We start from the raw sequence: 57,671 nt of genomic DNA, 5'->3' as shown, positions 1-57,671 counted from the left end.
CACGTTGCGTTTGCAGATTTTCGCTTCGACTTTCTGTGGCGCGGCACCTGCTTCAGGGCCCTGGACTTCGACGGCCAGCAGATTCTGCGAGGCCCAGTCTTCGTCCGTGCGCAACTCGAAAGCGAAACGCCCGTCGGTTTCGGAGGTTTCCGGTTTTTCGATCTTGATGTCCTCGTGGCGACCGTTCATGTACCAGAGGGTGGCTTGCAGGGTTTTCACCGACGTATCGGCGAAACGGATGTCAACCTGGTGACCGCTGTTTTGCAGGTTCAGGTTCTTGCTGTTGACCATCAATTCGTTCTTGCCCGGTTTCAACGTGGCACTGCCGCTCATCTGTGCATCCTTTCCTTCGCAGCCGTTGTCCAGCAGCGCCATCATCTGGCGGTAGATGGTTTCCTGGTCGAGGCGATAGAGCGGCGAGAATTCCCAGATCAGAATCTTCGGCGGCTTGGTCTGGAACTCTTCGCTGCCCAGGTACTGCAGCATCGAACCTTCCAGGCCACCGCCAGGGAACGCCACGTTGAGGATGTCGGCGCCGATGGCCTCTTCGAGGAAACCGGCGAAGTTGTAGTTCTTGCCACTGTGGCTGGTGCCGACCAGGGTGATCTCGGGATTGCCGGAGTCACTGAACAGGTCGCCGTCCGCCGCTTCGCCTTTCGGCTCGGTGGTGAATTGATCCATGTACTGGATCGCGTAGCTGGTGCCACAGAGTTGACCGGCCATGTTGTGTAACGTTCCGGTCTTGCCCATGCGACCCGACTTATGGCTCTCGAATTCGCGTTTCGGAATGCCGGCAAACTCAGGCAGTTGCTTGATTTTCTCACCGACGATTTTCGCCGTGCGCTGGGCGCCATACGGCGTCCAGTGCTGATCGCCGCGGAAGTAGAAGTCGTGGGCGGGCAGGGTGTCGGGCAGCGATTCGTTGGTCAGCGGCGACAGGTCTGGCACTACGTAACCCATCTGCTCGAAACGGCCGAGCATGGTCTTGTAGTTCTTCAAAGCCTTGTCGAAATCGAATTTGGCCTTGTCTTCCGGATTGAGCTTGTTGCGGTTCACCAGGCCACGCGTGGGTTGATAAACAACGACGAGCTCCACGCCTTTGCTCTTGAACGCATCGTGCAGTTCTTTCATGCGTTTGTAGCCGGCGGGGGTGGTGTTGAATTCGGTGCGCAAGTCTTCCTGCGTACGGAACAGCCAGTCGCCCTGGGCCTGCACCAGCGTGGTGAAGTTCTGCTGATAACGCGTGGTGTAGTTCTTCGCGTCGTGGGCTTCGGGGCACAGGTTGCAGCACGGTTCGGCGCTGAAGTTCGGTGCCTTGACTTCATCGGCACGGACGCCAGCGCTGGCTGCGAGAATGCCGGCGGTCAGGGCCGACAAGCTGAGTAATTTGATCAAGTGTGGGTGCATAAGATTATCCTCAGTCCCGCATTTCGGTCTGGCGTTCGACAGGGTCGATCAGCACGGCTTTCTGCTGGCGTACCAGCAGGTCGAGAATTTCATCCTGACGCTCGCCGAGAATCCCGTTGAAGCTGATGCCGCTGGATTTGGTCGGGGCGAGCATGGACACGCGATACAGCTCGACGCTCAGCGGCGAGTCGATGGACAGCGGCCCGCTGCCGTTACCGGCCAGTTCGCCGCCGACGATGATCAGCGACACCTGGGCGTCGAACGGGTCGAGCTTGATGTCGCGGTCGGTGTCGGTCAGGTCCTTGATGTGGCCGTAGACGCCGGTCAGCCCGTTGGCCATGGCCAGGTTTTCGTAGAGGCGGATGTTCACGCTGTTACGAATACGGATGCCGTGGCGACGGTTGCTGATCACCTTGTTGGCCCACAGCAGGTTGTCGGCACTCTCGTAGAGGGTGATGCCGTCGGTGTGGTTCTTGTAGATCTCGTTGTAGGCGATGACGTTGTTGACGCTGTTACGGTCGATCACCAGGCCCGACAACTTGTTGTCGTAGCTGCGGTTGTTGAAGATGAAGCTGTCGTTGACCTCACGGGAAATGATGATCCCGTGCTTCTTCTTGGTCCCGTAGACGGTGTTGTCGGCGATGATCAGCCCGTGGGAACGGTCATGCGGGTCAATGCCGTAGACGATGTTGTCTTTGTAGGTGTTGCCCTTGACCACGAAGTCGCGGGTTTCGTAGCAGTAGAAGCCGTACCACATGTCCGAGAACTCGGAGCCGACGATCCAGCCGCTCGGTTCTGGGCGCTTGAGCACCTTGGCCATGTTCGGCGTGTACTGGGAAATACTCACGCCGTAGGACTTACTGTTGGCGTAACCGAAACTGGCGATCTTGCTGTTGGCGATGTAGGTCTGGGTGCCGCCCCAGGACAGCAGGAACGGACGGAATTCCTTCGGCGACTTGAAGGCCGCCGGGCCGTTTGCCTTCTCGCTCCAGCCCGTGATTTTGGTATCACGCACAAACAGCTGACCGTCGTTGACCAGGAATGAACCGGCCTCTTGGGACAGGCGCAATTCCTGGGTCTGCTTGTCGATTTCCAGGATGCCTTTCTCACCGACCACGATCGGCAACTTCGCCAGGAACACGCCCGGCGAGGTTTCGCTGAAGTACTGCTTGGGCAGCTTCTTGGTCAGGTCCTTGAGGTTCATGTAGCCGTCGTCGATGAAAATCGCCTGCGGGATGCCGTGCTGACGCACCACCCATTCGGCCATTTTGTTATCGCCGCCGATGAAGTCCTTCAGGGCGTTTTCCTGCATCATCCGGCGTACGCTGATCTTGCCGGCCTTGGTGCGCACGACTTTCGCAGCGATGGCTTCGGCGGTGTAGCCGGAGGTGTCCGGCAGTTTCGGTTTTTCCAGCTCCAGCGGCGCGGTTGGCGCGCTGCTGACGGTGTAGGTCTTGGCCTGCTGCAATTCCTTGGCCGTGGTGACCGGCTTGACCGGTTCCACATTGGCGAAGCACGCCGAGCTTGCCAGCAGCATCGCGCCGGCCAGCAAGGTCAGTGAGCCTCTCTTCGGACTGTTCATGTCAGGAACTCCCTTAGCGGTTCGCATCAGAAGCGCCAGATCACGTCGACAAACGCGCGGTGCATGTACGAGTCGACTTCCTTGCCGTAGGCATCGCCTGGCTTGAACACACCGCCACGCAAGCGCACGAGGGCCGAAGGCTCATCGATCGACTGGCTCAACGCGGCAGGCAACAGGCCTTGCTTGAAGTACTTGGTGACCACGAGGTCCATTTCCTGGCCGAGGTCTTTGTTGCCGTCTTCCAGCGGCAGGGACGTGCTGGAGAGAATCGCGCCGGTCGGGTCGGTGTCGTTCTCGACGGCGTTGATGCCGTTGCTGCCGACCGGCTTGTTGCCGTCGACGCGCCAGAACTTGTGGTAGATCACACTGGCGTCGTATTCGTCGTTGAGCATCCACGAACCGAACAACGTTGCGGTTTGCATGTTGTTCATTTCGCCACGGAACGCTTCGCCGAAACGGTGAACCCGCGAACGCGTACCGGTGTAGTTCGAACGGTTGCTTTCCAGGCCGTTCTGTTCGTAATCGGCACTGGCGCGGGCATAGGCTGCACCCACTTGCCATTGCGGATCGAGGCGCAGGCGCACGCCGATATCGGTGGCCCAGCCGTTGAGGTCTTCACCGCGCTTGGCTTCTGTCGGACGGGTACCGTCGGCGTTGAGCTGATTCACCGTGTCGGTGTCGCCGCTCATGCCGGTGACGCTGCCCCAGTAATTGACGGTGTTGGTGTTGCGGTAGTTGTAGGCGTCGCTGTCGGCGGTGAGGCCGAGCCAGCTGATGTCGCCGTTCTGTTTCTTGTCCAGCGAGTCGCCGGCCACACCCGGTTCCGGGTAGTCGAGCTTGCCGTCATCGTGGGTGTGATGACCGCGAATCCCGACCCAGTTGCCCGGCGTCCATTGATACGCAGTATCGGCGTAGACGTGCAGGCGATCCTTGTCTTTCGGTGCCAGCTCTTTCAGGTCGGTGCGGTATTCGCTGAAGCGTTCGGCAATACCGACGTTGGCGCGCAACAGGGTGGTGTCGAAGGTCCAGTTCAGGGCTTCGATGTTGGTGTCGCGCCATTGGCCGTCGTCGTTGCGCAGACGTTGGCGACCGAGCTTCAACTGCTCGCCCGGGTACGGCGTGAGGCCGCTGTAGCCGACCCAGAATTCGCGCATGGCCAGGTAGTTTTTCTTGGTCTTGCGATCACCGTTGTCGGTGGTCTGGGTGCCGTCGTTGTCGGACTGCTGCAAGGTGTCGGTTTCGATGATGTCGGTGGACGTCACGGCCTGACCCATCGCGTAGGCGCTCCACGCGCCGCTCTCGCCATAGACCCAAGGGCGCAGGTCGAGGCCGACGCCGCTGACGTCGCCGCCACTGGCGGTGCCGAGGTCACGGTCGTCTTCGGACTGGCCGGTGACTTTCACGTCGAGACCGTAGTTCTTGGTGTCGGTCAAGGCCGCCAGGGTTGGGCACGACCACAAGAGGGCGAATGACAGGCCGATACCGGCCTTCACGAATGGATTCAACTTCATAGGGATTCCTCGCCGTCTTCTTCTTCCAGGGCATGCAGTTCCAGCGTGTTCTGACTCAAGGCACCACGAACGGCCTGTTCTTGTTTCAACAGGCGTTGGGCCTCGGCGAGCTGGGCAGGCGGCAGTTGGGTTTCGAGTGTTTGTGCAAGCTCGGTGGCTTGCGGCGTGTTCTGTGCCTTGGCCAATTGGCTGAAGACGTAAGCGTTAAGCGGGTTGGGCCGGGTGCCCTTGCCTTGGGAAAACAGCTGGGCGATGGCGAAGTCGGCACTGTTCTGGCCGTTGCGCGCAGCGGTCAGCAGGTGATCCAGGGCTTTCTGCGAATAGACCTTGCCCAGGTAACCGCGGCGGTAAATCTGGCCGAGGTAGTAATCGGCGGCGACTTCTTTGCCGACGGCTTTCTGGAAGTGCTCTTCGGCGACTTTCGCGTCGGCCGGCACCCATTTGCCTTCGTAGTAAAGCTTGCCGAGCAACAGTTCGGCGCGCGGCTGGTCAGCCGCGCGGCCGTTGTCCAGGTACTTCATCATCGTGTCGACATCACCGAGTTCCGGGAAGTCGTAGAGCAATTGCGCCAGGCTGACCCAGGAAGCGGGGTAGGCGGGGGCGATGTCTTCGAGCAGCGACTGAGCGGTTTTTTCGTCGGTCTTGCCCAGGCTTGCATCACCGAGCACGCGCGCGACGCTGTCCACGCGTTGAGCGGAAACGGTGCCGCGGGTATGCGCCGCTTGCATCTGCTTGATCAGCTCGGCCTGCTGTTCCGGCTTGCCTTGCTTCTGGTAAACCGTGGCCAGCTCGACATAGCAGATGTCGGTGGTGTTCAACGCTGCTTTGCAGATGGTGACAACTTCGTCCAGATGCTGGTCGTAGGTGCCCTGGGTGCGATAGAGCAGCACTTGGGCCAGGCCCGCTTCCGGTTTGCCTTCGGCGCGCCATTGGCTGATCTGCTGTTGCGCGTTGACGTTGGGGAAGCTGTGCGGGTATTGCAGGTACAGCATCGCCAGCGGAATCAGGGTATTGCCTTCGCCATTGGCCGAGGCTTTTTTCAACAGGCCTTCGGCTTCGTGCTGTTCGGCTTCGGTGGAACCGGGCTTGGCCACCAGCAGGCGACCCAGGCGAGCCTGGGCGCGCGGCGAAACGTCGGCCGCGGCGCGATAAGTCGCCTCGGCCTGTTTGATCTGCGCCGGGTCGCGGCTGTCGACCTGGATATCGGCGAGGCCTACTTGCGCCTCGCTGTAGCCCAGGTCGGCCAGTTGCTTGTAGTTCTGCTGCGCCAGCGTGGTGTCGCCGCGCTTCAGGGCTTCATTGGCCAGGCGCTGGTCGGGCAGGCCGGCGCAACCGGCCAGGCTCACGGCCAGGGCCAAAGCACACACCGCACCCCTGTGGGAGCCAGTCTGCTGGCGATTCAAGCGGCTCGGTACATCAGACAAACCGCGGCGATCCCATCGCGAGCAGGCTCGCTCCCACAGGGACTGCGGCGTATTCGAGATTTTTGTGATGGTCACGGGCATGTCCTCTGCTTAGATACCGGAAGCCATGGCTTTATCGATCAGCCAGTTCAGGTTCGGGCCACGGTCGCTGTTCACTTCAACCGGGCGGCCAGCGAATTTGCTGTCCAGCGGCTCGTCAGGCTGGATCAGCACACGGATGTCGGACGACAGGTCGGCGCTTTTCAGGCTGGTGCTGCTGACGATCTTGCCGGTGCGGGTTTTGTCTTCGCCGGCAATCTGGAAGCTGACGTTGGTGCCTGGACGCACGTCGCCGAACTGGCGATAGGAGAAGCGCGCTTCGACGTTGGCTTCGCTGTTGCGCGGCACCAGTTGGAAGATCACGTCGCCCTTGCTGGCGTACTGACCGTTGGCGACCAGTTGCTGGGCCACGGTGCAATCGCACGGCGACGTCAGGGTGCCGGTCATTTGCTTGCCGAACAGTTCTTCAACCTTGGCCGGTTGCAGTTGATTGTCGTCAAGATGACCCTTGAGCACGTCGAGCATGCTGGTGCTGAACGTTGCGAGCGGAGCGCCTTTGGCGGCAATGCCGTCAGCCTTGATCAGGCTCTGCACGGTGCCGTCGCGTGGCATGGTGATGTTCATGCCCGGCACGCTGACCAGACCGGCCTGCGCATGGCTGACGAAGTACATGCCGTACACCGATTTGAAGATGAAACCGAACGCCGCCAGGCCGACGATGAAAATCGCCAGGCTGAAGGTCACTGCACGCAGACGACCGAACGCGGTCATGCCGTGGCCGCCATCCTTGACCTTGCGCGCCTTGGTGAAGTTGTCGCGCTGCAGGGTCGCCAGCACTTCACCCATGCTGACGATGTCGCCGGCCAGGTGAGAGGTGATCAGGTGACGCAGGGTCGAGATGTCTTGCGGTTCCAGGTTCTGGAACTGGCAGCCGGCACGACCGGTCTGGCGATCGACGGAGCGCACTTGCAGCTCCACGTCCATGGCCAGGCCAAGGTTATCGATGACGAACTGCAGGCGAGCCTTGTACACGTCGCCGATTTTCAGTGGCAGTTGACCGGCGTTGAAGGCCAGGCCGCCGGCAGAGAGGTCGATCACTCGAGCTTCCATCGGGGTCCGGTCCGGACCGAAGAAGCGCAGCTTGGCCGGAATTTTCACTCGGGCGTGTTGGCGCTGGGCTTCTGACTCATGCACTACGTTGGCGTTGACGGCGGTATTCATAGGGGCGATTTCCTGGTTAATTCAATAAGGGGGCGGTCAGACCATCATCAGCAGCACGGCAACAAAAATGCTGCCGGCGGAGAAGGTCATGGTCCGAGACGACCAAGTGTTGAACCAACGTTGAAAGCTGGCGAGATCACGGGTCAGTTTGGTGTCCTGGCGAGTCCAGGATTGTTGGTCGAGGCGGAAGAACACGTAGATCTTCACCAGCGCGCCGACGATCTGGTTGTAATAGAGAATCGCCGGGTAGGCCGGGCCGATCCGGTGACCGGAGCAGGACAGCAGCAGGGTCAGGATCAGGCGGGTAATGCCGATCCACAGCAGGTACACCAGGATGAACGCGGTGCCGTACTTGAAGGACGCGATGATCGCGACCGTCAGGCCCAGCAGCGAGGTCCACATCGACACGCGCTGATCGAACAGCACCACCGAGGTGAACAGGCCGAGGCGTTTGACACCAAGTCCCAAGGCGCGGGCGTTCTGGCGCAGGTTGTTGCCGTACCAGCGGAACATCAGTTTGCGGCTGGCCTTGATGAAGCTTTTTTCCGGCGGGTGTTCCACGGTGTGGATGGCCGCGTCCGGCACGTAGAACGTGTCGTAGCCCAGGCGCATCAGGCTGAACCAGCTCGACTTGTCGTCACCGGTCAGGAACTTGAAGCGACCCAGGCGCCAGTGTTGCAGCGAGTCGCTTTCCACGTCCGCGATGAAGTCCGGGTCGGTGACCACGGTTGCGCGGAACACCGACATCCGGCCGGTCATGGTCAGCACACGCTTGGACAGCGCCATCGAGCACATGTTGATGTGACGCTGGGCGAAGCGCAGTTTGTGCCACTCGCTCATGATGTAGCCGCCGCGCACTTCGCAGAACTCGTTGGTGGTCAGGCCGCCGACGTTGCTGAACAGCTTGAACCACGGCACGGTCTTGAGCACGACGCCTTCGGCAAGCACGGTGTCGCCATCGATCACGGCAACCACGGCACGGTCGTCCGGCAGGTGGCGGGAGATGGCGCGGAAACCGTAGGCCAGGCCGTCACGCTTGCCGGTGCCGGGAATGCGCACGAAGTCGAGCTTGACCCGCTCCGGTGGATTCATCTTGGTCCAGAGGCTCTTCACCAGCTTCTCATCGGACATTTCCACGATGGAGCAGACCATGGTGGTCGGCAGGCCGCAGTCGATCGCTTCGCGAATCACCGAGGCATAGACCTGGGCGGTGGTCAGCGCGTCGATACGAAAACTGGTGACCATCAAAAACACATGGGACGGGTCTGCCGCTTTACCCAGCTTGCGCACTTTGCGCCGCAGGTGCGGGTAGACCACGTACAGAAACAGCATGCCGCGCAGGAAGTGCGTGGCACCCATCGAATAGCGCCAGATCCCGATGAAGCCGATGAGGAAGATAAAGTCCTTCGAATCGGAATCGAATGTGGACGCAGGCAACGCCATGGCGATGCCCATCAATAAACTTAGGTAAAACAGCCAACCGGCGGCCTGAAGTAGGCCGTGCTTTAGCCTGTGCATAATCTGCATCCGTCTCGATCTCGGGCGAGCCTGTGGGGTGGCCCGATGGGGTTAAGGCAGGCGAAAAAGCCGGGAGGGTTTGCAGGCTGGGGAACGCCGCAAACCCTCCCGATGCCGCTTGTTACCAGCAGATGCCTTCAGTCCGGCCACTCACGCTGGTGGCTTGAGACATGAAGCCGACCAGGTCGATCACTTGCTTGCCGTGCGGAGCGTTCTGCGCCAAGGCGCGGAATTTCTCGTCACGGTTGCCGAGGATGATCACGTCGGAGTTGTTGATCACTTCGTCGAAGTCGGAATTGAGCAAGGACGAGACGTGAGGGATCTTCGACTCGATGTAGTCCTTGTTCGCGCCGTGAACGCGGGCGTATTCGACGTTGGCGTCGTAGATGCTCAGGTCGTAGCCTTTGCCGATCAGCATTTCTGCCAGATCAACCAGCGGGCTTTCGCGCAGGTCATCGGTGCCGGCCTTGAAGCTCAGGCCCAGCAGGGCAACTTTGCGTTTGTCGTGGCTGGAAACGATGTCGAAGGCGTTTTGCACCTGGGATTCGTTACTGCGCATCAGCGAGTTCAGCAACGGCGATTCCACGTCGAGGGCGCCGGCGCGGTAGGTCAGGGCCCGCACGTCTTTCGGCAGGCACGAGCCGCCGAACGCAAAACCGGGGCGCATGTAGTACTGGGACAGGTTCAATGTCTTGTCCTGGCAGACCACTTCCATCACTTCCCGACCATCGACGTCGCACGCCTTGGCGATGTTGCCGATCTCGTTGGCGAAGGTCACCTTGGTGGCGTGCCACACGTTGCAGGTGTACTTGATCATCTCGGCAACGGCGATGTCCTTGCGGATGATCGGCGCGTCGAGTTCTTCGTACAGCGATTGCAGAACGTCGCCGGATGCCTTGTCGAACTCGCCGATGACGGTCATCGGTGGCAAGTCGTAGTCGGCAATCGCGGTGCTTTCACGCAGGAACTCAGGGTTCACCGCCACACCGAAATCGACGCCGGCTTTCTTGCCGGAGCAATCTTCGAGAATCGGGATGACAACGTTTGCGACCGTGCCTGGCAGTACGGTGCTGCGAACCACGATGGTGTGGCGGGTGGTTTTGTCACGCAGGACAAAACCGATCTCGCGGCATACCGCTTCGATGTAGTTCAGTTCCAGATCGCCGTTCTTCTTGCTCGGCGTGCCGACGCAGATCATCGACAGGTCGGTGTCGCGAATCGCTTCTGCGAAGTCGGTCGTACCGCGCAGGCGGCCGGTTTCGATACCCTTGGCCAGCAGTTCGCCCAGACCCGGTTCAACGATCGGCGATTTGCCGGCGTTGATCATATCGATCTTGTCTTTGGCGACATCGACGCCAACGACGTCATGGCCCCGTGCAGACAGGCAACCGGCACATACTGCACCGACGTAACCCAAACCAAATATGCTGATGCGCATCGCATTTACCTCTGTATTTATCAAGCCATTACATGGCCGGAGTTAATGGTGTTCAGCGGTCATAGTGCACTCGGAAGTTTGGGCGACAGGCGCCGCAATGCCGTGTGCAGGCATACTAAGTTCCGAGTGTCTAAATAAGTGCACTCAAGGTGTGCGCAACTAGGCCTTATTATTATGGTCTGCCCTGTTATGCAGCCGAGTCCTCTGGTCAGAGGTCATCCGTGCAAAGGTCTTGCGCGCTCAATGCCAGGCCATAAGCCCGTAAATCAAGCGGTTCGGGTGCTCGGGAGAGCACGTTTATAGGGGCGCAGCCTTGGCCGTGTAGGGGATAGTAGTGATGCGTTATCTCCTGTCCTTCATGTGTTGCCCAAATCAGGGATTATTTAGCCGAAGTTATTGTGACAACTTCGCTACGTGGTCTCTTCTCTGCGTAAGTTATCTCGTACATGTTCAGAGATAATCGTTACCGGTGGTATGAGCTACGCATTTGGACATAGTTCCTGTCCGCCCATCGCGAATTCTGAAATTTCTTGAAATATTGAGAAAGATGGCACTACTTTCAAATTGATGGCACGTGCTGTCTCACCCTTGTTACACGGGGCGATAAGCGAGAAAGATAGTTTTGTGCCACTACCGATAAAAAATTTCAGTGCCACTACTGAAAAAATTCATCGGCGTCGAGTGAAACTAAAGTTAGGAAAGTGACCGATGGTTTTCTGGCGCCAAGAGGTTGGCGATTCGGGCGGGAAATTGTTGGACGATCAGACGCAGGCGCACGACGGAAAATTTGCGGTCGTGCGCCGATCAGGTGCGTTACTCGGGGGCGTGATCGCGAAGAAACACCAGGTTGTCCGGTTTGGATTGTTCGGTGCTGTATCGATAGCCCTGAATATCGAATTGCTTGAGGGCTGCCGGGTCGTTGATGCGTTCTTCGATGACAAAGCGGCTCATCATGCCCCGGGCTTTTTTCGCGTAGAAGCTGATGATTTTGTACTGGCCGTTTTTCAGGTCCTTGAACTCGGTATTGATGATGCGAGCCTTCAAGGCCGTGCGTTTGACCGCCGAGAAGTACTCGTTGGACGCCAGGTTCAGCAGTACGTCATCACCCTGGTCGGCCAGGGCTTCGTTCAACCATTCGCTGATGCGCGTGCCCCAGAAGGCATAGAGGTCCTTGCCGCGGGCGTTGGGCAATTTAGTGCCCATTTCCAGGCGATACGGCTGCATCAGGTCCAGTGGGCGCAACAGGCCATACAGGCCGGACAACATGCGCAGATGCTGCTGGGCATAATCGAAATCGGCTTCGCTGAAGGTTTGCGCGTTCAACCCGGTATAAACGTCACCCTTGAACGCCAGCAATGCCTGCTTGGCGTTTTCCGGTGTGAAGGCCGGGGTCCAGCTGCCGAAACGTGCGGCGTTGAGCCCACCGATCTTGTCGGAGACGTGCATCAGCTCGCTGATCTGCGCTGGCGTCAGGTCGCGCAACTGCAGGATCAGCTCCTGGGAATGGTCGAGGTATTGCGGCTGGGTGAAGCGCTGTGTCGCCGGCGGTGTTTCGTAGTCGAGGGTCTTGGCGGGGGAAATCACCATCAGCATGAAGTCGTCTCCTTTAATCGTGGGGGCGATTCTAGGGGGTTGTGCCTAATGACTCCAGCTATCAAGGCCATAGGTGATCGGCGGTGAGCCCGTTTTTCTTGGCCGGTGGGACGCACTGTATCGGCTATAGTGCCGCGCGGGTTTTGTTATGGAGACATCCCATTGCGTATCGTTTTTCTTTTATCAGCCTGGCTGTTGAGTTTCGGTGCCGTGGCGGCGCCGGGCGATGTCGCGACGCTCGATCGCAGCACCTGGCCTGAACAGCTCAGCAATCCGACGCTGTTCGATGTCGCCTCGCGCGCAGAGATTCTGATGTTCGCTCGCGTGCTGCTGGCCAGTGAATCGCTGGACGAGGCGAGCCTGGCCCAGCGCCTGGGCCTGCGCACGATCAACCTGGATTCGGTCAATAGCCTGCGTCAGCGCCTGTGGCAACGCTTGCTGACCAACTACAACTTTGCCCAGCAAAGCTGCGATCAGGATGCTTCCTTCTGTTTTCTGGTCGAAGACATGGCCACCTTGCGCGAGCAAGCCGCCAAGTTTCAGGTCAGCGAGGACAGCTACTACATAAAGTGGGCGGAACCGAGCCGGCTGTTCCATGCGCAGTACCTCGACGAGCAGTTGCGCAAGGCTGCGCTGTTTCCGCAAACCAGTAGCGAAGTCGATCGTTTTGGCGACTACGAGCGCAACGGCGAACAGATGCATGACCGGCTGTTCCTGTTGACCTTCGACAGCGCCGCGAATGCCGCGCCGGACAACACGGAGTGGGTCACCGAGTACCTGCGCAAGGCGAAGATGACGGGTACGTTCTTCGTCCTCGGCAAGGATATTCAGGCGCGCTTGAGCGAGCGCTCAGTGGCGAGCCTGCAGGCCACTTATTCGACGCAGTGCATCGGCGTGCAAGGCTGGGAGTTTCGCTCCCACAGCCACTGGCAGGACTGGCAGGACTCGGTGCGGCGCAGTGCCGAACTGGTCAAAAGCAAATTGCCGGAGAACTATGTACCGCTGTTCCGTCCGCCCGATGGCCAGCGCCGTTCTGACGCGGAAGGCTTCTTCCGGTCCCAGGGCTTGCAGGTGGCGCTATGGGACATCGATGCCCAGGACGGCGCCGGCAAGCTCAAGGCCAACCAGAGCGCCCAGCGTGTGTTGACCCTGATGCTGTTGTGGCGGCACGGGGTGATCAACTTCAACATTAAGCAGGACGGGGTGAAAACGGCGATGCCCTGGCTCATTACGCAAACGGCGCCAAGCGGGATCGGTTGGGAAGACTGTCAGGACGCGTTTCGCTGAAACGGGAAAAGCCCGTAAACATTGGGCGAGGGGTGATTTCAGGCAAGAATTCGGTGCAGGCGGACTTCCGACTTTAACGGCACATTGCCTTCACGCCAAGGGCTATTCGTCACTCTGAAAAATAAACTTCAAAAAAGCGTCAAAGTGCTTTTTTCTGTCACAGGTTTTGGAGTATTACGAAGACAGACCGCCGAAACCTGCAACACAGGTGGCGTCTCCCAAGACCCCAGTTTGTGTGCAGTTCACTTGAATCATCACAGGTGGATTCGGCAGTCACTTCGAGGCGCAGCACCGCCAAGGTATTGCGTCGAATGGCTCCCACAAAGGTGACCGAGTATGGATGATCACGGACGTAGTTCTTCCTCCAACCAGCCAATCCTTTATGTACTCGATACCAACGTATTGATTCACGATCCAAACGCCCTGCTTAACTTCGAAGAACACCACGTCGCGATCCCGATGACCGTGCTTGAAGAGCTGGACAAGCTCAAGAGCGGGCATCACAGCGTGGCTGCGGAATGCCGCCAGGCGATTCGCCTGATCGACAAGACCCTGGGCGATGCCAGCCCTGAAGACGTTGAACTGGGCGTACCGATCCAGCGTGGCAAAAGTGGGCCGAAGGGTTTGCTGTCAATTCTGATGAGCAAACGTACTGAACCGAACATCATTCTTCCCGAGCACCTGAACGACAACATCATCATCAACCAGTTGATCGACCTGCACGCGCGCGAACCCAAGTTGCCCGTGGTGCTGGTCACCAAAGACATCAACATGCGCCTCAAGGCCCGTGCCTGCGGGATCGCGGCCGAGGACTACAGCACCGACCAACTGGTTGACGACGTATCGCTGCTGCCCAACGGCTATCACAACATGGTCGGGTCTTTCTGGGACCTCGTAAGGAATGTCGAAACCCGTCAGGATCACGGCCGCACCTGGCACCAGGTGAAGATGATCGACAATCTGCCGGCAGTGCATATCAACGAGTTCATCATTGACGAACAGGGTTTTGTCGGCTGGATCAAGGAGATCGACGAAGACAAACTGCTGATTCTCGACCTGCATCAGGAACCCCTGTTGCACCAGGAAGCCTGGGGCCTGAAACCGCGTGACATCTATCAGAGCCTCGCGCTGTACGCCTTGCTCGATCCGGATATCCACTTGGTCAACCTGTCGGGTGCGGCCGGTTCCGGTAAAACCATCCTGGCATTGGCGGCGGCCATCGAGCAGACCATGGTCAGCAAACGCTATCGCCGGATCATCGCGACGCGCAGCGTGCAGGGCCTGGACCAGGAGATCGGCTTCCTGCCCGGCACCGAAGCGGAAAAAATGGAGCCTTGGCTGGGCGCCATCACCGACAACCTCGAAGCCCTGCACATGGATGACGAAAACACCCATGGCAGCGTCGACTACATCCTCAGCAAAGTGCCGTTGCAGTTTAAATCCCTCAACTACATCCGGGGTCGCAGCTTCCAGCAGAGCCTGATCCTGATCGATGAATGCCAGAACCTCACGCCGCACCAGATGAAAACCATCATCACCCGTGCCGGCGCCGGTTCCAAAGTGGTGTGCCTGGGCAACCTGGCGCAGATCGACACCCCTTACCTGTCCGCGACCAGCTCCGGGCTGACATACCTGACTGAACGCTTCAAGGACTTCCCGAACGGCGTTCACATCACCCTGCAAGGGGTGCCACGTTCGATTCTGGCCGAATACGCCGAATCGCATTTGTAACCCTTTACCCAAACCGGGCGGCCCTCGTGGGTCGCCCGGTTTTATCTATCGCATTTATCCATGCGCTGAACGTCCTTCAGGCATTCCTTGTCTATATTTTTTCGAGATGAAAAATACACATCTCCATATTTCCTAAATCAAGACAGTAGAGTTTAGAGCGAATTATTTTGGGAGCTATTTTATTCGTTGGAGATGCGAATTGACTCTGAAGAAAAAACATCGCGGTACTTTATATGTAATAGCGTACCGAAAAATACTGCGCTAGCCCCAGAGACAACAAGTACGCCTCCGATTGAAACGAATGTTGATAGCCATGCTCCAAAAATTGGCCCGCTAATCATAAATATCAACATTAAACTGCGGGTGGTTGCTGATACTGTTCCTAAATTAGATACAGGGCAGTATTTCTGAAGGGTTATGCCAAATCCTAGAGATGTCAGACCATATGCGTAACCTGCAATGGAAAACAGTAGTATGAGTATTGCTAATGTTGTCAGATTACCTGGTTCAGTTAATAATCCTGCCGTTGCTACCATTATGCCAAATACAAGTAGGGAGAGCGTCGAACAGAAGAAGATTCTTTGGGGGTAAACCAATTTGAAGCTCAGGCCCGCAATAATTCCACCTAGTGCGGTAGAGCTAACGATGACTCCAAATGCGTATGCATCAAGCCCTATGTTTTTTATATGTAGACTGAGTAGCGAATCATAGCATCCCAGTACGGCAGTTTGGGTCAACGCACAGATAAAAAATAGTTGTGTGGATGGGCCGGTACTTAATAATATTTTTAGGGCTTTTAAACTCCCAAAGGACCGTATTTCAGATTCGTGTATCTTCTTTTGCCGGTTACTCATAGAAAGCAAAATCACACAGAATATCCCTAACAGTGAAAAAATCGCAGAAATCAAAAAGCCGTACGCCTTGTCTGACATGCTTGCAATAACACCCGCTGTTAAAGGTGAGCAGACCTTGATGAACTGATCCATTACCGTGATCAGTGAAATATTACTGACCAAGTCTTTATTTGTAAGCAGCTTTCTCGTCAAGATTGTTTCTGCCGCACTAGAGCCAAGGTTCGACATTCCCTTGAGGCAGACTAATGTTAAAAAAATAGACTCAGAGTTTGCTCCAAATAAAAGGCAGGCAATGATAAGTCTAAAGGTGAAACTTATTAATAAAAATTTTACTGGGCTAGTATGGTCTGCTAAAACACCGATTAATGGTCCCAAGAAAAGTGTTGGTAATCCATACAGTGCTGCTGCATATCCCAAAGTTTTTGGCGAAGCGTCATATGCAAATGTAAGTACAGTGAAGATTAAAATGAAGTCTACCCAAAGTGTTACAGAGCTACTAAGTCGTACTCCACATAAATAGCCGTACCCGTTCGCCTTGGGGAAACTCACTGCTCTCTCCTCTTGGTGTGATACATCATGTTATCTACAACAAACGTGGATATATTATTGGTTGAGCAAAATAACTCAAGATCTGAAAATGTGTTTATAAACCCTTTGCCCTTGAAATTTAACGAGGTGTTACAAAGAACGCTGACCCCTGACTGCTTTTTGAACTCCAGTAATAGCTCATACATTTTAATATTGTCTTGAAGGCTGACAGTTTGAACTCTTGCTGTGCCATCAATGTGGGTAATTGCTTTGAGTCGTTTGTCAATTACATGATGAAACGACAGCATGAATTTACTTTGAATACAGTTCTCAAAGTAAAGCTTAGCATCCTCCTCTATGCAAATAGGAGCTACTGGACGATAGTGCTCTCTTTTTTTTATGGAGTTTAGTTTTTCAGTGGTGTTCACAGAAAATGGTGCCGCTATTATTGATCGATTACCCAGGGCCCTAGGTCCTATTTCACAATTTCCCTGAACCCAACAAATAATCTCTCCAGCAAGAAGCGCTTTGCACACGCGTTCAAGCACCAATGGACTTGACGAAAATGAGGACTTCTTTGCGTGGTTGAAAATAAAAGATTGTCCTGAATAAACGGACCATTCAAGTTTTGATTTGCCAGTTAATAAATGTTGCGCAATGGCAGACGCCCCGATACCGACACCGGTATCATTTGTGCAGGGTGGAACAAAAACTCCTTCGAACAATTCAGAGGTTTCCCATTTCTTGTTCCATTCACAGTTCAAGCCACAACCGCCAGCTACTAAGAGTGGAAGCTTTTCGGTAATGTTTGCACTGATGAAGTCATAGAACTCGTTAAAGAGTTTATCTGATAGCTTTCTAGCTAAATTACAGAATTTCGTTGTGTTTACACCTATGTTGTAATAGCCGCTATCCTTTAGGTCGAGTTTGTTGAGTGTGTCGATTGCTGAGTTGCAGTTTGTTATGTAGTCAATAACTTTTGACTCGAATGCGTCTGGCTCACCGTTTTTTCCAAATGCAGCCAGCGCCATCATTTTACCCGCGTCACCAAGCCTGCAATAACCTTTTTTTAGATTGAACGTTGGATCTGCCAAACCATAGGCAAATGCATAGCGAAGACCTGGTCCTTGCATAATATTGCCTATAGTTTGTATCGTCATGTCTGGGTTGATTTTATAAAAGTTGCCTATAAAACCTTCCCAAAGTAATACATAACAAGATGTTGTGTCTGCATAGGGAGACAGCGCGTAAGAGGCGAGTATGTGGGATATTTCATGGCTACAGTTAATCCACGCTATATTTTTCGCCCCAAAATTGCAGGTGGTTTGTTCGATATTAAGGCCAAGATAACCGCCTTCAGTTGGATGATTTCTGGGGTCTATTCCTTCAGCCCATCCGCTTACAGCGATTGCGTCCAGATCTTCTATGTTTTGAACGGCGTGAATTATTGCTGAGCTCAGGGAGAGAGGGGCGTATCTATTGCCGCCATTCTTTTCCGATTCATAACTGAAAACTAATTTTCCATTTTCAATTAGACATACGTGGCCGTCATGACCAGTATTTATGCCTAGTATTTTCATCGCTATTTCCTTATGGGTTTTAACCAAAATAGGTACATTTCGCTGAAAAAATTTGGATTGAGGTTTTCGAATAACTCCCAAGTGTAAAAAAGAGAATCCATATTCGAAGTATCATTGAACTTTCTAAGCTCGGGAGATTTTCTTTGTCCTCCATTTTCAAAACCTGCGAACTCACAATTTAGAGTTCTTGCAAGTGAGTGGATCTCTCGGGTTGTGAACGATTTTTCTAGTGGGTTGAAAAGTAAATCCATACACCCACTTCTACTGAAGAAGTCTTGTGAGTTAACTATTTCATTTGTTCTTTTATAATTGTAGTTTTGAACTGCCAGGTTTCGTATTCTTTCTAAATTGCATGGCGTATAGGGGATTTCGTTTTCAGACGCAAGGTTAGCCAAGTCTGCTATAGGGGTTCGAGCGTATGCGCTATATAGTCCTATTTTTGCAATGCCACCATCTTCTAGGGCGGAAAGAATCGCTTGGCATCCTTTCAAAGGATCTTGTAAGTGATGCAAAACTCCAATGCACTCAATAAGGCTAAACCCTATATTTAAAGATAGAATGCTGTTTAGGTCGCCGCGGATGAATTCTAGATTTCGAATTTTGTATTCGTTTCTCTTGTTTGTAGCATATTGCAAGCTTGACTGGCTAACATCCAGTCCTATGATTTTTGCGTGTGGATAAGTTAAGGCAAGTTGAATGGCGTGTCGTCCTGTTCCGCATCCTGCAACTAATATGTTGTTGTTTGGAGGTGCTTGCTTTGAGTTTAGCGTCCTGAAAAGTTGATCAAGTGTCGTTTTGGAATGTTTTGGTTTGGATGTCCATGTTGGGTACGGGTTTGCTTCATAAAAATCCTGGATAAGCGTTTTGCTTTTCAAGAGGGTGGGCGGTGTGATTTCTTTTTTTTGTTTCGTGGGAATCTGGCTGTGTAATTGGTATGGGCTTTTTAATGAGTTTATGATTGCCCCTTCTGAGTAAGACTCCAATATTAATCGAGCGTCAGTTCTTATTGTTGACGACTCTTTTAGGTTTTTTGATTTTAGTTTTTCAATGTTCGACAGTTCTTTTTTATCAGCAAAGTAAATGAAGTCATTTAACTTGCATTGCTTTTTTAATGCGGCAAGGAACGCTTGGTGTGTTTGGTTGTAGTTGTTGCTGAGTATGGATGCTATAAGTGTCTGTCTTATTGTTATAAGGGCACCCTCTATGATGTGGTTGGAAATTAGGCTGTTGCTCAGGAGGCTTAGTGCAATCTGATCTGATTCGATAATGTCCAGCAAAAGTGCGGGGTAGTTATCCGGTGTATGTGTAGTCTTTGCAGGTTTTAGTGCTAGCTGAGAAAAATACACTCTGGCTAGTGCATCTTTATCTATTCCTTCGGTATTAAAAAGTACCGCTAGGCTGGCGAATGTTGCAGCATCAAATGAGGTGAGATGGATCGACTGAAGTAGGTCAAGATAGTTGTACGCAATGGTGTTTTTTGTGAAGCCTTCTATTTTTGTTGCTGATTGGTATGTCCAGATTGCTGCATTGATTTTTCCATTTTTTTCCTGAACTGATGCCAGGTTTTGATGGAATTTAAGTTTGTCCGTTGCTGATGGTTCCGGTAGGTCGCAAGCCAGCTTGTAAAGGTACTCTGCTTTCTTCTTGTCGCCCAGTTTCTCGCATAAAGCCGCCAAATTATTCAGTGCTTTTACGTTGTTTGAATTGTTTTTTATACTTAGTTCGTATAGCCGTGCCGCTTCTTGAAGGTCGTTGTTCTTGAAACTGGAATCCGCCATTATTCTGGTTTGTTCGGAGTATTCTTCTTTTTTTAATGTGTCATCGTGCATGTGAGCACCTAATGATGATTTTGTTTATGTTATTGCTTCAACAGCTTTACAACTCCAGGGCTAAGAGGGTCTTGCAAGCCATGTCCTCCTGCTAGAACAAACAATGAGTGCTCTTTGAATCCATCGATTTTTATAAGTTTATTCAGTAAGTCATCTATAAAGTATCCGGTTAACCAAGTGTTAAGATTATGAGCGGTGGCTACGAGGTTGAATGTCTGAGATAAATGTCCAACATCCATTAAGGCCGATCGGTAGGCGCGCGAGTGCGGGTATTTCCACCAAAGCTTATCAAAGCGCGAACTCATTACTATCAGGAAACTTGCATCCACTGCGAAACTTTGATGGCATAAAATTTGTGATAGATCGGCGTTTATTTCACTATCCAATTTTGTTAGCACATGTTGGTGGGACCTATAGTGATAGATGCCGCGCTCTAGGTTACTAACATTTAAAGCGATCAAGTATGCCTCGGTTGCTTGTAAACACCCTGCACTTGGTGAAGATCTACGATAACCAACGGTTAAAACGCCGCGTTCTGCGAGATTTTTTTTATGCGAGTCACCGTGGATTTTTCCGAATGTACTGAAAAGTATGTTAGATACAATTTCCAGTGGAACAGGCTCGCCATTGAAATTTCGACTTGTAATTCTCTCCCATAAGGCTTTTTTCAAGCTATAAGAATCGATTGCGTTGCTGTCCCAACGGGGGAGTTCTACTAATTCGCCTTCTCGCTCAATATCAAGATTTGGGGCGCTTTCGGCGATGCTTTCGCAAAAGCTTACATAGCCTGTTTCTTTATTTTCTTCTGTGATTGCTAAGTCATTCGGAAAATTATGCTTGCTTCCAAGATGAAATATTTTTGAAACAAGGTCCCAGCCCCAAGGACCATTTAAATTTTGTATTTTTTGATGCTGCTCAGCCTTTTTGCCAATTAGTAATATTCCTGCTTCAATCAGTATTTCATCCTCGGGTTTTGATGTGTACGGCATACCAATTGATTCGTTTAGCTCGAAAATTCTGTCAAGATAACTTCGATCGAATATTTCATACTGTTCACCTGTTTCCAGGTTCCATAATCCGAAGATTCCTTCGTTTAAGGTGATTATTAGGTTCTCATTGACTTTAAACTCGCTCATCTTCACTTTCTCCACGAAAATTGTGCCGAGAGAGTGTGGTGGCTCCCTCGGCATTGGCCGAAATTAATTGACCAGTTTTGATTCCGGTTTCGCAGGCGTAATCAGGATGTTGTAAGCGTTATTGGAAAGTGCAGTTAGTCGAGTTTGCAGATTTGCTTTGCGCATAATAAGAACCTCTAGTTTGTTTGGGTTGAAGTCATTTGACTTCATTTGCGAAGCTATTCGCCTTGTAATTGGTAGTCAATAACTCAGCTTGTAGGAGTGTTCGTGTTTAATGGGTTTATATGTCCTACCCAAAACTCCTACTTAAAGCTATTTTTTTAAGGTAATCAAATTGTTGCGGATATACACTTCAGCCACACTTACGCAGATGTATTCTGAAACGGTCTTAATCGGTAGTATTTGGTTACGTAATGGCTGGCCTCGTGGGGACTTCAACCAATACCAGAAAAATATTGACCAAGAAGAGGAGAAGAATCCTGATTGACGAATGCCAGAACCTCACGCCGCACCAGATGAAAACAATCATCACCCGTGCCGGCGCCGGTTCCAAAGTGGTGTGCCTGGGCAACCTGGCGCAGATCGACACCCCTTACCTGTCCGCGACCAGCTCCGGGCTGACGTACCTGACTGAACGCTTCAAGGACTTCCCGAACGGCGTTCACATCACCCTGCAAGGGGTGCCTCGTTCGATTCTGGCCGAATACGCCGAATCGCATCTGTAACCACGTCACCGAAACCGGGCGGCCCCAAAGCCGCCCGGTTTTTTTATGCCTGACACAGCTCCTACAGGGGGATGTCAGCCAACGGATAATCTTGCGTGCGGAAATTTGACCCACAGGTTTACAATCGAGGCTCTTGATCAGGAGTAACCCTGTGCTGACTCATCTCGATTCCCAAGGTCGCGCCCACATGGTCGACGTCACCGAAAAAGCCGTGACGTTCCGTGAAGCGACGGCCCAGGCGCTGGTGCGCATGCTGCCCGAAACCCTGCAAATGATCGTCAACGGCGGCCATCCCAAGGGTGATGTGTTCGCCGTGGCGCGCATCGCCGGCATCCAGGCCGCGAAGAAAACCAGCGACCTCATTCCTCTGTGCCACCCGTTGATGCTCACTGGCGTCAAAGTCGAACTCAGCGCTGAAGGTGACGACACCGTGCGCATCGTCGCGCGCTGCAAGTTGTCCGGGCAGACCGGCGTCGAGATGGAAGCGCTGACCGCCGCGAGCGTTGCGGCGCTGACCATCTACGACATGTGCAAGGCCGTCGATCGCGGCATGACCATTGAAAGCGTGCGCCTGCTGGAGAAACTCGGCGGCAAGAGCGGCCATTTCCTGGCGGATCAACCATGAACGTTACCGTGAAGTTTTTCGCTCGTTATAGAGAGGCACTGGGCGTCGACTCGGTGAAGGTCGAAGGCGATTTCGCCACCGTCGATGACGTTCGCGCGCTGTTGGCCAAGCGTGATGGCGCCGAGGTGTTGAGCGAACAGAACCTGATGTGCGCCCGCAACGAAGACCTCTGCCAACTCGACGAACCGGTGAGCGATGGCGACGAAGTGGCGTTCTTTCCGACCGTGACCGGGGGCTGAGCCATGGCCATTCGTGTGCAATCCACGGCGTTCGATCCGGGCGCCGAAGTCAACGCCATGCACGCCGCCAATGTCGGTGTCGGCGCGGTGGTGAGTTTTGTCGGCTACGTGCGCGACTTCAATGACGGGCTAGACGTTGCCGGGATGTTTCTTGAGCACTATCCGGGCATGACCGAAAAGGCCCTTGGCAAGATTGTCACCGAGGCCGAGCAGCGCTGGCCGTTGCTCAAGCTGGAAGTGCTGCATCGCATCGGCGCGCTGGAGCCTGGCGAGCCGATCGTCTTTGTCGGCGCCGCCAGCGCCCACCGCCAGGCGGCGTTCGACGCCTGCGCCTTTGTCATGGACTACCTGAAAACCCGTGCGCCGTTCTGGAAGAAGGAAAACACCAGCGATGGTGCGCGTTGGGTTGAAGGGCGTGACAGTGATCATGCGGCGGCGGATCGCTGGAAGCAGTGATCAAACGTTTTTGTCGGCTGCTCTGGCCCCATCGCGAGCAGGCTCGCTCCCACAGTTGATCTGCATGAACTCAAAATTTGTGTACGACGACGTTCCCCTGTGGGAACGAGCCTGCTCGCGACGGGCTCATTAGCTTCACCCAATACCTTCATTGCTCACCACCCGACTATCGGCCGGCACATTTTCCTTCCTCTAATTGACGCTTCATACATAAAAGTCCAGTATGGAATTATAAGTACAAAAAACGCATTCTCCCGTTTCTGCTCTTTCTTCTGTCTTGCCAAACCAACAACAACCCGCGAGAGAACGAATATGAAGAAATTCCCCCTCATCACCGGTCTGGCCCTGAGCCTGTTGGCGTGCAGCACTTTGTTTGCCGCCGAGAAAACCCTGCGTATCGGCATCGAAGCGGCTTACCCGCCGTTTGCGTCCAAAACCGACAAAGGCGAAATCGTCGGTTTCGACTACGACATCGGCAATGCCTTGTGCGCGCAGATGCAGGTCAAGTGCGTCTGGGTCGAAGGTGAGTTCGATGGCCTGATTCCTTCCCTGAAAGTGAAGAAAATCGACATGGCGCTGTCGTCCATGACCATCAACGAAGACCGCAAGAAGTCGGTGGATTTCACCCACAAGTACTACTTCACCTCATCGCGTCTGGTGATGAAAGAAGGCGCAGCCGTGGATGATCAGTACGCCAGCCTCAAGGGCAAGACCGTCGGCGTGCAGCGTGCGACCACCACCGATCGTTACGCCACCGAGGTGTTTGAACCGAAGGGCATCAACGTCAAGCGTTACGGCAACAACGAAGAGATCTACATGGACCTGGCGGCTGGTCGCCTCGATGCCATTTTTGCCGACACCATCCCGCTGAACGACTTCCTGTCGATGCCCCGTGGCAAGGGTTACGCCTTTGTTGGCCCGGAGCTCAAGGACCCGAAATACGTGGGTGAGGGGGCCGGGATTGCGGTGCGCAAGGGCAACACCGAGTTGGTCAGCCAGTTGAACACGGCCATCGACGGCATTCGCGCCAGTGGCGAGTACCAGAAGATTTCGGACAAGTATTTCAAGTCTGATATCTACGGCGACTGAGCAATCGCATCGCCAGCAGGCTGGCTCCCACAGTTGAATGCACTTCCAAGGTGGGCCAGCCTGTGAGTACATTCCAGGGTGAGAGCCCGCCACTGTGGGAGCCAGCCTGCTGGCGATGCGGTCGTGGGATCATGCAAATCTCTGGAAACAGCCCGAATTTAATCCCTTCTTAACCGCCTTATCGTTTATTTCCCGACATCTATTCCATGCGCCCCGGGCTCTCCAAGGTCCGGGCCAGCGTGTAGACTTCCGGTCAATCGATATCTAGAAGGGAAACGCAATGAGCGAGGAAACGATGCGGTTGGGCCGTGAGCGGCGCTACCTGGTGTTGCTGGGCATCATCTGCCTGGCGCTGATCGGTGGCGCGCTGTACATGCAAATCGTACTGGGCGAGGCACCGTGCCCGCTGTGCATCCTGCAACGCTATGCCTTGCTGCTGATCGCCATCTTCGCGTTCATCGGTGCGGCGATGCGCACCCGCCGCAGCATCACGGTGTTTGAAACTCTGGTGGTGATCTGCGCCCTGGCAGGCGTCGGCGTAGCCGGGCATCACGTCTATACCCAGTTCTATCCGGCGGTCAGCTGCGGCATCGATGTGTTGCAGCCGATTGTCGATGGCCTGCCGCTGGCGAAGATCTTCCCGCTGGGGTTCCAGGTCGATGGTTTCTGCTCCACGCCGTACCCGCCGATCCTCGGTCTGTCGCTGGCACAGTGGGCGTTGATCGCTTTTGTACTGGTGGTGGTGCTGGTGCCGTTGCTCACTTCGCGTAACCGCAAGACGCTGCACTGAGGTCATTCGCCGCATCGCTGAATAACACCTGAAAACGCCCCGGCCCTCGTTGAGAGGGCCGGGGCGTTTTGCCTTTCAGGGGTGCGGAAAAAAAGACCTTGATGCGCGACAAGAACGGGTGCGGCACATGTGCGACATGTTGTCACAGTGCGAGTGTCGCAAGACGTTTCAACGAGTCGGATTGGTACGTGTAGACGCAATGAAATTGGTCTGATTATTTCGCTGCTGGCCTCAACGCTCTCAACCTGGAACAGGCCGTTTTAACAGGCTCTGGCAAATTGCCAGAACCCTTGTCACATGGGGGCTTGGGCTGGGTCGAAGGGGAGGGCAGAGCCTTCGATACTGTCTGAACTGCGTGCGGTAGACCTACTATTTTTGGTGTTTTTGTTGAGAATCAATTTCGATAACATGGCGCACTTTTGCAAAAAACGTCAAGGATTGTTGCTGGAATGGATAAAAATTATTTCGGGATGAGACATGGTTTATGAATCGTTACATATCTACAATCGCCCGCACTGAATTCCCGGCACTGCTCACCCTGACTCAGGTGCATGAGCAGCAATAGGACGTCGAGAAGCCGGATGGCTTCATGCGATGCCTCTGGTGTCGGTGCCTTCCAACTATCCGCACCAAATGGAATTGGTCTGTAACAAGGCCTTTGACCACGAATTCGAATAAGAACTCACCGCTGGCCCAGGATTTGTCGAGCAGCGTCTGACGCGCGACGGGCAGCCACTTATTCAATCCAAGAAAATGCCAACCCTTGGCAGGGTGAAGTGTTGGCGATCAAAACCCAACTGCATTGCGCAAGCTGCTTTAGAGGTCGTGAGATGAGTAAAAACAGGTACCCCAGACTACTAGGCTTATTGCCGCTGATCGGCACATTGCTGCTGTCAGGCTGCAACATGACCTTGCTCGATCCCAAGGGCCAGGTTGGCCTGGACGAGCGAAACCTGATCATCACCGCAACGCTGCTGATGCTGTTGGTCGTGGTTCCGGTCATCATCATGACGTTCCTGTTCGCCTGGAAATACCGCGCGTCCAACACTGACGCCGTCTACACGCCAAAGTGGTCGCACTCCACCAAGATCGAAATCGCGGTGTGGGCTGTTCCGGTGCTGATCATCATTGCCCTGGGTTACGTCACCTACAAGTCGACCCACGCGCTGGACCCTTACAAGCCGCTGGAATCCGACGTCAAGCCAATCACCATTGAAGTGGTCGCGCTGGACTGGAAGTGGATGTTCATCTATCCGGAGCAAGGCATCGCCACCGTCAACAAGATCGTGTTCCCGGCGCACACGCCGATCAACTTCAAGGTGACTTCGGACTCCGTGATGAACTCGTTCTTCATCCCGGCGCTGGGCGGCCAGATCTACGCGATGGCCGGCATGCAGACCAAACTGCACCTGATCGCCAACCAGAACGCTGAAATGGACGGTATCTCCGCCAACTACAGCGGTGCTGGTTTCACCGGTATGAAGTTCAAAGCTATCGCCACTTCCCAGGAAGATTTCGACGCCTGGGTCAGCGAAGTCAAAAAGGCACCTAAACAGCTTGAAAAAGCTGAATACGAAGCCCTTTCCAAGCCAAGCCAGAACAACCCAGTCGAGCTCTACTCCTCGGTCACGCCGAACCTGTTCCAGATCATCGTCGACAAGTACGAAGGCATGAAACCGGGCAAGCCGCTGCACCACGAGAAGAAAGAGCACGAAGTGGCCGCCACGGAAGGGATGGACATGAGTTCGCATTCAGCTGCCGGGGCAGAGGAGTAAACGATGTTTGGTAAATTAAGTTGGGAAGCGGTCCCGTTCCACGAACCGATCGTGATGGTGACCATCGCCATGATCGCGCTCGGTGGTCTGGCGCTGTTCGCTGCAATCACCTATTTCAAGAAGTGGACCTACCTGTGGTCCGAGTGGCTGACCTCGGTCGACCACAAGAAAATCGGCGTGATGTACATCATCGTTGCCATGGTCATGCTGCTGCGCGGTTTTGCCGACGCCATCATGATGCGTACCCAGTTGGCCATGGCCACCGAGGGTTCGCCTGGCTACCTGCCACCTGAACACTATGACCAGATCTTCACCGCTCACGGTGTGATCATGATCATCTTCATGGCGATGCCATTCTTCACCGGCCTGATGAACCTTGCAGTGCCGCTGCAGATCGGCGCGCGTGACGTTGCCTACCCGTTCCTGAACTCCCTGAGCTTCTGGCTGCTGGTCTCCGGCGTCGTGCTGATCAACCTGTCCCTGGGCGTCGGCGAATTCGCCAAGACCGGCTGGGTTGCCTATCCACCGCTGTCGGGCCTGCAATACAGCCCGGGCGTGGGGATGGATTACTACATCTGGGCGCTACAGCTCTCCGGGTTGGGTACGACGCTGACGGGGGTCAACTTCCTGGCCACCGTGCTGAAGATGCGTACCCCTGGCATGAAGCTGATGGACATGCCGATCTTCACCTGGACCTGCACCTGGGCCAACGTCCTGATCGTGGCTTCGTTCCCGATCCTGACCGCTACCCTGGCACTGCTGACACTTGACCGTTACATGGATTTCCACATTTTCACCAATGAACTTGGTGGCAATCCGATGATGTACGTCAACCTGTTCTGGGCCTGGGGTCACCCCGAGGTTTACATCCTGATTCTGCCGGCGTTCGGGATCTTCTCCGAAGTCATCTCGACCTTCACCGGCAAGCGTCTGTTCGGCCACCACTCGATGGTCTATGCATCGGGCGCGATCTCGATTCTGGGCTTCATGGTCTGGCTGCACCACTTCTTCACCATGGGTTCGGGTGCCAGCGTCAACGCCTTCTTCGGTCTGGCGACGATGCTGATTTCGATCCCGACGGGGGTGAAGCTGTTCAACTGGCTGTTCACCATTTACCAAGGGCGTCTGCGTTTCACCAGCCAGGTTCTGTGGACCCTGGGCTTCATGGTGACCTTCGCCATCGGCGGCATGACCGGCGTACTGCTGGCCATTCCGGGTGCGGACTTCGTCCTGCACAACAGCCTGTTCGTGATCGCTCACTTCCACAACGTGATCATCGGCGGTGCGGTATTCGGTTACATCGCCGGCTTCGGCTTCTACTTCCCTAAAGCGTTCGGCTTCAAGCTGCACGAAGGTTGGGGCAAGGCAGCGTTCTGGTTCTGGATCTCGGGCTTCTTCGTCGCGTTCATGCCGCTCTATGCACTGGGCTTCATGGGCATGACCCGTCGTCTGAACGCCACCACCAACCCTGAGTGGGTGCCGTACCTGTACGTCGCCATGTTCGGTGCGGTGATGATCGCTGTGGGCATCGCCTGCCAGCTGATTCAGCTGTACGTCAGCGTGCGTGACCGCAACAAGCCGGAAAACATGTGCGAACACGGCGACCCGTGGAATGCCCACACGCTGGAATGGTCGACCTCGTCGCCACCACCGTTCTACAACTTCGCCGTGCTGCCAAAAGCGGAAACCATCGATCCGTTCACCGAAGCCAAGGAAAACGGTACCGCGTACCAGGCTCCTGCTCGTTACGAACCGATCCACATGCCAAACAACACCGCGACCGGCCTGGTCATGGGTGCTCTGTTGACCGTGTTCGGTTTCGCGATGATCTGGCACATCTGGTGGCTGGCCATCGTTGGCCTGGTCGGCACCGTGGGCTACTTCGTGATCCACGCTGCCCGCGATGATCAAGGCTATATGGTGCCGGTCGACGTGATCGAGCGCATTGAAGCCGAGCAGCACAAGCGTCTGGTCGCGGCCGGGAAAATCCCAGCCTCCGCCACCCGTGTTGAAACCTCGTTGGAACAGGCTTAAACCATGTCGAACTTAGTGACCAATGCTGGACACACCCATGTCGATGGACATGGGCACGATGACCATCACCACGACTCGGGCGAGATGACCGTATTCGGTTTCTGGCTCTACCTGATGACCGACTGCATTCTGTTTGCGTCGATCTTCGCGGCGTACGCGGTACTGGTTAACAACGTAGCGGGTGGCCCGTCGGGCCACGACATCTTCGAGCTGCCATACGTACTGGGCGAAACCGCTCTGCTGCTGTTCAGCTCGATCACCTACGGCTTCGCCATGCTGGCGTTGTTCAAGGGCAAGAAGAACCAGGTCCTGGGCTGGCTGGCCATGACCTTCCTGTTCGGTGCCGGCTTCATCGGCATGGAGATCAACGAGTTCCACATGCTGATCTCCGAGGGCTTCGGTCCTAGCCGCAGCGGCTTCCTGTCCGGGTTCTTCACCCTGGTCGGCACCCACGGTCTGCACGTGACCAGCGGTCTGATCTGGATGGCGATCATGATGTACCAGGTGCAGAAAAACGGCCTGACGGCGACCAACAAGACCCGTCTGAGCTGCCTGAGCCTGTTCTGGCACTTCCTGGACGTGGTGTGGATCTGCGTATTCACCGTTGTTTATCTGATGGGGACTATGTAAATGGCTAACGCTCATTCCCACGATAGCCACGACGCTAGCCACGGCAGCGTCAAGTCTTACGCTATCGGCTTCATCCTGTCGGTGATCCTGACCGTCATTCCTTTCGGCCTGGTGATGTACCCGTCGCTGCCGAAATCGCTCACCCTGTGGATCGTCCTGGCGTTTGCGGTGATCCAGGTGCTGGTGCACCTGGTGTACTTCCTCCACCTGGACCGTTCCGCCGCGCAGCGTAACAACGTGATTGCATTTGTGTTCGCCGCGATCGTGATTGTCCTGCTGGTTGGCCTGTCGCTGTGGATCATGTTCAGCATCCACACCAACATGATGGCGAAGTGAGGTAAATCCGGATGTCCTTGAAGCACTTTATCCAAATCACCAAACCGGGGATCATTTTCGGTAACGTGCTTTCAGTGGCAGGCGGATTTTTCCTGGCCTCGAAAGGGCATGTCGATCTGGCCATCTTCCTGGCCGCCATGATCGGCACGTCCCTGGTGGTCGCTTCCGGTTGCGTGTTCAACAACTGCATCGACCGCGACATCGACCTGAAGATGGAACGTACCAAGAACCGGGTGCTGGTCCAGGGCCTGATCTCCCTGAAACTGGCCCTGGTCTTCGCGACCGTCCTGGGTGTTGCCGGCGTTGCGCTGTTGTACAAGGTGGCCAACCCGTTGGCTGCGCTGTTCGCGGTGATCGGTTTCGTCATCTACGTCGGCTTCTACAGCCTGTACCTCAAGCGCAAGTCGGTTCACGGCACGCTGGTGGGCAGTCTGTCGGGGGCGATGCCGCCGGTGATCGGTTACGTCGCTGTGACCAACAGCTTCGACATGGCCGCACTGACGCTGCTGGTGATGTTCAGCCTGTGGCAGATGCCGCATTCCTACGCCATCGCGATCTTCCGCTTCAACGATTACCTGGCCGCCTCGATTCCGGTGTTGCCGGTGAAGCGCGGGATTCAAGTGGCGAAAAAGCACATCCTGATCTACATCCTGGCCTTCCTCGTGGCGACCTTGATGCTGACCTTCAGCGGATACGCCGGCATGAGCTACCTCGCCGTCGCCGCGGCCATGGGCATGTACTGGCTGTACATGGCCTGGACCGGCTACAAGGCAGTGGATGACACGGTCTGGGCACGCAAGCTGTTCGTGTTCTCGATCTTCACCATTACCGCGTTGAGCGTGATGATGTCCCTGGACTTCAAAGTGCCAAGCGAGTTGTTGCTGACGTACGCGCCTTAAGCGTCGGATGCTGTAACGAAAAACCCCGCCCTTTGAGAAAAGGCGCGGGGTTTTTTATTGAGGGTTTTCCAGTGGATTGAAAGCCAGGACAGCTCGTCAGGTAGATCATTCATCGGTTGCCTTACTATAAGCAAATTGCCTATAGTTTGTCAGTGCGAACCGTATTCTTCGAAACCTCTTCCTTCACTGCCACCGTTGGCAATTATCTGACGGACGATGCGTATCGTGTGTTGCAAACCCATATGCAGCTGAATCCGCAGGCCGGCGATGTCATGCCTCGAACAGGCGGCTTCCGAAAGCTGCGCTGGGCAGATGGCCGTCGAGGTAAAGGCAGGCGAGGTGGCTTGCGGGTTATCTATTATTGGCTTATGAATGATGGCCAGTTCTGGATGTTTGCAATTTATGACAAAGATGAGCTTGAGAATTTGAGCGCCGACCAAGAGAAAGCGCTCAAGAAAGCCATAGAGACAGAGTTGAAAGTACGGGGTACCCCATGAAAAAGCGCGACCTGTTTGCAGAATTGATGCAGGGCGTTGATGAGATGGCGGCTCAACGCGAAGGCAAGATCACGTTGCGCAATACGTCAATTGAGGACATCCCTGCGCCTGAGGTAGGGGCGCAAGAGATCGTTGCACTGCGAGAAAAGTTACATATGTCTCAAGCCGTTTTTGCCAAGCGTATTCGAACCAGTCCGAGCACCCTGAGGAATTGGGAGCAGGAAAAATCGAGACCTAATGCCCAAGCTGCCTTGCTGATCAGGCTGGTGGAGAAATTCCCTGACATGGTTGATCGACTGGCAGCTGTTTGAGCAAATGATGGAATTGCTAAAAAAGCCCCGCCCTTTGAGAAAAGGGCGGGGCTTTTTCATTTACGTCCCGTTGTTACACGGTGCATCGAGCACCTTCGCCACATCATCGATGATGGCCTTGCTCATATCCTGCAGAAAATGCGATGCCCAGGCATACCGGTCGCTATCGCGGGACGCCACGGTTGATGCGGAACAGCGGTTGGTTGGCGTGGAAGGATAAGGGGGTGATGTCGATGGTTTCCAGGTCTTGAGGGTTGGTCATTGGGCACCTCCTGTGGTTGGGAGGTGACGGGGACAGCTGGCACAGATGCATAAATTTTGAACGGATTGTGGGCGTGCATAAAGGAGAACTCCGATGGGTGCCTACATCGTGTTCGAGTTATCAGGCCCGGTCGCTGAATTGGCAGCGATGCATCGAAGTTAGCGTGCGGGAGGCGGGGATCACAATCGTAGCGATCTGGTGGCGGTGGATGTCAAGCCGCCAGCAATTGCTGTGTCCGACGCGGTCCCCTGTGGCGAGGGAGCTTGCTCCCGCTCGGCTGCGCAGCAATCGCTTAGGCCTATAAATTCGGTATCTCAGAAGAAAATGCAGGGGATCGCTTCGCACTCCAGCGGGAGCAAGCTCCCTCGCCACAGGGGAGTGATGCGGTTACTTTTTGCAATCGTCTAGCAACCGGAGAAACCGCTCCCGCACCTGAAGGTTATCGCTGTGCGCCACGTTGAAACGCAGAAAGTGACTGGCATCCGGCGCTTTGCTGAGCAGGGTGCCAGGCGCCAGCACCAGGTCGATGTCCAGACCCTTCCTCGCCAACGTTTCGGCATGATGCCCTTCGGGCAGACGCGTCCAGATGAACAACCCTTCATGCGGCAGCGAAGAAACGGAACAACCCGCCTCCACCAGCCAGCTCGACACCCGACTGCTCGATTCGTAAAGCCGATCCACCGTGCGCCGCGTGTGTTTGGCGTAGCTGCCATCACTGAGCATGGTGCAGATAATCTGCTCCGCCAGTTCCGACGTCATGCCACCGCAGGCCATTTTCAGGGTGACCATCCGTGCTGCCAGTTGCGGCGAAAGCACCGCATAGCTGACCCGACTGTTCGCCGTCAGGGTCTTGGAGAAACCGGAGACATAACTGACATTGTCCAGCCCACCTGCTGCCAGGCGCGGCGTGGTTCGTTGTTGCATATCGCAATACAAATCATCTTCGACGATGTGAAAGCCATAACGGTGGCTCAACTCCAGCAAGCGATAGACCTGCGCCGGGGAGAACGAGTGCCCGGTCGGGTTGTGCAGGGTGTTATTGGTCATGTAGAGCACGGGCCGATGGGTAATCAGCAATTGTTCCAAGGCGTCCAGGTCCATGCCCTCGGCGGCACGGGGAATGGTGATGACCCGAGCGCCATGCAAGGCCAGGTTGGTGTGCATGGTGAAGTAGCACGGATCGTCGAGCAGCACCGTGTCGCCGGGTTTGACCAGCAGACGCATCAGCATGTCGATGGCCTGCACGGTGTTCGCGGTGGTGATGATCTGGTCCACCGGCACTTCGATGCCCAAGGTCGCCAGTTTGACCCGCAACGCTTCGCGCAGCGGCAGGTAACCGGCAGCGACGCCGTATTCGCCCATGCGCAGGGAGGTTGCGCGCAGGGTGCCGCGCACGGCTTTCAGCAATTCTTCTGCCGGTAGCCACGAGGACGGCAGGAAACCGGCACCCGGGCGCAGCGCGCCATTGTCCTGCAGTACCGCGCGGCGGACCACGCTCAGTGTGTCTTGAGGTTGCAGGTCCGGGCCGGCATCGGTCTTGAGCGTGAGGCTGGAACGGTGCACGTAATGCCCCGAACCCTGGCGTGAAACCACCAGACCCTTGGCCCGCAGGCGGTCCAGCGCATCCACCACCGTGGACTTGCCCACGTTCATCAGCTCGGAGAGTTCGCGAATCGGCGGCAGCCGCGAGCCGTGAGGCAGCCCGCCCTGGCTGATCGCCACCGACAATTGATCGACGATCTGCTGGACCAGCGGCACTCCCGGCTGGAACTCGATGGCGGCGATCACTGCTCGCTGAACCTGCATTTTACTGGTCTCTCCGGCAGTAAAGTTCGTTTGATTCTATACGAACTTGCTCTGATGAAAACAAGCGACTCTCTCTACCATCACCTTACAGACTTTCCTGATTGTTCGCGCTGGACGCCTGAACAGTCGCTGGTTCCAGAGGTGTTGCATGAGTGTTCAAACAACGGTCGCCGTCGCCAAACCGGTGATCAACATTCGCCTGTTCACGATCCGGATCATCACCGCCGTGTCGCTGTTTGCCGTGCTGGGCAAGGCCAACGTCTGGCTCGACACCGCCACCAACAGCATCCTCGCCCTCGGGTATCGGGCCTTGCTGTTGCTGCTGCCGCTGACATTGCTGGTGCTCGGCCGTCGGTCACTGAGCGTTACGCTCATGTGCGCCGCCCTCGGATTGGTGTTGCTGGCAGTCACCAGCAACCAGGGCATTGTGATGTTTGCCGCAGCGTTGTTCGCCTACGGCATTGCCATTGCCGGTTACCTGATCAAGAGCGAAGCCGCCCAGACCAAAGAGGGCGCGGCCTACAACCGTGTCGCCATGAACATGGGCAGTCTGGTGGCGGGGTTGATCCTGCTTTCCCCGCTGCTGACCCCAACCCTGTTTTTCCTCGGTGCCGCGGGTTTCGTCCTGCTGTGCCTGCCCATCGCCATGGGCGCGACCTTCACCACGCAGTCGGTAGTCGCCCAACCAAACACCCACGACGGCAGCGGCTGGCGTAACAAGCTGCCGTGGGTGATCGCTGGCGTCATCATGGGTATCAAGCTGTTCGGCGTGTTCTCGATCCTGCCCCAGGCGATCCTGCTCAAGACCGGTGAATTGCCGGCCTGGTACGGCTTGATGCTGATCCTCAACAGCGCCGTGGTGGTGTTCGCCCAGGTGCCGGTGATGAAACTGATCGAGCGTACCGGGCGCTTCAAAGTGGTTGCTGTCATCGGGATCATCATCGGCGGCTTCGCCGTGCTCTCGTCGCCGGATGCGTTCCACGTCGAAACCCTCGCCGGCGCGTTGATCTGGGTGGCGCTGCTGTCCATCGCCGAGTGCGCGTTCAGCTATCTCGATTACTTCTCCGTCAAACAAAACAACATGTTCGTCAAGGAAGTGTCCCTGGGCGTTGGCGCCGGGCTGACGGTGTTGATCATGCGAGTCATGCCACCGCCCTATAGCGCACTGGTACTGGCCGCTATCGGCGCGGGCGGCATTCTCGCCTGGTACTGGCTCAACCGTAGGGCCAACGCGTCACTGCACGACTGAGTCACCGCGTTTGCGTTTTTTACTCCACAGGTCGGAGGTTTCATGAACACCACGTCATGCGTAGTAGTGGTCGGGTACAACGGCAACCGGGTTCACGATATCCAGAAGCTGCGCGACCTCTGCAAGACACTCTATAACGCCAGGTTGATCCTGGTGGTCGAGCAGATTCAGCCCGATGACGATCAGGTCGCGGATCACGTCTGCACGGCCTCGATGGCGCCGCAGGACATCGCCGATTCCGTCGATCTGCTGGTCGGTTGCCTGGGTGCCGATCGCTGGAAGCTGATCGGCGTCCTGCCATTTTCCGACCGTGGTGTGTTGCTGGGTGCCGCGTTAGCCACCCGTTTCGACCTTCCCGGCATTACCCCCGGCGAGGCGCGGGCGGGGCTGGACAAACAGATTTTTCGCAAGCTGGAAGCGGCCGCCGACACAGCGCCGGAGGACTACCGCCCGGTGTTTTCCGCACGTATCGAAAGCCTGGGGGAACTGCGTCAGCGGGTGGTCGAACTGGGCGGCAAGGCCTTCATCAAACCGGCCTGCGAAGGCGCCAGCCGAGGTTGCCGCGTTATCCATCATCCGTCCGAATGTGACGACGCCTGGCAGGCGCTCAAGCCCTATCGCGAAGGCGGCATCGTCCTCGAAGAGTTGATTCAGAACGCCCGTGAATACAGCTGGGATTACGTCGCGGGCAGCACCTGGGTCACCGAGAAAACCACCACCGAAGGCGCCTATCGCGCGGAGATCCAGCAAGTGGTGCCGGCGCCGCTGGCGGCTGACGTACAGGCGCGCCTGGCGGCTGCCGGCCGACACATGTCCGGACTGGTGTCGCTGGAAAACGGCGCCTATCACAACGAGGTCTTCCTGCGCCGCGACGGCCTGACCTCGGCGGTGGAAACCAACATGCGCCCCGGCGGCATGCACATCTGGGACCTGGCGCGTCTGGCGTTCATCGATTTCGATCCATGGGAACGCTGGGTCCGCTGGGCGGTGGAAGGCAAGGTCGACCATCACGACCCCGTTGCCCGTGGCTATTGCGGCATTCGTCTGCTCCGGGCGCCGGCCGGTGGTCTTTTGCGCTACGTGCCGGACATCGAAACCCTGGCCCGGGAGCTGGACATCGAGCTGGTCGAGGCGGTGTACGCCAAGCGCCTCAGTGATTCAGTCACCGCACTGGTGAAGGACAACACGTCGTTTATCGGCCACATCGTTTTGTTCGACGAAAACTACGGGCAGCTCAGCGACAACCTGCTGCGCCTGGCAGAGGCGATCGAGTCGCGCGTCGAAGTCACCTGCCTGGCGGCGCCGGCGAGAGCCGTGGGTTGAGCCTTCGGGATCAAAGTTCCAAGCATTATTGGTTTAAGAGGGTTGAGTGAATGATTGAGCAAAAAATGTCGTGTGACGAGCGGTTCATCGCCCTGGCGAAAGAACTCAACTACGACATCTACGGCGAGAACACCGTGGGCGGACGTTACGCACCGCTAGTGCGGCATCACGATGAAATCTACGTCAGCGGCCTGGTCCCGCGCATGAGCGGCAAAATGCAATACCCGGGCAGGGTCGGGCTTGAGCTCAGCCTGGCGGATGCCCAAGCGGCCGCCAGCATCAGCGCCATGCGCGGGCTGGCACTGATCGTCGATGCCATCGGTTCGCTGGACAAGATCAAGTCGTTGATACGGGTCACGGTGTACGTGAAGTGTACGGCGGACTTTGTTGATCTCAGTGAAGTGGCCAACGGTGCATCGGATGTCTTCAGTCATGTGCTGGGCGATGCGGGGAAACATACGCGAACCACTGTCGGCGTTTATCAGTTACCGAAAAATGCCGCCGTGGAAGTTGACATGATTGTGGCGCTGCGGCCTTCGGTGTTGTGAGTGTTAGTTACTCGGCTTTACAGTGATTGATTGTTCGCCTAGTGTCTGGTCACTCAAAGTCGATAATAAGTCGGTGTGTGCGGATGAATAACATTCAAGGTGGGTTTTTTTCATATAAGGACTTTCGCCAGAGTTTGAACCAACCGCCGGTCAATGCCCGGGTGTGGAAGGGGGATGAACTCACAGGCATACGTCAGAACCTCAAGGACAGCGAGGTCGATATTGTCGCGCTGGCCCACGACGACAGCACCGAAGGCTGCAAGTTGACGCCAGGGATGGCGGTGTCCATGCAATGGTTGAAACCCGGCACGACGCTGAACGGCCATGCGCATTCGTGGTGGCACCTGTTCATCATTCAATCCGGCAGCGGCGCGTTGACCCTGGGCGATGCCGATGCAGTAAACGTCAGCCCCGGCGACGTGTTGCTGGTGCCAGCCTGGACCCGCCACGGTTTCGTCAACACCAGCGCCACTGAGCCGCTGGCGATGCTCAACATGAGCAACATGCCCCAGATGGCGCAGCTCTCCAGTGCGGCAGACGCCACGGTCTGACACGCTCGATCTTCCCCTCTGTTACCCACCAGGGAGTCCGCATTCGCAGACTCCCTTTTTTGTTTCTGTCCGCTGGATTTTTGAAGTTCTGTATCCGTAGAAACAGATAATTTCTGTATCTGTTCAGCGCTTAACCAACTAACTACGATCGTTTCCAATGCAACGGATTATTGTGGTTAAGCAAGGGAGCGTTCTATGGAAAGTACGAAGCTGAAACTTTATGTTGGCGCAGATTTTGTCAGTGCTTTTGCAATGTCGACCTATGTGGCGTTGAAAGAAAAGCAACTTTCGTTTGAACTTGTCACGCTGGACTTGAAAGCGCGTGAGAACTATCAGGCGAGTTATCAAGATGTCTCGTTGACCTGCAAGATCCCCACCTTGGTTCACGAAGGTTTCGCATTGTCGGAATCGTCGGCCATTGCCGAATACCTGGATGAAATAGCGCCGGGGCATCCCAAACTGTTCCCGCTGGACATCAAGCAACGCGCCCGCGCCCGTCAGCTCCAGGCCTGGTTGCGCAGTGATCTGTTGGTCATTCGCAAAGAGCGTCCGGCCGACCTCATTTACTTCGGCAAGAAAGAAACCCCGTTGTCGGATGAAGCCCAGGCAGCTGTCGCAAGGCTGTTCTTTGTCGCCGACCGGTTGCTGGAGGAGGGCGCGGACCATCTGTTCGGAGACTGGAGCATCGCCGACACGGACCTGGCAATCATGCTCAACCGACTGGTCGCCAATGGCGATCGCGTTCCTGCGCGGCTCGCGGCCTATGTGCGCCGGCAATGGGATCGCGACAGCGTCCGGGCCTGGATGGACATAGAGCGCGTAGCGCCTGCCATTCAGTAAAAACCGCCAGGCAATCACCAGGAGCGCTGCCATGCAGGGACTGTCGGAGCAGGAAAGATACAAACCTTATAACTCACGCACCATTCGCGACACGCCGTACTGGCAAAAACTGACGCCAGCGCTGCAGGAGGCCATGACCGTAGTGGCCCGGGTCATGCCATTTCGCACCAATGACTACGTCCTCGGCACGCTGATCGACTGGAACAACATTCCGGATGACCCGATTTTCCGCATGACCTTCCCCCACAAGGACATGTTGCTGCCGGACGAGTACGCGTCGCTCAAGCAACTGATCGAACGGGATGACGCCGTCGCCATCAAGCGTCGGATCGAGGCGATCTGGCTGCGCATGAACCCGCATCCGGCCGGGCAGCTGACACACAACGGCGCGACCCTCGACGGAAAAGTCCTGCCAGGCATACAGCACAAGTACCGCGAGACCGTGCTGTTTTTCCCCGGTGCCGGTCAGACGTGTCACGCGTACTGCACGTTCTGTTTCCGCTGGGCGCAGTTCATCGGCGAGGAAGAACTCAAGTTCAACGCGCGTGAGTCCCAGGAGCTGGTGAACTACCTGCGGGTGCACACCGAGGTGACCGACGTGCTCATCACCGGGGGCGACCCGATGATCATGAACACCCGATCGCTGGCGGGGTACATCGAGCCGCTGCTGGAGCTGCCCCACCTCAAAAGCATCCGCATCGGCACCAAATCCGTGGCGTACTGGCCGCAACGGTTTGTCAGCGACAAGGACGCGCCGGAACTGTTGGAGCTGTTTAAACGGATCGTCGCGGCGGGCAAACACCTGTCGGTCATGGGGCACTACAACCACCCGGTGGAGATCCTCCAGGGCATCGCCCGCGAGGCCGTCGAGCGCATTCGCTCCACCGGGGCGACCTTGCGCATGCAGGCGCCGGTGATCCGCCACATCAACGAAAACCCCGCCGATTGGGCGGCGCTCTGGACTGAGGGCGTGCGGCTGGGAGCGGTGCCTTATTACATGTTTGTCGAGCGCGATACCGGGCCGAGCCACTACTTCGCGATGCCGCTGGCACGGGCTTTCGAGATTTTCCAGGCGGCTTACCGAACGGTGTCCGGGCTGGCGCGTACGGTGCGCGGGCCATCCATGAGCACGTTTTACGGGAAGGTGTTGATCAACGGCATCGAGACCCTGGCCGGGGAAAAAGTCTTCGTGTTGCAGTTTCTTCAGGCGCGCGATCCGCAGTGGGTATTGCGCACCTTCTATGCGCGGTTCGATCCGCACGCGACCTGGTTCGATGAGCTGCGGCCGGCGTTTGGCGAGCGCTCGTTTTTCTTTCAGCCGGAGCCAGTAGCGGTGCCCGAATTGATACCGGTCCTGCTCGAAACGGCGTAGGACGATTAATCAGGAGATAGGGACATGAGCAGTATTCCGTTTGATCAGCGAGAAGGTTTTATCTGGCTCGACGGCGAGTTCGTCGAGTGGTCCGAGGCGCGCTTGCATGTGCTGACCCATGGTTTGCATTACGCGAGCACCGTGTACGAAGGGGAGCGTGTCTACAACGGCAAGATCTTCAAACTGCGTGAACACAGCGAGCGCCTGTATCGCTCGGCGCAGTTGATGGATTTCGCGATTCCCTACGAGCTGGCCGAACTGGAAGCGGCCAGCCATGAACTGCTGCAACGCAACAACGTGGTCGACGGTTATCTACGGCCGGTGGCGTGGCGCGGCAGTGAAATGATCTCCACGTCGGCGCGCTTCAACCGTGTGCACGTGGCGATCGCCTGCTGGCAATGGCCGAGTTACTTCGACCCGGCGGGGCACATGGGCGGCATTCGCTTGAAGACCGCCGAGTGGCGTCGTCCGCCACCCAGCAGCAGCCCGTTCGAAGCCAAGGCGTCCGGGCATTACCAGATCGCCACACTCAGCAAGCACGACGCGGAAAACAACGGCTATCACGATGCGCTGATGCTTGACTGGCGCGGCCACGTCGCCGAAGCCACCAGCGCCAACGTGTTCTTCGTCAAGGACCGGACGTTGCACACGCCGCTGCCCGATTGTTTTCTCAATGGCATCACCCGTCAGACCATCATCGAATTGGCCGGCGCGCTGGATTACCAGGTGGTGGAGCGCACGATTCTTCCTACGGAGCTTGGCGACTTCGATGAGTGTTTTCTGACGGGCACCGCAGCCGAAATCACGCCCGTGCAAAGCATCGACGAACAACGCTACCGACCGGGCAACGCCTGTCGCGAATTCATTGCCGCTTACACCTCAACCGTTAACGCCTGATAAACCGCCAGGAACACCACCATGTCAGATCAAGGGATTGTTGCGTCTACACCTTACGTTTCACTGGGCCATCGCCATGATGAATTGTCGTCCCGTGGCTGGACGGTGCTGACCCCAGCCGAATTTGCCTACGATGTCGTCGGCACGCTGCTGGAGTTCGGGCGGATCATTCCGCAATTCAACGGGCAGACGGCGTTCGCCATTACCCGTAAGCCGGGGTATGAAGCGTTGCCGTACTCCCAGAGCATGAACGGCATCGGCCCGCACACCGAAGCGCCGGTCTATGGACCGCCGCCGCGTTATCTGGCGTTGCATTGTCACCAACAAGCGACATGCGGTGGCGGGCATACGGGGCTGGTGGACGGGTATGAGCTCCTGCGGTTCCTTGAACGCACCGAACCCGAGCTGCGTGAATGGATCGACGACACACCCGTGGAGTTCGTCGCCACCGCCAAACCGGGTGAGGCGGCGCAAACCAGGGTCAAGGAGTACATCCTGACGCCTACAGAGGAGGGGGACATTTTCCGCTTCAGCTACAACCAGTTTCACTACGGCGATGTGAATCCTTCCGAGGACGATTTGCAGCAATCGAAGGTGACGAGCAGTTCATCGCCCTTGGCCAGGTTCGCGCTGCTCGGCGAGGAATATTTCATCCAGCACAACACGCCGGTGCTGATTCCCGACGGCTGCATGCTGATTTGGGACAACTGGCGAATGATCCACGCCCGCAGTCGATACACTGACCCGGCGCGAAACCTGACCCGCTACTGGCTGGCCTGATTCATCCGTCGCTCACTATTTCATCGGCGTACCCCTCAGCGGGTACGCGTCCTACAGGTATCGCGTCATGCAAACAGCAATCGAGATCGCCAAGGTCGATCATCAACTGGTCGTGCGGCTTAATCAGGCCTGGACCAAAAGGGCCACGGTGTGCGCGCCGGACAAGGCCTCGGCCAGCGAAGCGTTCGATCCGGCACGCCCGGATTATCCAGAGTGCATGGTGCCGTTCTTCCATCACCCGAAATTCCAGGCCCTGAGCGACGAGCTCAAAAGCACCGTGGTGACCTGGGGCTGGATCGGCTACAACCTGCGCACGGTCACGGCCGAAGAGCACGTCGTGAATCCGGCGCTGAGCGTCATCGCCAATCAGTACCTGGGCAAAAACGACTGGCATTTTCGCGAGGCGATGCAGCAGACGTTGATCGACGAGCACTACCACACGCTCATGCATCTTCGCGCCATCGAGCGAACCAAAGAGGACCGCGCACTCGATCAGGATCTGGAATTGCCGCCGTCGGTGACCTACCTGCGGCTTGTCGCATTGCGTGAAGAATTGCCCGAGCAATGGCAGCGTGACCTGGCGGCGATCACCTTTGCGGTGGTGGCCGAGATCAGCGTCAACGCTTACCTGGATCTGCTGGCCGACGATCAAACCATTCAACCGCAAAACCGCCGCGTGGCAGAGCTGCACAACCGCGACGAATACGCTCACAGCAAGATTCTCGCTGAAGTGGCGAAGGTCATGTACGCGAACATGCAGCCGACTCAGCGGGCATTTTTCGCACAGACGTTGTCGGTGGCGCTGAGTGCCTTTGTCGCCCAGGACTACTCGATGTGGGAGGCGATTCTGACGCAACTCGGTGTCGAGGATGCGGCGCTGATCATTGCCGACACCCGGGAGAGCAACAAGAACGCCACGATCATGCGTGACTACAGCGGCCTGCATCGGCTGGCGCAGGATCTGGGGATTAGCGACGAGATCGATTTCGACTTCCGTCCGACCCTCAAAACAGCGGCTGTGGCCTGATTCAGGAGGTGAAAATGTCCGTTCCTGTGTACGAAGTGTTCGCCATCCGTGTCGGCGCCAATGCCCAGCGCACCGCGCGGGAGAACTTTCTTTATGACGCCTGCTGCGGTGATCCCAATGCGTCGATGCCACTGGATTACTACTTCTGGGTCATTCGCAACGAGCAGCAGGTCATCGTGGTCGACACCTGTTTTCAACCGGCTACGGCGGATCGGCGCAACCGTCAGATGTATCGCCTGCCGGAAGAATCCCTGCGCCAACTGGACATCGATCCGGCGCAGGTCGAGAACCTGATTCTTACCCATTTGCACTGGGATCACGCGGGCAACCTGGGGCTGTTTCCAAAAGCCACGGTGCATTTGCAGGAAGCGGAACTGCGCTTCTGCACCGGCCCGAAAATGGCCCATCGCACGGTAAACAAAACCTACGAAGTCGAAGACGTCATGTCGGCGTTGCCACCGCTGTTCGAAGGCCGGTTGCGCTTGCATACCGGCACGGTCGAGGTCGTTCCCGGGGTGACGCTGCACCCGGTGGGCGGCCATACGCCGGGTAGCCAGGTGGTGCGGGTGAATACAGGGCGAGGGTGGATTGTTCTGGCGTCGGATGCGGCGCATTTGTGGGCGAACATTCGCCAGCGCAGTCCGTTTCCGATCATTGATGATCTGGCGCAGTCGCTTGAGGCGTTTATTGAAATCGACCGTTTGGCTGACAGCGAGGACCACGTTATTCCCGGGCATGACCCACTGATCGCCGAGCGATTCCCGCACTGGAATAACGATCCGCATATCATTTGTCTACACCAGCCAGCGATTTGAAAATCCCCCCGTGGGTGTCAGCCTTGCTTTGCCAGTAAGCGGCCAAGGGTTTGCAACGCCTCATCGATTTTCGGCGAATACGGCGCCCCACACCCAATCCGCACAAAGTGGCCAAAGCGCTGGGTATTGGAAAAGATATCCCCAGGTGAAATCTGAATGCCCTCTTTCAGCGCCTCACGAAAAAGCGCCATGGCCGAACAGTGTCCAGGCAGCTCCACCCACAGCAATGTACCGCCCCGAGGGGCGGTCACGCAGGTGCCGGGTGGGAAATAGCGGGTGATCGCGGCACTCATCTGTTGGCGTTGTTGCGTCAGGGTTTTCCTCAGGCGACGCAGGTAACGCTCATAGGACGGTGTTTTCATGAACGCACCTGCTGCCAGTTGCGACAACGTCTCACAGCCGCGGGTCTGGGTGTGTTTGAGCATTTCCACGCGCTCGTGCCATTTTCCCGCGCTGATCCAGCCCAGGCGCAGGCCCGGTGCCAGGGTTTTGTTCAGCGAGGCGCAATAGATCACGTTGTCACTGCAGTCCCAGTGTTTGAGCGTGGACAATGGCTGCTCGGTATCCACCAGGTCACCATAGGTGTCATCTTCGATCAGCACGGTGCCGTGCTCGGCACACAGTTGCACCAGCCGCGCCTTGTTGGCGTCGGGCATGATGCTGCCCAGGGGGTTTTGCAGGTTGGGAATGACGATCAGCGCCCGAATCCGTTCGGGGCTTTGCAGCAGTTGTTCCAGTGCGAACAGATTGATGCCCGCGTGGGCCGTTGCCGGGACTTCCAGTACCCGCAGGTTCAGGCTTTCGAGAATTTGCAGCAGGCCGTAGAAGGTCGGCGACTCCACGGCCACGGTGTCACCGGGTTGGGTCACGGCACGCAAGGCCAGGTTGATGGCTTCGGTTGCGCCGTTGGTGATCACAATCTTCTCGGCAGTCAAATTGGCTTTGGCGGTCAGCGCCCGTCGCGCCAGGATGCTGCGCAATGCGAGGTTGCCGCAGGTCGAGCCTTGAACCCCCAGCAAATGATGATCCTGACGCAGCGCCTTGATCATATGCTCCTGCAAAATCTTCAACGGATAGAGCGCCGGCGCACAGTACGCGCTGGCGAAATTGACCTTGATCGTCGCACGCTGGCTGGCCTTGAGTACCGATGACACCTGCTCGTGAATGCCGAGATAGACGTCGGTGTCGAGAGGCGGGGGCGTGGTCGCGACAGGTTTGGGCAAGGTGTCCGGCTGGCGAATGTAGTTGCCGGAACGCGGGCGGGCTTCCAGCACGCCGTAGTCCTCCAGCTCCCGGCAAACCTGCACGGCGGTCGACAGGCTGACGGCGTGTTTTTCCATCATCAGCCGAATGGAGGGAAACCGTTCACCGGTTTTCAAGGTGCCGCTGCGGATCGCGTCGAGGTAGTGGTTGGCTAACTGACGGTACAAAGGGGTCGTGTGCATGATGACCTCAGCAATCGCACCACTGAAGTCTTGAGCTGGAAAGTGAGTTGACGCTCCCCGCAGGCGGACCCGTGGTGCTCAAGGGTGAAGGGAAGTGTTTATTCGGGTGTCGATACTGTGAGAGTAATCGTGCTTTTAGCGGAATCGCGGGCAATAAAAAGCCCCGCTCTAGGGCGGGGCTCTCGAGTGTGCAAGTGAGCTACCTGTGGCGAGGGAGCTTGCTCCCGCTTGAGTGCGCAGCACTCACAAAAATCGACAATTGCAGTCAGATTCTTGGGGCCGCTACGCAGCCCAACGTCGGAACGCTTGGAGCAAGCTCACTCGCTACAATGAATCGTGTTACTGCGCGGCGATGCTGTAGCCATCGAATGCGGTTTGCTGCTGGAGTGCAGTAATGATGTTTTTGCGGTTGACCGCTTGTTCTGTCCCGGCGCTGTCCAGGAACGTCTCGTTTTCCAGTTCGGCTTCATCGCCCTCGCCGACGAAAGTGAAGCCCAGGAATTCCAGTGCTTCACGGTCAACGTTCAGTCGCGAGCGTGGAGTACGCAGCGGCAGGGTGACGCTCACGCCATCCTTGCTGATGGTGAACACTTCGACTTCTTTCTTGGCTCGGGCGGTTTTGCTCTTGCCACTGGCCGGGTTGCTGATGGCTAGATGCGTCTGGTTCAGCACCTTCAATGCCAGGCCGTAGACGATTTCCTGAAACGCCGGATCGTCCTTGAAGCTGGAAAGAATGCGGCTGATCGAGAATTTGCTGCTCAGGTCTTCGAGGGCCGCGATGTCGGCGGCTTCGGCGTCCTTGAGTTGCTTGAGCTCGCCCATCAGTTCATAGGCTTTGTCGTCGTCGAAGCGGTCGTGGGCCTGGCGAATCGCGGCGCGCAGCTCGCGGATCTGATCGCTTTCACGAGTTGACTGGAAAGCATCCAGAACCATCTCGCTGATGGTCTTGGCCTGGGGCACGTGCTGTGAAAGATTGATGGAGTTTTCGTATTCCGCTTTGGACGACAAGGTGACTACGGATTCAGCGGTATTGGAATCGGACATTGAAATTTCACTACTTCTTTAAACTTGGGTTGAGGCGAGAAAGCGCTGGGCCTTTTCAGGCCGCCTAATCTATTGGACCTAGGCGGCGTTGTCACGGATTCCCGGCGGGCGCGGTCTTCAGGGACCGGAACACCTGATGAAACCGGATCGAACGTCCGCAGAACAAACCGCTCGCAAAGCCTGATGCACAGGCCTTGAGCAACACCATCGGCAGCGTGGCCGAGTGCTCCGGATCAACCTCGGCCTGATAGCCAAAGAAATAGTTAACGGCGAAAAACAAAAGGTAGAGCAACAGGGTTTTTGCGGTGCCCGGCACGATCAGCGCGGTTTGCGATTGATCCAGCTCGATACCCTTGTGAGAAAAAACCAGCAGTGCGACGCCGATACCTGCGATGACCGCAGCCAACCAGCAACTGATTGTAAGTGACGGGTTGAGCGTCAGATTCAGCGAATACAGCGACCAACCCAACAAAATCGGCGGTGTGATCAGCAATGAAGTTTTGCTTTCGTGAGTCGGGGAGAGGGCTTTGATGCCGTAGTAACAGAGCAGTAAAAACAGTGCGTAAACCCACAGCGGGGTGTTTTGCTGGGTATTGAGCATCGAACAGCGTCCTTGCCGAAAAGTGATGTCGGGATCGGTTGCGGCAACTATTTCCCTGGCGAATTCAGATTCATGGAGCGCACCGCCCATTGCTCTGCGGTCTGTTGATCGACCGGTAACGTGAAGCGAAAGGTCGCGCCACGTCCGGGCACATCGATCAGCTGAATATCGCGACCGTGCAGTTGCAGGATCCGATGCACGATTCTCAGCCCGAGTCCGCCATCGCGTCGTGCACCGCCAATGTTGAACGGGCGCAGGAACAACCCTTCGCGCAGTTCCGGTGCGATGCCGGGGCCGGTGTCGCTGACGGTGACTTCGATAAACGATCCTTGTGGGCGCAGGCTCAGTTCGATGTCCCCACCTTGAGGGGTATGACGCAGGGCATTGTCGAACAGGTTGGTGAGAACCCGCTCGATCAGCCCCAGGTCTGCGCAAGCAGCCGCCACGTTGGGCGCGAAGCTGGCCTTCAGTTCAACCTGGCGCGCTTCGGCGGTGAGTTCGAATTTCTGGAAGATGTCCTGCACCAGGTCGGTCAGGGAGAAGCGCTCCAGCACGGGCTGCACGAAACCGTGTTCCAGGCGCACCAGCTCCAGTAACGATTGCGCCAGGCCACCGACCTTGCGGCTTTGGTCCAGCGCGATGCCCAGGTAGCGGCGACGGTCGGCGGGGGACAGCGTGGCGTCCTTGAGCGACAGGGTTTCCAGATAACCGTGCAACGACGCCAAAGGCGTACGCAGGTCGTGGGAAATGTTCGCCACCAGTTCGCGGCGTTCCTGATCCTGGCGGGTCAGCGAGCGCCATTGTTCGCTGAGGCGCGCCTGCATCTGCCGGAAGGTGGCGTCGAGGATGGCGATTTCGTCGTGGCTGGCGGTTTTTTCCGCCGGCGCTGGCACGGGTGGCGTCGCCGGGACGCCATCAATGTCGAACTGGCTGACGGTTTCGGTCAAACGGCGCAATGGCCGGGTGATCAGGGCAAATGCGGTGAGGCCGGCAATCAGGCAAAGCAATGCGACCAGTCCGATGGACAGCAGGGCCGTGTTGAGGGCTGCGCTGGTGGCGCCCCGTTCCGCCAGGCGATCGTGGTCTTCGCCGAGCAACACCACGTAAAGATAACCGACAGGTTTGCCGTCGACCTTCAGCGGTGCCGCGCTGAACACCTTGCGCGCATCGACGCTGCGCGGGTCGTCGCCGAGAATCGGCAGAGGATCACCCTTGAGCAGGCGCTGGATGGGCGCCAGGTCGACCCGTTCCCGGTGAATCCGGCCTTCGGGCGCCGCGCTGCCGACAATCCTGCCCCCGATGTCGAGCAGATAGACCTCGACACTGGGATTGACCAGCATCAGCTTGCTGAACAGGTCTCGCACGGCGTCGGGCATCAGGCCCCGGGTGTCCATCAGCACCGTGTCGCTGGCGATATGTTGGGCCAGGTCCCGGGACAGCCCTTGCACCACTTCCTGTTCATGCATCTGGTTGGAACGCACCTGCATCCAGGCCGAGGTGCCGCAGCACACCAACAGCAGCACGGCAAAAACCAGAGACAGCCGTTGCGTCAGGGTCAGCTTCATGGCTGTTCTTCCCGGGCGGCGAATTTGTAGCCACGGCCCCACACCGTGAGGATGCGCACCGGTTGTGCGGGATCGACCTCGATCTTCGCCCGCAGGCGGTTGATGTGGGTATTGACCGTGTGCTCGTAGCCTTCATGGCTGTAACCCCACACGGCATTGAGCAGGTCCATGCGCGAAAACACTTTGCCAGGCTGGCGGGCGAAGAAATACAGCAGGTCGAACTCCCGTGGCGTGAGGTCGAGACGCCGACCGTCAAGGGACACCTCGCGGGTGATCGGATCGATGGAGAGGCCGTCGATGATCAGGCTGCCGGCGTCCATTTTCAGGTTGCGCGCCATGGCGTCGACCCGCCGCAGCAGCGCCTTGACCCGGGCGACCAGCTCGAGCATGGAAAAGGGTTTGGCCAGGTAATCATCGGCACCGAGTTCCAGGCCCAGTATCCGATGCACTTCGCTGGAGCGCGCACTGGTGATGATGATCGGCGTGTAGCGGGCCATGGCGCGGGCGCGGCGACAGATTTCCAGGCCGTCGACACCCGGCAGCATCAGGTCGAGGATCAGTGCGTCCCAGTTTCCCTGCTGCAGCAGTCGCATGCCTTCATTGCCATCGGCGCAGTGCACCACCTCGAACTGCTCATCGCGTAGATGCAGGCAGATAAGGTCGGCGATATGCAGGTCGTCCTCAACCACGAGGACGCGTTTGGTCGGTTCCATCAAGCTCAATCCTTCGGCGCAATGAGCGCATTGTGCGGGTTTTCCGGGGCCAGAGTTATCACGAATTGTTTAAGTTCCCGTGAGGATTTGGCGATCAACCCAAGCCTAGGCTGTGTTCCATGAAAGGCACTTTGGATTATTGGAGACGGCCATGTTTTCACGGCGACAATTTCTACTGGCGAGCGGCGGGCTGGGGGCTGCAGCCCTGGTGATCGGTGTATTGCCAAAATTTTCCGCCCGTTCCGCACTGGTCAGTGAGGCCAGTGCCGAGGAGATTTTCGAGGTGACCCACAGCGACAGCGAGTGGCGCGCCCTGCTCAGCGCCGAGCAGTACGAAATACTGCGCGAGGAGGGCACCGAACGGGCCTACAGCAGTGCGCTGAACAACGAGCACCGTGAGGGCCTCTTTGCCTGTGCCGGTTGCGACCTGCCGTTGTTTTCATCCACCAGGAAGTTTGACAGCCGCACCGGTTGGCCGAGTTTCTGGGCGCCGCTGGACAAGGCCGTGGCGACCCGTCAGGACCGATCCTTCGGCGTGCTGCGCGAAGAGGTTCACTGTCGGCGTTGCGGTGGTCATCTGGGGCATGTCTTCGATGACGGGCCCAAGCCCACCGGCCTGCGTTATTGCATGAACGGTCTGGCGATGACCTTCAAGCCACAGGCGGCTTAACCCTCTCTTTCATTTCATGCAGGTCGACGCAATGTGGCTTCTGGTTCTCGCTTATCTCGGTGGTGTGCTGACGATCGTCAGCCCGTGCATCTTGCCGGTACTGCCGTTTGTCTTCGCTCGCACCGGGCAGCCGTTCATGAAGAGCAGCTTGCCGCTGCTGGCGGGGATGGCACTGACCTTCGCGCTGGTCGCCTCGTTGGCCGCGGTGGGGGGCGGCTGGGTGGTGCAACTCAACCAGTACGGGCGCTGGCTCGCATTGGTATTTGTTGCATTGTTCGGCTTGACGTTGTTGCTGCCGCAACTGGCTGAGCGCCTGACGCGTCCGCTGGTGGCGGCTGGCAGTCGTTTGTCGGAAGCCGCCGGTGCCGATTCGCGGCCGCGTCCCGGCGCTTCGTTCCTGATCGGCGTTGCAACCGGCCTGCTCTGGGCGCCATGTGCCGGGCCGATTCTGGGGCTGGTACTGACCGGCGCCGCGCTGCAAGGGGCAAGCATCGCAACCACCCTGTTGCTGTTGGCCTATGCCGCCGGCGCCGCCACTTCCCTTGCGGTGGCATTGCTGTTGGGCGGCAAAGTCTTCGCCGCGATGAAGCGTTCCATCGGTGCTGGCGAGTGGGTCCGTCGAGGTTTGGGCGCGGCGATGCTGGCAGGTGTGGCGGCGATTGCCCTGGGGCTTGATACGGGGATTCTGGCGCGGGTTTCGACGGCGTCCACGAGCGGTATCGAGCAGGCGCTGGTTGGGCGGTTGGCCAGGTCACCCAATGAAAGCGGGACAAATCCCGGTGGTGCAATGAAAGCGGCAGACCAAAAGCCGGGCGCGCTGCCGATCGAAGGCAACCTCCCACCGCTGGACGGCGCCGTGCAATGGCTCAACTCACCCCCTCTCACTGCTCAGGCGTTGAAGGGCAAAGTGGTGTTGGTGGATTTCTGGACTTACTCCTGCATCAACTGCCTGCGCACACTGCCCTATGTGAAGGCGTGGGCCGAAAAGTATCGTGATCAGGGCCTGGTGGTGATCGGCGTCCATGCGCCCGAATTCGCTTTCGAACGCAATGTAGGCAACGTCACCAAAGCCATGAAGGACCTGGGCATCACCTACCCGGTGGCCATCGATAACGACTACAAGATCTGGCGTGCCTTCAACAACGAATACTGGCCCGCCCACTATTTTGCCGACGCTCAGGGGCGCATTCGCTACCACCACTTTGGCGAAGGCGATTACGCTGAGTCGGAGCGGGTGATCCAGCAATTGCTGCGTGAGGCGGGCGCCGCCAAGGTGGCCGACGGGTTGATCAATGCCAGTGCCGAGGGTGTTCAACGCGCGCCGGACATGAACGAAGTGCAGTCACCGGAAACCTATGTCGGCTACCAGCGCTCGGAGCATTTCGTCCCCGAAACCAGTCTGGTTCCCGACAAGTCGACCACCTATAACCCGCCGTCGCAACTGGCCCTGAATGACTGGAGCCTGGGCGGTCAGTGGACTGTCGGTTCGGAGCGAGCCACCTCAAGCGCGCCAGCCAGTCGCATCGTCTACCGCTTCCACGCTCGCGATCTGCACCTGGTGTTGGGGCCTGCCGCCGATGGTAAACCGGTGCGCTTCAAAGTCCTGATTGACGGAAAAGCCCCCGGTGATGCCCACGGTACGGATGTCGCCCCCGATGGCAGTGGCAGCGTGACTGAGCAACGTTTGTATCAATTGGTGCGCCAACCCGGCGGTGTCATGGATCGAACCTTCAGCATCGAGTTTCTCGACCCCGGCGTCTCGGCGTATGCCTTTACCTTCGGCTGATAGCCGCTTCATTTACTCAGGAAACAGCCTCATGAAAACCCTGTTCACCTGGCGCCGCACCCTGTTGGGGCTGGCTGCCGCAGGCATCATCGGTCAATGTTCGGCATTCTCTTTCGGTGCAGCCGAAGAAGCGGTCATCATTCCCCCTCCGGCCCTCGACGAAACCAGTCAGGCCCACAGCGAAACGGCGGTCTTCGCCGGCGGTTGCTTCTGGGGTGTGCAAGGGGTGTTTCAGCATGTCAAAGGCGTGAAGAAGGCGGTCTCAGGCTATGCCGGCGGTGCCGCCAACACCGCTCGATACGAACGCGTCAGCGACGGTGATACCGGGCACGCAGAATCTGTCGAGGTCACCTTCGACCCCACTCAAGTCAGCTACGGCTCCCTGTTGCAGATCTACTTTTCCGTCGCGCACAACCCGACCGAACTCAATCGTCAGGGGCCTGACCGCGGTACTCAGTACCGATCGGCGATTTTTCCGGAAAACAGCGAACAGCAGCGTGTCGCCCAGGCTTACATTGCCCAGCTCGATGCCGCCAAATCCTTCAACAAACCCATAGTGACCAAACTGGAAACCTATAACGGTTTCTATCCGGCGGAGGAGGAACATCAGGACTTTCTGACCGAGCATCCAACCTACCCGTACATCGTGATCAACGACCTGCCGAAAGTGGCGCAGTTGAAACAGTTGTACCCGGAGCGGTATCAGGAAAAACCGGTGCTGGTGAAGTCGGGGATGTGAGAGGAGGGGCGAGCACAACGCTCACCCCGTAATCACATTCTTGCCCGCCACCTTTGACCGATACAACGATTGATCTGCCCTGGCCAGCAGTCCGGTCTGCTGTTCTTCATCGAAGCGCTGAACCACACCAAAACTGAGGGTCAGTTGAAAGTCTCCCACGGGCGGCAAGTCGGCGAGGCTTTGGCGGATGGTTTCGGCAAGGGTTCTGGCCTCGGCCAGCGGGGTGTTGGGCAGGACCATGATGAATTCATCGCCACCCCAGCGCGCCAGCAAATCGCCGTCGCGGACACAGCGCTTCACACTCTCGACCACCTGCACCAATGCGGCATCACCCAACGCATGACCGTAGTGATCGTTGATGTTCTTGAAGTCGTCGATGTCCATCGCAATCAGCGACAGCGGCTGTCGAAAGCGTTGGGCGCGGTTACATGCCTGGGGAAGGGTTTTACTCAGGCGATATCGATTGGCGGTTAAGGTCAGCGCGTCGGTTTCCGCCAGTTTGCGGTTTTCTTCGAGTTGGATCTGTAGCTGCTGGTTGACCCGGGATAACTCTCGAGTGCGTTCTTCGACGATGGCTTCGAGGGATTTATTCCTTCGTTCAAGCGCTTCGAGCAGGAGTTTCTTGTCCTCAATGCTGCGGTGCGCACCGACCATGCGCGCGACCGAACCGTCGGCATTACGTGCAAGTACGTGGCCACGATCTTCGATCCAGATATAGCGCCCGTCCTGTGTGCGGCAGCGATACTCGGCTTGATAACCGGGAGCCCGTTGGCTCAGGTAGTCGTCAAACAGGGCCATGACCCGCGGGTAATCGTCGGGGTGCATCACGTTTTCCCAGGTCAACACCGTGTTGTCGAGGGAGTGAGGTGCGTAGCCAAGCATTTCGTACCAGCCGGGGTTGCGGTAAACGAAACCGGTATTGGCGTTCCAGTCCCAGATGCCGTCACTGACCAGTTCCATAATGGTATGAAGCATGTTTTCGTTCAAATCAGACAGATTGAACTTCAACGCTTCGATATCCGAGTCCCCACCCATCATTGCTCTCCCTGACCAAAGTGACCCGTCAGTCGAGGAGATTAGTCGATGGCGCCTTCAGCCCGCTAGTGCTTGCCCCACATCCGCATGGCAAAGTCGACGAAACTGCGCAATTTCGGCAAACGGTAGCGATCCTGAGCATACATCAGGCTCATCGGCCGGTTCGGCGGCAGGTAATCCGGCATCACGGCCACCAGTTTCCCGTCCCTGAGGTCTTGCTCCACCAAGGCGTCGGGCAACAACACGATGCCCATGCCGGTGCGTGCCGCCTGATGCAAGCCTGCGGAGCTGTTGATCAGCATGGGGCCACTGACCGCCACAGTCACCTCGCCTTCGGCCCCGGTCAGGCGCCATTCCTTTTCCACCGAGTGCCAGTCATCGCCGGCCGGGTAGGCAAAGGACAGGCAATCGTGGTGTCGCAGGTCATCCGGTTTTTCCGGGTTGCCCCGGCGCGCCAGGTAGCTCGGTGAGGCGCACATGGTCAGCGTGTAATCCTCGAGTGGGCGGGCGATCAGGTTGGTCGTTTCCATGTTGCCCAGCCGAAACGCCACGTCGAAACCGTTTTCCAGCAAGTCCGGGCGCCGATTGGTGAGGACCACGTCCAGTTTGACGCGCGGACAAAGCAGGGCGAACTCGCTTAACGCGGGCGCGAGTTTTTCGGTGCCGAACGTCAGCGGTGCGGTGAGGCGCAGGGTGCCGCTCGGCTCGTCCAGGGCTTGCTCGGCCAGGCGTTCGGAATCGGCCACCAGCCCCAGTACTTCGAGGCAGCGCTGATAGTACGCGGTGCCGAATTCCGTCAGCCGCTGGCGCCGCGTCGTACGGTTGAGCAAGCGCACGCCCAGGCGTTGCTCCAGTGCCCGCAGGTGATTGCCGACCATGGTGGTCGACATTTCGCAGTGAAAAGCGGCGGCGGTCATGCTGCCGGATTCCACCACTCGGACGTAAACGGTCATTGCCTGGAACAGGTCCATTATCAAGCCCGACTTTAAAATGATTGAAGTGTTGCAGCGTTTATCCAGCTCAGGTGGCTAACCATACTGCAAAAACACCGACTATTGATGGAGCTTGATGTCATGACCGCCGCTTGCCTGATGAGCACTTACCAACCACTGGCCTTGAGTTTCACCAAAGGCCTGGGCACACGCCTGTGGGATCAGGCCGGTCGTGAATACCTGGACGCGGTGGCGGGCGTGGCGGTGACCAATGTCGGCCACTCCCACCCCAGAATTGTCTCCGCCATTAGCGAACAGGCGGGGCTGTTGTTGCACACCTCCAACCTCTACAGCATCGACTGGCAGCAGCGTCTGGCGCAGAAACTGACCCGGCTGGCGGACATGGAGCGGGCGTTCTTCAACAACTCCGGTGCCGAAGCCAACGAGACCGCGCTGAAACTGGCGCGGCTGCATGGCTGGCACAAAGGCATCGAGCAGCCCTTGGTGGTGGTCATGGAAAATGCCTTTCATGGCCGCACGCTCGGTACATTGTCCGCCAGCGATGGCCCTGCGGTACGCCTGGGTTTCAATGAACTGCCGGGAGATTTCGTCAAAGTTCCGTTTGGCGATCTCAAGGCACTGGACAAGGTGCAGCAGGCCCATGGCCCGCGCATCGTGGCGATCCTGATGGAACCGATTCAGGGTGAGAGCGGTGTACAACTGGCCCCGCCGGGTTACCTCAAGGCCGTGCGTGAACTGTGCAACCGGCGCGGATGGCTGCTGATGCTCGACGAAATCCAGACCGGCATCGGTCGCACCGGCCAGTGGTTTGCGTTCCAGCACGAAGGCATCGTTCCGGACGTCATGACCTTGGCCAAGGGCTTGGGTAATGGCGTCCCCATCGGCGCCTGCCTGGCTCGAGGCAAAGCCGCCAACCTCTTCACCCCCGGCAGCCACGGCAGCACCTTCGGCGGCAATCCGCTGGCCTGTCGCGTGGGTTGCACCGTGCTGGACATCATCGAAGAACAGGGCTTGCTGGAAAACGCCAAAGTGCAGGGCAAACGCTTGCTCGACAGATTGCGCACAGAGCTGGCCGATGACCCGAACGTGCTGGCCATTCGTGGCCAGGGCCTGATGATCGGCATCGAACTCAAGCAACCGATTCGCGATCTGACCCTGATCGCCGCGCGGGATCACGGTTTGTTGATCAACGTGACTCGGGGCAAGACCATCCGCTTGCTGCCGCCGCTGACGATTGATGAGCGGGAAGTGGAGATGATTGTCAGAGGGGTTTGTCGGGCGGTGAGTGCAGCCTCCGTTTTTACTCAATAATGATATCTGCACGTCCGATTCAAACGCCATCCTTTGGCTGCTTCAGGCTTTTCACGAATGCCGCGATCTCATTCCCATTCATCAGTTTGATTTTTGAACCCGCGAAAGCTTCGTACAGCCGCTGATGCGCCAGAAAACCACTGGAGTCTTCGTGGGAGCGATAACTGCCGGCCCACGCCAGCAGCGCCATCAACAACTCATCCTCCTCCGGTCTGTGTTCTCGCTGGCGAATATTGGCAACGCACTGTTCATCATCAACACACAACCAGATCAACGCTGTAGCGCGGTGGATAATTTCGCTGACGATCCAGCCGTAAACACCTTCGATCACCCAGCGTTTTTCGTCTGCCGCGATCCGCGCCATGCCCAATGCTTCGGCGCGTGGGCGGGCGATGCTGTGTTCGTCGGACAACCAGTGGATCGAATCGAGATCGATCCACGGTGATTGCAGATGTCCAGCCAACCGCTCGGCCAGCCAGCTTTTGCCCGAGCCGGAGTTGCCGATGATCAGTGTCCGAGCGAGATTCATATCCGGTGGCCTGCGTTAACGTGGGGCGGGAGCGATGACCGTCAATCCTCAACCTCAGGCGCCACCATCCGCGTCTTCGGCGACCCATCCGAGTTGTGCTGGAAAATCTCCTGTGGCTGTCCTTTTTCATTAAAGAACACCTGCCCGATCCCCGCCGAATTCCACAACCGTTCACCCGCCTCGGCATGCTCCGGAACGTGCGGCACGATGCGCATCCGCCGGCGCTTGGTCAGCCAGTTCAGCGGCGAGCGCGGCGAATACAGCCAGCGATTGAGCCGATCGAACCATTCCAGCAGCGCCGGTGGGAATTCGTTCTTGATGCCGCTGCTGGTGATCTGCCAGATCCTCGGCCCAGCCTTGCGGTGTCGGATCAGTACTTCATAGACGAAGGAATAATGCACATCACCCGACAGCACCACATAGTTACCCGGTGTGCGCGAGTGTCGGAAAATGTTCAGGATCACCTGCGCCGCGCCGCGATGGGCCATCCAGTTTTCGGCGTCCACCAGCAACGGATAACCGAACCAGCTGAACACCCGTTGCACGGTTTCGATCAGCTTCACACCGAACACCGGTGCGGGTGAAACGATGATCGCCGAAGGGTGATCGAGCAATTCCTGTTGCAGCTCGCTAAGGGCTTCCCAGTCCAGCAGGCCTGAGGGCTGCTTGAGCGTCATCTCACTGCGCCAGCGTCGGGTGCGGGTGTCGAGCACCACCATCGCAGGCGTGGTCGGCAACACGTAGTGCCAGTGCTGAAACTTCAGCAACTCATCGATCAAGGCGTCCTGCACGGGACTGTCGAGATAGCCATCCTCCCCGGTCGCGCTGAAACCGTCCGTCTTCTCCAGCAACGCACCGAACGCATCCGGATTGTTGCCCCAGCCCTGGCACAACATGTAAGCGATCAGCGCGTTGCCGATGATGCGCTTGGAGAACGGATGGCCGTAGGCCGTTTCTTCCCACTGCGCGGAAAGGTTCCAGTCATCGGTAATATCGTGGTCATCGAAAATCATCAGGCACGGCAGATGCGCGAAGGCCCGTGCAACACCGCCCAGGCCAGCCTTGAAACCATCGATGCGCGTCTGCTCCAGCGCATAACGCTCGCGTCGTTCGGGAATCAGTTTCGGCGGTTTCGGTGCGATCAGCGTCCAGGGTGTCGGCGACCACACCAGCAGGTACATCGCCATGACTTCAGCGAACGTCACCAGATGATTGTCGGCACTGCTGCTGGTGAAAATCGGCTTGCGCGCACCGCCGAAAAATCGCTCACGCAGGGTTTCGTTGCTCTGCAGCGCCGGTAACAAATCCGCACGGTGGTAATAACTGGCCGCATGCTCATAGAGCCTGGCGCTGTCGCTGACCACCGCGCCTTCCAGGTATTCGCCAAACAGTCCCAAGCGCGCGATCAAGGCATGAATGGCCCGCAACATCGGCCCGGCGACATCGTCGGCGTATACCTGATCGCCGCTCATCATCAGCAGTGCCGGGCGTTCTGTGGCTTCGTGCTCCGACTCCAGCAAGCGATCAACGCAAAGCAAACCGTCGGCGGCGGGATGGTGAGGTTTGCGACAGGAGCCATGCAGCAACTGATCGATCCGGGAACGCAAAACAAAATTCGGGCAACGTGCTTCGCCATACAACAGATGCGGCGCCCACTCGGTGATGCCCGTTGCAGCGTCATCTATCAGCAGGTCGTACTCGATCAGCGTGTCGCAGGGCAGGGGGGCGTCCAGTGGCACATCGATCAAATGAATGAAGGCGCGAGTACCGACCGGGATGATCGTGCATTGCCCGGCGTCGAGGCGAATGTCGCCCACACCTTGCAGACGTAACGTCAGCGACAGCGCTCGGGTTCCTACCAGCCAAAGCACCAGGCGCGACGGCTCCAGGCGCCGCAGCATTGGGCCGACGAGGACGGGTGGCAATGGGGTTTGATGGTCAGGCAATGGCTGCGGTTCGGACATCCGGGGTCAAGGCTCTTGGCGCGTAGGGGGGTGATGATAACGCTATACATCTTTGTTTGTGGGGGCAGGGTCTGATCCCGACAGAATTGCAGGGTGAAGCAATATTTTAAAAAAAGAGCGAAAACTGACAGATAACTGCTATCTGGCGTTATAGGGTTTAAGTTAGTCACTTGTTTGGTGATGGTTTGTCTTTCTCGGTTGGTGAGTAAGGCTTTGTGCATTCAGTTGTTTTCAGGAAGGCTAGTAGTGAAGGTTTCGAATAATGCGGCTTCTTCATGTTCAATAAGCACCGATCGCAAAGATGCTCGCGCGGGCGATATAAACAAGTTGGTTGATAGGCTGATTGAGGTAAGTCAAGGCGTTTCCAAAATGGTCGTGAGTTTTAACGATCCGAGACTGTCAAATATGCAGAAAACCATGCTCGCTGAGCAGTCAAAGCCGTTGCTTACCAAGATGGCAGATGGCTTGACAGATATTAATAGTCATAAAGCTGAATCACCCAATGGGTCTAATCTCTACAACGACTTTAAGGAGCGGCAATTGGACTCATACGCGAAGAAGGTGCAGGCGGATTTTTGTGAACTAAAAAATCTAAGTGATAATTATGAAAAAAATGGTGTGAAATTTACTCCTGATACCAAAGGCGAAGACGGAGGACGGGCGTGGAATGATAAAACTAGAGAGTGGGAATAATTGAATTAGCTACTGAGTGATTGCCTTTGCGGTGACCCGGCTTTCGTCAGTGATAGAGCGGCAAGATGA

The 57,671-nt window shown here is 56.9% G+C and carries 51 protein-coding genes and 2 pseudogenes (1 of these 53 running past the window's edge); 30 read left to right on the top strand and 23 right to left on the bottom strand.

Annotated features, from left to right (window positions below):
• From ACM6I5_RS03040 to yaaA, 8 genes are all read right to left on the bottom strand, one after another.
• Positions 1-1,407, bottom strand: partial view of an alginate O-acetyltransferase gene (locus ACM6I5_RS03040; protein ID WP_414879409.1) — the 5' portion only. Its footprint begins 42 nt before the window's first position; the window shows 1,407 of its 1,449 coding nt (coding positions 1-1,407); its start codon is at positions 1,405-1,407; the stop codon falls past the left edge of the window.
• Between the two features lie 10 nt (positions 1,408-1,417).
• Positions 1,418-2,989, bottom strand: a complete 1,572-nt coding sequence (gene algG, locus ACM6I5_RS03035; RefSeq protein ID WP_017336628.1) for a mannuronan 5-epimerase AlgG — start codon at positions 2,987-2,989, stop codon at positions 1,418-1,420.
• Between the two features lie 26 nt (positions 2,990-3,015).
• Entirely contained in the window at positions 3,016-4,500 is a 1,485-nt protein-coding gene (locus tag ACM6I5_RS03030) for an alginate export family protein (protein WP_017336629.1), read from the bottom strand.
• Entirely contained in the window at positions 4,497-6,005 is a 1,509-nt protein-coding gene (gene algK / locus ACM6I5_RS03025) for an alginate biosynthesis TPR repeat lipoprotein AlgK (RefSeq protein WP_414883159.1), read from the bottom strand. Before algK ends, ACM6I5_RS03030 begins: the two co-directional genes overlap by 4 nt.
• A gap of 9 nt (positions 6,006-6,014) precedes the next feature.
• Complete coding sequence (locus ACM6I5_RS03020) at positions 6,015-7,184, bottom strand: alginate biosynthesis protein Alg44 (protein WP_017336631.1); 1,170 nt, start codon at positions 7,182-7,184, stop codon at positions 6,015-6,017.
• 36 nt (positions 7,185-7,220) lie between these two features.
• The gene (alg8, locus tag ACM6I5_RS03015; RefSeq protein ID WP_414879412.1) at positions 7,221-8,702 is read right to left on the bottom strand and encodes a mannuronan synthase; all 1,482 of its coding nucleotides are present in this window, start codon (positions 8,700-8,702) and stop codon (positions 7,221-7,223) included.
• A gap of 121 nt (positions 8,703-8,823) precedes the next feature.
• Entirely contained in the window at positions 8,824-10,140 is a 1,317-nt protein-coding gene (locus ACM6I5_RS03010; RefSeq protein WP_414883158.1) for a nucleotide sugar dehydrogenase, read from the bottom strand.
• 813 nt (positions 10,141-10,953) lie between these two features.
• Positions 10,954-11,733 carry a peroxide stress protein YaaA gene (gene yaaA / locus ACM6I5_RS03005; protein ID WP_414883157.1) on the bottom strand — a complete coding sequence of 260 codons (780 nt, stop codon included), beginning with the start codon at positions 11,731-11,733 and terminating at the stop codon, positions 10,954-10,956.
• A gap of 162 nt (positions 11,734-11,895) precedes the next feature.
• On the opposite strand from yaaA, the gene ACM6I5_RS03000 reads away from it, so the two are divergent.
• Together ACM6I5_RS03000 and ACM6I5_RS02995 are read left to right on the top strand one after the other, a co-directional pair.
• Positions 11,896-13,020, top strand: a complete 1,125-nt coding sequence (locus ACM6I5_RS03000) for a polysaccharide deacetylase family protein (protein ID WP_414883156.1) — start codon at positions 11,896-11,898, stop codon at positions 13,018-13,020.
• 336 nt (positions 13,021-13,356) lie between these two features.
• Complete coding sequence (locus ACM6I5_RS02995; protein ID WP_052909687.1) at positions 13,357-14,751, top strand: PhoH family protein; 1,395 nt, start codon at positions 13,357-13,359, stop codon at positions 14,749-14,751.
• Between the two features lie 179 nt (positions 14,752-14,930).
• Here the strand turns inward: ACM6I5_RS02995 and ACM6I5_RS02990 are convergent, their stop codons facing one another.
• Genes ACM6I5_RS02990 through ACM6I5_RS02975 form a run of 4 tightly spaced genes read right to left on the bottom strand, consistent with a single transcriptional unit; the run spans position 14,931 to position 20,678 of the window.
• Positions 14,931-16,154, bottom strand: a complete 1,224-nt coding sequence (locus ACM6I5_RS02990; protein ID WP_414883155.1) for an MFS transporter — start codon at positions 16,152-16,154, stop codon at positions 14,931-14,933.
• Positions 16,151-17,713, bottom strand: coding sequence for a carbamoyltransferase C-terminal domain-containing protein (locus ACM6I5_RS02985; RefSeq protein ID WP_017336639.1), 1,563 nt, complete (start codon positions 17,711-17,713; stop codon positions 16,151-16,153). The genes ACM6I5_RS02990 and ACM6I5_RS02985 overlap by 4 nt, the downstream gene beginning before the upstream one ends.
• A gap of 2 nt (positions 17,714-17,715) precedes the next feature.
• Entirely contained in the window at positions 17,716-19,542 is a 1,827-nt protein-coding gene (locus ACM6I5_RS02980; RefSeq protein WP_414883154.1) for a methyltransferase domain-containing protein, read from the bottom strand.
• A 29-nt stretch (positions 19,543-19,571) separates the two neighbouring features.
• Complete coding sequence (locus tag ACM6I5_RS02975; protein WP_033037190.1) at positions 19,572-20,678, bottom strand: SagB/ThcOx family dehydrogenase; 1,107 nt, start codon at positions 20,676-20,678, stop codon at positions 19,572-19,574.
• A gap of 476 nt (positions 20,679-21,154) precedes the next feature.
• Between ACM6I5_RS02975 and ACM6I5_RS02970 the strand changes: the two are divergent.
• From ACM6I5_RS02970 to ACM6I5_RS02910, 13 genes and pseudogenes are all read left to right on the top strand, one after another.
• Positions 21,155-21,403 (top strand): annotated as a pseudogene (locus ACM6I5_RS02970) (PhoH family protein); the annotation flags it as partial.
• A 151-nt stretch (positions 21,404-21,554) separates the two neighbouring features.
• Positions 21,555-22,028, top strand: coding sequence for a cyclic pyranopterin monophosphate synthase MoaC (gene moaC, locus ACM6I5_RS02965; RefSeq protein ID WP_414879414.1), 474 nt, complete (start codon positions 21,555-21,557; stop codon positions 22,026-22,028).
• On the top strand, positions 22,025-22,267 hold the full coding sequence (gene moaD, locus ACM6I5_RS02960) for a molybdopterin converting factor subunit 1 (RefSeq protein WP_017340380.1): 243 nt from the start codon (positions 22,025-22,027) through the stop codon (positions 22,265-22,267). The genes moaC and moaD overlap by 4 nt, the downstream gene beginning before the upstream one ends.
• Before the next feature lie 3 nt (positions 22,268-22,270).
• Entirely contained in the window at positions 22,271-22,723 is a 453-nt protein-coding gene (moaE, locus tag ACM6I5_RS02955; protein WP_017340379.1) for a molybdopterin synthase catalytic subunit MoaE, read from the top strand.
• A gap of 312 nt (positions 22,724-23,035) precedes the next feature.
• On the top strand, positions 23,036-23,812 hold the full coding sequence (locus tag ACM6I5_RS02950; RefSeq protein WP_414883153.1) for an ABC transporter substrate-binding protein: 777 nt from the start codon (positions 23,036-23,038) through the stop codon (positions 23,810-23,812).
• Between the two features lie 280 nt (positions 23,813-24,092).
• Positions 24,093-24,602, top strand: coding sequence for a disulfide bond formation protein B (locus tag ACM6I5_RS02945; protein ID WP_017340377.1), 510 nt, complete (start codon positions 24,093-24,095; stop codon positions 24,600-24,602).
• 830 nt (positions 24,603-25,432) lie between these two features.
• Positions 25,433-26,377, top strand: coding sequence for a ubiquinol oxidase subunit II (cyoA, locus tag ACM6I5_RS02940; RefSeq protein WP_017340376.1), 945 nt, complete (start codon positions 25,433-25,435; stop codon positions 26,375-26,377).
• A 3-nt stretch (positions 26,378-26,380) separates the two neighbouring features.
• Entirely contained in the window at positions 26,381-28,411 is a 2,031-nt protein-coding gene (gene cyoB / locus ACM6I5_RS02935) for a cytochrome o ubiquinol oxidase subunit I (RefSeq protein ID WP_017340375.1), read from the top strand.
• A 3-nt stretch (positions 28,412-28,414) separates the two neighbouring features.
• Complete coding sequence (locus tag ACM6I5_RS02930; RefSeq protein ID WP_008010573.1) at positions 28,415-29,041, top strand: cytochrome o ubiquinol oxidase subunit III; 627 nt, start codon at positions 28,415-28,417, stop codon at positions 29,039-29,041.
• A complete protein-coding gene (gene cyoD / locus ACM6I5_RS02925; RefSeq protein WP_017340373.1) occupies positions 29,042-29,377 on the top strand; it encodes a cytochrome o ubiquinol oxidase subunit IV in 336 nt (111 codons plus the stop codon).
• A gap of 11 nt (positions 29,378-29,388) precedes the next feature.
• A complete protein-coding gene (gene cyoE / locus ACM6I5_RS02920; RefSeq protein ID WP_017340372.1) occupies positions 29,389-30,276 on the top strand; it encodes a heme o synthase in 888 nt (295 codons plus the stop codon).
• Positions 30,277-30,428: 152 nt separating this feature from the next.
• Complete coding sequence (locus tag ACM6I5_RS02915) at positions 30,429-30,773, top strand: toxin (protein WP_414883183.1); 345 nt, start codon at positions 30,429-30,431, stop codon at positions 30,771-30,773.
• Positions 30,770-31,084, top strand: a complete 315-nt coding sequence (locus ACM6I5_RS02910) for a helix-turn-helix domain-containing protein (protein ID WP_017340370.1) — start codon at positions 30,770-30,772, stop codon at positions 31,082-31,084. Before ACM6I5_RS02915 ends, ACM6I5_RS02910 begins: the two co-directional genes overlap by 4 nt.
• A 60-nt stretch (positions 31,085-31,144) precedes the next feature.
• Here the strand turns inward: ACM6I5_RS02910 and ACM6I5_RS02905 are convergent.
• A pseudogene (locus ACM6I5_RS02905) lies at positions 31,145-31,346 on the bottom strand (DUF3077 domain-containing protein).
• Positions 31,347-31,733: 387 nt separating this feature from the next.
• A complete protein-coding gene (locus ACM6I5_RS02900; RefSeq protein ID WP_017340369.1) occupies positions 31,734-33,152 on the bottom strand; it encodes a PLP-dependent aminotransferase family protein in 1,419 nt (472 codons plus the stop codon).
• A 148-nt stretch (positions 33,153-33,300) separates the two neighbouring features.
• Between ACM6I5_RS02900 and ACM6I5_RS02895 the strand changes: the two genes are divergently transcribed.
• From ACM6I5_RS02895 to ACM6I5_RS02850, 10 genes are all read left to right on the top strand, one after another.
• Positions 33,301-34,401 (top strand): hypothetical protein, encoded by a 1,101-nt coding sequence (locus ACM6I5_RS02895; RefSeq protein ID WP_017340368.1) that lies wholly within the window; start codon positions 33,301-33,303, stop codon positions 34,399-34,401.
• A 42-nt stretch (positions 34,402-34,443) separates the two neighbouring features.
• Entirely contained in the window at positions 34,444-35,724 is a 1,281-nt protein-coding gene (locus ACM6I5_RS02890) for an ATP-grasp domain-containing protein (protein ID WP_414879415.1), read from the top strand.
• A gap of 50 nt (positions 35,725-35,774) precedes the next feature.
• Positions 35,775-36,272, top strand: a complete 498-nt coding sequence (locus ACM6I5_RS02885; protein ID WP_017340366.1) for a RidA family protein — start codon at positions 35,775-35,777, stop codon at positions 36,270-36,272.
• A gap of 83 nt (positions 36,273-36,355) precedes the next feature.
• Entirely contained in the window at positions 36,356-36,823 is a 468-nt protein-coding gene (locus ACM6I5_RS02880) for a cupin domain-containing protein (protein WP_414883152.1), read from the top strand.
• Positions 36,824-37,018: 195 nt separating this feature from the next.
• On the top strand, positions 37,019-37,663 hold the full coding sequence (gene yfcF, locus ACM6I5_RS02875; RefSeq protein WP_414883151.1) for a glutathione transferase: 645 nt from the start codon (positions 37,019-37,021) through the stop codon (positions 37,661-37,663).
• Positions 37,664-37,694: 31 nt separating this feature from the next.
• Positions 37,695-39,035: a KamA family radical SAM protein gene (locus tag ACM6I5_RS02870; protein ID WP_414883150.1), complete on the top strand. Its 1,341-nt coding sequence runs from the start codon at positions 37,695-37,697 to the stop codon at positions 39,033-39,035.
• A 24-nt stretch (positions 39,036-39,059) separates the two neighbouring features.
• On the top strand, positions 39,060-39,932 hold the full coding sequence (locus ACM6I5_RS02865; protein ID WP_414879418.1) for a branched-chain amino acid aminotransferase: 873 nt from the start codon (positions 39,060-39,062) through the stop codon (positions 39,930-39,932).
• Positions 39,933-39,953: 21 nt separating this feature from the next.
• A complete protein-coding gene (locus tag ACM6I5_RS02860) occupies positions 39,954-40,712 on the top strand; it encodes a TauD/TfdA family dioxygenase (protein WP_017340361.1) in 759 nt (252 codons plus the stop codon).
• Positions 40,713-40,779: 67 nt separating this feature from the next.
• Positions 40,780-41,739 carry a diiron oxygenase gene (locus tag ACM6I5_RS02855; protein WP_414883149.1) on the top strand — a complete coding sequence of 320 codons (960 nt, stop codon included), beginning with the start codon at positions 40,780-40,782 and terminating at the stop codon, positions 41,737-41,739.
• A 14-nt stretch (positions 41,740-41,753) separates the two neighbouring features.
• Entirely contained in the window at positions 41,754-42,554 is an 801-nt protein-coding gene (locus ACM6I5_RS02850) for an N-acyl homoserine lactonase family protein (RefSeq protein ID WP_414879420.1), read from the top strand.
• A gap of 17 nt (positions 42,555-42,571) precedes the next feature.
• On the opposite strand, the gene ACM6I5_RS02845 is transcribed toward ACM6I5_RS02850, so the two are convergent.
• The 5 genes from ACM6I5_RS02845 to ACM6I5_RS02825 form a co-directional block, all read right to left on the bottom strand.
• Positions 42,572-43,999 (bottom strand): PLP-dependent aminotransferase family protein, encoded by a 1,428-nt coding sequence (locus ACM6I5_RS02845; protein WP_414883148.1) that lies wholly within the window; start codon positions 43,997-43,999, stop codon positions 42,572-42,574.
• A gap of 339 nt (positions 44,000-44,338) precedes the next feature.
• Complete coding sequence (locus tag ACM6I5_RS02840; RefSeq protein WP_017340357.1) at positions 44,339-45,043, bottom strand: hypothetical protein; 705 nt, start codon at positions 45,041-45,043, stop codon at positions 44,339-44,341.
• A 91-nt stretch (positions 45,044-45,134) separates the two neighbouring features.
• Positions 45,135-45,644, bottom strand: coding sequence for a DUF6622 family protein (locus tag ACM6I5_RS02835; protein ID WP_414883147.1), 510 nt, complete (start codon positions 45,642-45,644; stop codon positions 45,135-45,137).
• A 47-nt stretch (positions 45,645-45,691) separates the two neighbouring features.
• A complete protein-coding gene (locus ACM6I5_RS02830; protein ID WP_414879423.1) occupies positions 45,692-47,209 on the bottom strand; it encodes a sensor histidine kinase in 1,518 nt (505 codons plus the stop codon).
• Positions 47,206-47,922: a response regulator transcription factor gene (locus ACM6I5_RS02825; RefSeq protein WP_017340354.1), complete on the bottom strand. Its 717-nt coding sequence runs from the start codon at positions 47,920-47,922 to the stop codon at positions 47,206-47,208. The genes ACM6I5_RS02830 and ACM6I5_RS02825 overlap by 4 nt, the downstream gene beginning before the upstream one ends.
• 151 nt (positions 47,923-48,073) lie before the next feature.
• Here ACM6I5_RS02825 and msrB point away from each other — a divergent pair, with 151 nt between their 5' ends.
• The 3 genes from msrB to msrA are packed head-to-tail and all read left to right on the top strand — an operon-like array spanning position 48,074 to position 51,117.
• On the top strand, positions 48,074-48,592 hold the full coding sequence (msrB, locus tag ACM6I5_RS02820) for a peptide-methionine (R)-S-oxide reductase MsrB (protein ID WP_414883146.1): 519 nt from the start codon (positions 48,074-48,076) through the stop codon (positions 48,590-48,592).
• Positions 48,593-48,623: 31 nt separating this feature from the next.
• Positions 48,624-50,378: a cytochrome c biogenesis protein DipZ gene (locus ACM6I5_RS02815; RefSeq protein WP_414883145.1), complete on the top strand. Its 1,755-nt coding sequence runs from the start codon at positions 48,624-48,626 to the stop codon at positions 50,376-50,378.
• 31 nt (positions 50,379-50,409) lie between these two features.
• Positions 50,410-51,117 (top strand): peptide-methionine (S)-S-oxide reductase MsrA, encoded by a 708-nt coding sequence (gene msrA / locus ACM6I5_RS02810; protein WP_414883144.1) that lies wholly within the window; start codon positions 50,410-50,412, stop codon positions 51,115-51,117.
• Positions 51,118-51,138: 21 nt separating this feature from the next.
• Here the strand turns inward: msrA and ACM6I5_RS02805 are convergent, their stop codons facing one another.
• Together ACM6I5_RS02805 and ACM6I5_RS02800 are read right to left on the bottom strand one after the other, a co-directional pair.
• Positions 51,139-52,152 (bottom strand): diguanylate cyclase domain-containing protein, encoded by a 1,014-nt coding sequence (locus ACM6I5_RS02805; RefSeq protein WP_414883143.1) that lies wholly within the window; start codon positions 52,150-52,152, stop codon positions 51,139-51,141.
• Positions 52,153-52,217: 65 nt separating this feature from the next.
• Positions 52,218-53,123: a LysR family transcriptional regulator gene (locus tag ACM6I5_RS02800; protein WP_414883142.1), complete on the bottom strand. Its 906-nt coding sequence runs from the start codon at positions 53,121-53,123 to the stop codon at positions 52,218-52,220.
• Between the two features lie 102 nt (positions 53,124-53,225).
• Here ACM6I5_RS02800 and ACM6I5_RS02795 point away from each other — a divergent pair, with 102 nt between their 5' ends.
• Positions 53,226-54,416 carry an aspartate aminotransferase family protein gene (locus ACM6I5_RS02795; RefSeq protein ID WP_414883141.1) on the top strand — a complete coding sequence of 397 codons (1,191 nt, stop codon included), beginning with the start codon at positions 53,226-53,228 and terminating at the stop codon, positions 54,414-54,416.
• Positions 54,417-54,435: 19 nt separating this feature from the next.
• Here the strand turns inward: ACM6I5_RS02795 and ACM6I5_RS02790 are convergent, their stop codons facing one another.
• Positions 54,436-54,945 carry an adenylate kinase gene (locus tag ACM6I5_RS02790; protein ID WP_414883140.1) on the bottom strand — a complete coding sequence of 170 codons (510 nt, stop codon included), beginning with the start codon at positions 54,943-54,945 and terminating at the stop codon, positions 54,436-54,438.
• A gap of 41 nt (positions 54,946-54,986) precedes the next feature.
• Complete coding sequence (locus ACM6I5_RS02785; protein ID WP_414883139.1) at positions 54,987-56,909, bottom strand: alkaline phosphatase D family protein; 1,923 nt, start codon at positions 56,907-56,909, stop codon at positions 54,987-54,989.
• Positions 56,910-57,155: 246 nt separating this feature from the next.
• Here ACM6I5_RS02785 and ACM6I5_RS02780 point away from each other — a divergent pair, with 246 nt between their 5' ends.
• Positions 57,156-57,602: a hypothetical protein gene (locus ACM6I5_RS02780; protein WP_414883138.1), complete on the top strand. Its 447-nt coding sequence runs from the start codon at positions 57,156-57,158 to the stop codon at positions 57,600-57,602.
• Positions 57,603-57,671 lie beyond the last annotated feature (69 nt).

This window comes from Pseudomonas sp. IT-P171, from assembly GCF_949767765.1.
Taxonomy (GTDB): domain Bacteria; phylum Pseudomonadota; class Gammaproteobacteria; order Pseudomonadales; family Pseudomonadaceae; genus Aquipseudomonas; species Aquipseudomonas fluorescens_B.
This window is presented reverse-complemented; position numbering and strand designations above follow the sequence as displayed.

What these genes read in the sequence shown, in the direction of transcription:
- algG (WP_017336628.1), bottom strand. Translation starts at nt 2,989, where the DNA reads ATGAACAGTCCGAAGAGAGGCTCACTGACCTTGCTGGCCGGCGCGATG.
- ACM6I5_RS03030 (WP_017336629.1), bottom strand. Translation starts at nt 4,500, where the DNA reads ATGAAGTTGAATCCATTCGTGAAGGCCGGTATCGGCCTGTCATTCGCC.
- algK (WP_414883159.1), bottom strand. Translation starts at nt 6,005, where the DNA reads ATGCCCGTGACCATCACAAAAATCTCGAATACGCCGCAGTCCCTGTGG.
- ACM6I5_RS03020 (WP_017336631.1), bottom strand. Translation starts at nt 7,184, where the DNA reads ATGAATACCGCCGTCAACGCCAACGTAGTGCATGAGTCAGAAGCCCAG.
- alg8 (WP_414879412.1), bottom strand. Translation starts at nt 8,702, where the DNA reads ATGCACAGGCTAAAGCACGGCCTACTTCAGGCCGCCGGTTGGCTGTTT.
- ACM6I5_RS03010 (WP_414883158.1), bottom strand. Translation starts at nt 10,140, where the DNA reads ATGCGCATCAGCATATTTGGTTTGGGTTACGTCGGTGCAGTATGTGCC.
- yaaA (WP_414883157.1), bottom strand. Translation starts at nt 11,733, where the DNA reads ATGCTGATGGTGATTTCCCCCGCCAAGACCCTCGACTACGAAACACCG.
- ACM6I5_RS02995 (WP_052909687.1), top strand. Translation starts at nt 13,357, where the DNA reads ATGGATGATCACGGACGTAGTTCTTCCTCCAACCAGCCAATCCTTTAT.
- ACM6I5_RS02985 (WP_017336639.1), bottom strand. Translation starts at nt 17,713, where the DNA reads ATGAAAATACTAGGCATAAATACTGGTCATGACGGCCACGTATGTCTA.
- ACM6I5_RS02980 (WP_414883154.1), bottom strand. Translation starts at nt 19,542, where the DNA reads ATGCACGATGACACATTAAAAAAAGAAGAATACTCCGAACAAACCAGA.
- ACM6I5_RS02975 (WP_033037190.1), bottom strand. Translation starts at nt 20,678, where the DNA reads ATGAGCGAGTTTAAAGTCAATGAGAACCTAATAATCACCTTAAACGAA.
- moaD (WP_017340380.1), top strand. Translation starts at nt 22,025, where the DNA reads ATGAACGTTACCGTGAAGTTTTTCGCTCGTTATAGAGAGGCACTGGGC.
- moaE (WP_017340379.1), top strand. Translation starts at nt 22,271, where the DNA reads ATGGCCATTCGTGTGCAATCCACGGCGTTCGATCCGGGCGCCGAAGTC.
- ACM6I5_RS02950 (WP_414883153.1), top strand. Translation starts at nt 23,036, where the DNA reads ATGAAGAAATTCCCCCTCATCACCGGTCTGGCCCTGAGCCTGTTGGCG.
- ACM6I5_RS02945 (WP_017340377.1), top strand. Translation starts at nt 24,093, where the DNA reads ATGAGCGAGGAAACGATGCGGTTGGGCCGTGAGCGGCGCTACCTGGTG.
- cyoA (WP_017340376.1), top strand. Translation starts at nt 25,433, where the DNA reads ATGAGTAAAAACAGGTACCCCAGACTACTAGGCTTATTGCCGCTGATC.
- cyoB (WP_017340375.1), top strand. Translation starts at nt 26,381, where the DNA reads ATGTTTGGTAAATTAAGTTGGGAAGCGGTCCCGTTCCACGAACCGATC.
- ACM6I5_RS02930 (WP_008010573.1), top strand. Translation starts at nt 28,415, where the DNA reads ATGTCGAACTTAGTGACCAATGCTGGACACACCCATGTCGATGGACAT.
- cyoD (WP_017340373.1), top strand. Translation starts at nt 29,042, where the DNA reads ATGGCTAACGCTCATTCCCACGATAGCCACGACGCTAGCCACGGCAGC.
- cyoE (WP_017340372.1), top strand. Translation starts at nt 29,389, where the DNA reads ATGTCCTTGAAGCACTTTATCCAAATCACCAAACCGGGGATCATTTTC.
- ACM6I5_RS02910 (WP_017340370.1), top strand. Translation starts at nt 30,770, where the DNA reads ATGAAAAAGCGCGACCTGTTTGCAGAATTGATGCAGGGCGTTGATGAG.
- ACM6I5_RS02900 (WP_017340369.1), bottom strand. Translation starts at nt 33,152, where the DNA reads ATGCAGGTTCAGCGAGCAGTGATCGCCGCCATCGAGTTCCAGCCGGGA.
- ACM6I5_RS02895 (WP_017340368.1), top strand. Translation starts at nt 33,301, where the DNA reads ATGAGTGTTCAAACAACGGTCGCCGTCGCCAAACCGGTGATCAACATT.
- ACM6I5_RS02890 (WP_414879415.1), top strand. Translation starts at nt 34,444, where the DNA reads ATGAACACCACGTCATGCGTAGTAGTGGTCGGGTACAACGGCAACCGG.
- ACM6I5_RS02885 (WP_017340366.1), top strand. Translation starts at nt 35,775, where the DNA reads ATGATTGAGCAAAAAATGTCGTGTGACGAGCGGTTCATCGCCCTGGCG.
- ACM6I5_RS02880 (WP_414883152.1), top strand. Translation starts at nt 36,356, where the DNA reads ATGAATAACATTCAAGGTGGGTTTTTTTCATATAAGGACTTTCGCCAG.
- yfcF (WP_414883151.1), top strand. Translation starts at nt 37,019, where the DNA reads ATGGAAAGTACGAAGCTGAAACTTTATGTTGGCGCAGATTTTGTCAGT.
- ACM6I5_RS02870 (WP_414883150.1), top strand. Translation starts at nt 37,695, where the DNA reads ATGCAGGGACTGTCGGAGCAGGAAAGATACAAACCTTATAACTCACGC.
- ACM6I5_RS02865 (WP_414879418.1), top strand. Translation starts at nt 39,060, where the DNA reads ATGAGCAGTATTCCGTTTGATCAGCGAGAAGGTTTTATCTGGCTCGAC.
- ACM6I5_RS02860 (WP_017340361.1), top strand. Translation starts at nt 39,954, where the DNA reads ATGTCAGATCAAGGGATTGTTGCGTCTACACCTTACGTTTCACTGGGC.
- ACM6I5_RS02855 (WP_414883149.1), top strand. Translation starts at nt 40,780, where the DNA reads ATGCAAACAGCAATCGAGATCGCCAAGGTCGATCATCAACTGGTCGTG.
- ACM6I5_RS02850 (WP_414879420.1), top strand. Translation starts at nt 41,754, where the DNA reads ATGTCCGTTCCTGTGTACGAAGTGTTCGCCATCCGTGTCGGCGCCAAT.
- ACM6I5_RS02845 (WP_414883148.1), bottom strand. Translation starts at nt 43,999, where the DNA reads ATGCACACGACCCCTTTGTACCGTCAGTTAGCCAACCACTACCTCGAC.
- ACM6I5_RS02840 (WP_017340357.1), bottom strand. Translation starts at nt 45,043, where the DNA reads ATGTCCGATTCCAATACCGCTGAATCCGTAGTCACCTTGTCGTCCAAA.
- ACM6I5_RS02835 (WP_414883147.1), bottom strand. Translation starts at nt 45,644, where the DNA reads ATGCTCAATACCCAGCAAAACACCCCGCTGTGGGTTTACGCACTGTTT.
- ACM6I5_RS02830 (WP_414879423.1), bottom strand. Translation starts at nt 47,209, where the DNA reads ATGAAGCTGACCCTGACGCAACGGCTGTCTCTGGTTTTTGCCGTGCTG.
- ACM6I5_RS02825 (WP_017340354.1), bottom strand. Translation starts at nt 47,922, where the DNA reads ATGGAACCGACCAAACGCGTCCTCGTGGTTGAGGACGACCTGCATATC.
- msrB (WP_414883146.1), top strand. Translation starts at nt 48,074, where the DNA reads ATGTTTTCACGGCGACAATTTCTACTGGCGAGCGGCGGGCTGGGGGCT.
- ACM6I5_RS02815 (WP_414883145.1), top strand. Translation starts at nt 48,624, where the DNA reads ATGTGGCTTCTGGTTCTCGCTTATCTCGGTGGTGTGCTGACGATCGTC.
- msrA (WP_414883144.1), top strand. Translation starts at nt 50,410, where the DNA reads ATGAAAACCCTGTTCACCTGGCGCCGCACCCTGTTGGGGCTGGCTGCC.
- ACM6I5_RS02805 (WP_414883143.1), bottom strand. Translation starts at nt 52,152, where the DNA reads ATGGGTGGGGACTCGGATATCGAAGCGTTGAAGTTCAATCTGTCTGAT.
- ACM6I5_RS02800 (WP_414883142.1), bottom strand. Translation starts at nt 53,123, where the DNA reads ATGGACCTGTTCCAGGCAATGACCGTTTACGTCCGAGTGGTGGAATCC.
- ACM6I5_RS02795 (WP_414883141.1), top strand. Translation starts at nt 53,226, where the DNA reads ATGACCGCCGCTTGCCTGATGAGCACTTACCAACCACTGGCCTTGAGT.
- ACM6I5_RS02790 (WP_414883140.1), bottom strand. Translation starts at nt 54,945, where the DNA reads ATGAATCTCGCTCGGACACTGATCATCGGCAACTCCGGCTCGGGCAAA.
- ACM6I5_RS02785 (WP_414883139.1), bottom strand. Translation starts at nt 56,909, where the DNA reads ATGTCCGAACCGCAGCCATTGCCTGACCATCAAACCCCATTGCCACCC.